Source organism: Pararhizobium sp. LjRoot235 (assembly GCF_964254145.1).
Lineage (GTDB): Bacteria > Pseudomonadota > Alphaproteobacteria > Rhizobiales > Rhizobiaceae > Pararhizobium.
Genome location: NZ_CAXUSP020000001.1, coordinates 637,432 through 695,102 on the forward strand (window position 1 = coordinate 637,432; position 57,671 = coordinate 695,102).

The following is a 57,671-nucleotide window of genomic DNA, read 5'->3' on the forward strand; positions in this document are numbered from 1 at the left end:
CGTCGATGAACTCGCCGCGCGTTTTTCGGTGACCCCGCAGACCATCCGCAAGGATCTGAACGACCTTTGCGATGGCCGCGTGCTGACGCGCATCCATGGCGGCGCGATTTTCCCGCGCGGCAACGAGAATGTGAAATACGAGGCACGCCGGTCGATTGCAGCGCTCGAGAAGCAGGCGATCGGCCAGGCCGCCGCGGCGATGATCCCCAACAATTCGTCGCTGTTCATCAATATCGGCACGACAACCGAAGCCGTCGGCGAAGCGTTGCTCGATCACGCCGAGCTGATGGTCATTACCAATAATATCAATGTCGCCAATCGCTTGCGGGTTTTCCCTTCGATTGAGGTGGTGATTGCCGGCGGCGTGGTGCGCGGCGCCGATGGCGGTATCGTCGGCGAGGCGGCGGTCGATTTCATCCGCCAGTTCAAGGTGGACTACGCCGTCATCGGTGCGTCCGCTATCGATCATGACGGCGCACTTCTCGATTTCGATTATCGCGAAGTGAAAGTGGCGCAGGCGATCATCGCCAATGCCCGCCATGTCATTCTCGTTTCCGATTCGACCAAGTTCGAACGCACCGCCCCGGTGCGGATCGGCCATATCACCCAGGTTCACACCTTCATCACCGACATCTGTCCGGTCGAAAACGTGCGGACTATCTGCCAGGAGCAGGACGTCCGGCTGATTGAGACCTCACGGTAGAATTGGTCACTTCCGCGGGTCGAGCCTTCCCTAAACATTCGTTTGACATTCGTACGAATTTCGTTTTAATTGCTTTCACTTTCGCATGTGCTCAATATTGTGCAATGCGAAATGTGGGAGGGGAAGCAGTGCCTGCGCAGAGTGTATTCGACATCTTCGTCATCGGTGGCGGCATCAATGGGTGCGGCATCGCAAGGGATGCTGTCGGCCGCGGTTATTCGGTTGCGCTGGCTGAAATGGACGATTTTGCTTCCGGCACATCCTCGCGCGCCACCAAGCTCATTCACGGCGGACTGCGCTATCTTGAACATTACGAGTTCAGGCTGGTGCGTGAATCGCTGATGGAGCGCGAGGTGCTTTGGGCCATGGCGCCGCACATCATCTGGCCGATGCGTTTCGTCCTGCCCTTCCACAAGGGCGGCGTCCGGCCGGCGTGGCTCATCCGGCTCGGCCTCTTCCTGTACGATCACATCGGCGGCCGCAAGCTGCTTCCCGCTACCCGCACGCTCGACATGCGCCGCGATCCGGCCGCCAAGCCGCTGAAGCCGCTGTTCGCCAAGGCGTTCGAATACTCCGACGGCTGGGTCGATGATGCCCGCCTCGTGGTCCTGAACGCCCGCGACGCGGCGCAGAAGGGTGCCCGCATCATGACCCGCAGCCGCGTCGTCTCGGCCCGGCGCGAGGGCGGCCTCTGGTCGATCGATGTTGAGGATGGCGAGACCGGAGCCGTCAATACGTTCAAGGCACGCATGCTGATCAATGCCGCCGGTCCCTGGGTCGACGTCGTTCTGTCGAATGCCGTTCGCAAGGACAAAGTCCACAATGTCCGTCTGGTTCAGGGCAGCCATATCGTCGTGAAGAAGAAGTTCGACGATCCGCGCGCCTATTTCTTCCAGAATCCGGACAATCGCATCATCTTCGCAATCCCCTACGAGACCGATTTCACCTTGATCGGCACGACCGACAGCGATTTCACCGGCGATCCGAAGAACATCAAGATCACCGAGGGTGAGATCAGCTATCTCTGTAATGCGGCAAGCGAGTATTTCTCTGAACCGGTAAAGCCTGCCGATGTCGTCTGGACCTATTCCGGCGTTCGCCCGCTTTATGATGACGGTGCCTCGAAGGCGCAGGAAGCCACGCGCGACTATGTGCTGAAGATCGATGCCAACAATGGCGACGCGCCGCTGCTCAACGTTTTCGGCGGCAAGCTAACGACCTATCGCCGGCTCAGCGAACATGCGCTGGAAAAGATCGGCGGCGCGATCGGCGCCAAGGGCGCTCCGTGGACGGCAAAAAGCGTGCTGCCGGGCGGCGATTTCCCGGCGACCGGTTACGAGGCCGAAGTCGCAAAACTGAGGAGCCGCTATCCCTTTCTGGTCGAGCGCCATGCGCGCCGGCTGGTTCGGCTCTATGGCACGCTGGCAGCAAGCCTGCTCGGCAAGATCGACAAGGCCGAGGGCCTTGGGCGGCATTTCGGCGCCGATCTCTATGAGGTCGAGGTGCGGTGGCTGATTAACCAGGAATGGGCGCGGCGCGCGGAGGACGTGCTGTGGCGTCGCACCAAGCTTGGACTGAAATTGACCCAGGCGGAAGCCGCCGGGTTGGAGGAATACATGCGGGAGACCGTCCGCAGGGTTGCCTGAGGGCGGTGCCGGGATGGCGCTGCCGATGGCTGGGAGGAAGCCTTAAGTATGCTTGAACTGAAAAACATAACCAAGGTCGTGGGAGCGGATACGCATATCCACCCGACCGATCTCACGCTGGAGCGCGGCTCGCTCAACGTGCTGCTCGGCCCGACGCTGTCCGGCAAGACGTCGCTGATGCGGCTGATGGCCGGCCTCGACAAGCCGACCACCGGCACCATCACCTTTGACGGACAAGACGTAACAGGCGTGCGCGTGCAGGATCGCAGCGTCGCCATGGTCTACCAGCAGTTCATCAACTATCCGGCGATGACGGTCTATGAGAACATCGCCTCGCCGATGCGCATTTCCGGCAAGGATCACGCCACGATCGATCGCGAAGTCCGCAAGGCGGCCGAACTGATGAAGCTGACGCCCTATCTGGAGCGCACGCCGCTCAATCTGTCGGGCGGCCAGCAGCAGCGCACCGCGCTTGCCCGCGCCATTGTCAAGAATGCGAGCCTCGTGCTGCTCGACGAGCCGCTCGCCAACCTCGATTACAAGCTGCGCGAGGAGTTGCGCGAGGAACTGCCGAAGTTGTTCGCCGCCTCCGGCTCGATCTTCGTCTATGCAACGACCGAGCCACAGGAAGCGCTGCTTCTCGGCGGCAATACGGCGACGCTCAGTCAGGGCCGCATCAGCCAGTTCGGACCGACCATTTCGGTCTATCGCAGGCCGGCCGATATTGTGACTGCCAAGACCTTTGCCGACCCGCCGCTCAACACCATCGACCTGGTGAAGTCCGGCAATACCTTCGACAGGGACGGCATCCCCGTGCTGCCGGTGTCCGTGCACCTGTCGGCGATTGCCGACGGCCCTTACACGGTTGCCTTCCATCCGCACCACCTGTCGCTCGCCCGTCCACATGAAACGGCCGCAGCGCTGAAGGCGCGGATCATCATTTCGGAAATCGCAGGCTCTGAGAGTTTCATCCATGTCGATTGCGCCGGTTCGCGCTGGGTCATGCTGGAGCACGGCATCCACGACATCGAGCCGGACACGGCGATCGAGCTTTTCGTCGATACCCGCCACCTGATGGCCTTCGGGACGGACGGGCGAGCGATCGGCAGTCATGCCGGTAATTCTGCCTTTCGGGCGGCGTGAGGAGGAAACCATGGCACGCATCAATCTCGACCATATCCGCCACGCCTACGGCCCGAACCCGAAATCGCCTTCGGACTATTCGCTGAAGGAAGTGCATCACGAATGGAACGACGGCGGCGCCTATGCGCTGCTCGGTCCGTCCGGCTGCGGCAAGACGACGCTTCTGAACATCATCTCCGGGCTGCTGCAGCCATCCGAGGGAAAGATCCTGTTCGACGGCCGGGACGTCACCAACCTGTCGACGCAGGACCGCAACATCGCTCAGGTATTCCAGTTCCCGGTCATCTACGACACCATGACCGTCTACGACAATCTGGCTTTCCCACTGCGCAACCGTCATGTTCCTGAAGCCGAGGTCGATCGCCGCGTCACGGAAATCCTCGAAATGATCGGCCTCTCGGACCGCGCACATAAAAAGGCGCAGGGGCTGACGGCCGATCAGAAGCAGAAGATCTCGCTCGGCCGAGGTCTCGTCCGCTCTGACGTCAGCGCCATCCTGTTCGACGAGCCGCTGACGGTCATCGACCCGCATATGAAATGGGTGCTGCGCTCGCAGCTGAAGCGGCTGCACAAGCAGTTCGGCTTCACCATGGTCTATGTCACCCACGACCAAACCGAGGCGCTGACCTTCGCCGACAAGGTCGTCGTCATGTATGACGGCGAAATCGTCCAGATCGGCACGCCGGCTGAACTCTTCGAGAAGCCGAAGCACACTTTCGTCGGTTATTTCATCGGTTCCCCGGGCATGAACGTGCTGCCCGCGAAGATCGATGGTTCCTCCGTCGATCTTAATGGTCAGAAGGTCGCCCTGTCCTTTGCGCCGAAGATCGCCGCCGGCGCCAAGACCGAACTCGGCATCCGCCCGGAATTCGTCCGGCTCGGCCGTGAAGGCATGCCGGTGACGATTTCCAAGGTCGAGGATATCGGCCGCCAGAAGATCGTCCGTGCATCCTTTGCCAACCGGCCGATCGCCATCGTCGTGCACGAGGACGGGGAGATTCCGGCGGAACCGAAGGTTACTTTCGATCCGTCCGCCATCAATATCTACGCCGATTCCTGGCGCGTCGCAGATTCCTTGCTGGTAGCGGGGGAGGCCTGATCATGGAAAAGACCTGGAACAACAAGGCCTGGTTCATGGTCCTGCCGGTGCTGGTGCTGGTCGCCTTCTCGGCGGTCATCCCGCTGATGACGGTGGTCAACTATTCGGTTCAGGACACCTTCGGCAACAACGAGTTCTTCTGGGCAGGCACCGACTGGTTCATCCAGGTGCTTCAGTCGGACCGTTTCTGGGACGCGCTGACGCGCAACCTGATCTTCTCGGGCATCATCCTGACGATCGAGATACCGCTCGGAATCCTGATTGCGCTCAATATGCCGAAACAGGGGCTCGGTGTTCCTGTCTGCCTCGTCTTGATGTCGCTGCCGTTGCTCATTCCGTGGAACGTCGTCGGCACCATCTGGCAGGTATTCGGCCGCGTCGATATCGGCCTGCTCGGTTATACGCTCGACGCGATCGGCATCCCCTATAACTACGTCAACAACGTCTTTGATGCCTGGGTGACGCTGATCGTCATGGACATCTGGCACTGGACGAGCCTCGTCGTTCTGCTCTGCTATGCCGGCCTCGTCTCGATCCCGGATGCCTATTACCAGGCAGCCAAGATCGATGGCGCATCGCGCTGGGCCGTGTTCCGCTACATCCAGCTGCCGAAGATGAAGCGCGTGCTTCTGATCGCCTTCCTGCTTCGCTTCATGGATAGTTTCATGATCTATACCGAGCCCTTCGTCGTCACCGGCGGCGGTCCCGGAAATGCCACCACATTCCTGTCGATCGATCTCGTCAAGACGGCCATCGGCCAGTTCGACCTCGGTCCGGCAGCGGCACTTTCGCTCATCTACTTCCTGATCATCCTGTTGCTCTCATGGATATTCTACACCGTGATGACCACCAGCGATGCGCAGAAGTGACGGCCGGAGGGAGGAAAAACAAATGACCACCGCGACACATTCATCAGGCCGCAGCCTCGCCTGGCTCGTGCCCACGATCTACATCCTCTTCCTGCTCCTGCCGATCTACTGGCTCGTCAACATGAGCTTCAAGACAAATACCGAGATCACCGGCGCGTTCTCGCTCTATCCGCATGCGCCGACGCTCAGGAACTATGCCGTGATCTTCACCGATCCGTCCTGGTACAAGGGCTATATCAACTCGATCATCTACGTGGTGATGAACACGGTCATCTCGGTTTCGGTGGCGCTGCCGGCCGCCTATGCCTTCTCGCGCTACCGCTTCCTCGGCGATAAGCATCTGTTCTTCTGGCTGCTTACCAATCGCATGGCGCCGCCGGCCGTTTTCGCGCTGCCGTTCTTCCAGCTCTATTCCGCTTTCGGCCTGATCGACACACATATCGCCGTCGCCTTGGCGCACTGCCTGTTCAACGTGCCGCTGGCGGTCTGGATCCTCGAAGGTTTCATGTCCGGCGTGCCGAAGGAGATCGACGAGACCGCCTATATCGACGGTTATTCCTTCCCGCGCTTCTTCCTGCGGATCTACGTGCCCCTGATCGCATCCGGCATCGGTGTCGCCGCCTTCTTCAACTTCATGTTCTCATGGGTCGAACTGCTGATCGCCCGGACGCTGACGACGACCGACGCCAAGCCGATCGCCGCCATCATGACACGCACTGTCTCGGCATCCGGCATGGACTGGGGCGTGCTGGCCGCCGCCGGCGTGCTCACCATCATCCCTGGCGCGATCGTCATCTATTTCGTCAGAAACTATATCGCCAAGGGCTTTGCCCTCGGCCGCGTGTAAGGAGGAGAAACCCATGGACTTTTCATGGATGGCATGGACGCTGCCGACGGCGCTCTTCTTCCTGACGATCTTTGCCCTGCTCGTCGGCATGGCGATCTGGGAATACATCTCGCCGGGCGGCAATCCGCGCGTCGGCATCCTGCGGTTTGAGACGACGCGCGGCGACCGGCTGTTCGTCTCGCTGCTCGGCGCCGCCTTCATTCATCTCGCATGGCTGGGGCTCATCGGCCCCAACGTGTGGTGGGCTCTTGCGCTTTCCATCGTGTACGCCGTCGGCGTCTTCAAGCTGGTCTGAGGCAAGATTACTGAAACGGATTGCCGGGGAGGCAGTCCGAGATTGCAATCGCAAACCTTTAAGGGAGGACTTTTATGCGACGGCACCTACTAACATCGACAGCAGTTATGCTGCTGGCCTTTACCGGGTCCGCATTCGCGGGCATGGACGAGGCAAAGCAGTTTCTGGACAAGGAGATCGGCACCGTATCAACGCTGGACCGCGCCGCTCAGGAAGCCGAAATGCAATGGTTCGTCGATGCGGCAAAGCCATTTGCCGGCATGGAAATCAAGGTCGCTTCCGAAACGCTGACCACGCATGAATATGAATCCAAGACCCTTGCCGCGGCGTTCACCGCGATCACGGGCATCAAGGTCACCCACGACCTGATCGGCGAAGGCGATGTGGTTGAAAAGCTGCAGACCCAGATGCAGACCGGCGAGAACATCTACGACGCCTATGTCAACGATAGTGACCTGATCGGCACCCACTGGCGCTACCAGCAGGTTCGCAACCTGACCGACTGGATGGCCAACGAAGGCAAGGACGTCACCAACCCGGGTCTCGACATTGCCGACTTCATCGGCACGTCGTTCACCACCGCGCCGGACAAGAAGCTTTACCAACTGCCCGACCAGCAGTTCGCGAACCTCTACTGGTTCCGCTACGACTGGTTCAACGACGAGAAGAACAAGGCTGACTTCAAGGCCAAGTACGGCTACGACCTCGGCGTTCCGGTCAACTGGTCTGCTTACGAAGACATCGCCGAATTCTTTACCGGTCGCGAAATCGACGGCAAGAAGGTCTATGGTCACATGGACTACGGCAAGAAGGACCCATCGCTCGGCTGGCGCTTCACCGACGCCTGGCTTTCGATGGCCGGCAACGGCGACAAGGGCATCCCGAACGGTCTTCCGGTCGACGAGTGGGGCATCAAGGTCGACGAGAATTCGCGTCCGGTGGGCTCCTGCGTTGCTCGCGGTGGTGACACCAACGGTCCTGCAGCGGTCTATTCGATACAGAAGTATCTCGATTGGTTGACGGCCTATGCACCGCCCGAAGCGCAGGGCATGACCTTCGGTGAAGCTGGTCCCGTTCCTGCCCAGGGCAACGTCGCCCAGCAGATTTTCTGGTACACCGCCTTCACAGCCGACTCGGTCAAGCCCGGTCTGCCGGTCGTCAACGAAGACGGCACGCCGAAGTGGCGCATGGCTCCCAGCCCACATGGCGTCTACTGGAAGGACGGCATGAAGCTCGGTTATCAGGACGTGGGTTCCTGGACGCTGATGAAGTCGACTCCTGAAGACCACGCCAAGGCCGCCTGGCTCTACGCGCAGTTCGTGACATCGAAGACCGTGGACGTGAAGAAGAGCCAGGTTGGCCTGACCTTCGCTCGCGAATCGACGATTCAGGACAAGAGCTTCACCGATCGTGCGAAGGATCTCGGCGGTCTCGTCGAGTTCTATCGCTCGCCGGCCCGTGTCCAGTGGTCACCGACCGGTACCAACGTTCCGGATTATCCGAAGCTGGCGCAACTTTGGTGGCAGGCGATCGGCGACGCATCCTCGGGTGCGAAGACCGCTCAGGAAGCCATGGATAGTCTCTGCGCCGAGCAGGAAAAGGTGATGGGACGCATCGAGCGCTCCGGCATCCAGGGCGATATCGGTCCGAAGCTTGCCGAAGAGCACGATCTCGATTTCTGGAACAAGGATGCCGTCTCGAAGGGCAACCTTGCGCCGCAGTTGAAGATCGAGAACGAAAAGGAAAAGCCGCAGACCGTCAACTACGACGAACTGGTCAAGAGCTGGCAGTCGAACTAATCGTTCTCGCTGTTCTCTGAAACATCGCCGCCCGGGTTCTGCCCGGGCGGTTTGCGTTTAGGGTCAGGCATTTCGGGAGGCGTCACTGCTTGCGCGCTTTCGGGTTTCCATGGTGGCCAGGAGATAGCGCGGTACCCTGCCTGTCATTCAAACATGGCGGCTTGGTCTTGAGGATAGGCGGGGTTATCCAAGCCAACGAAAAAGCCACCGGCTGACGCCGATGGCTTTCCAGTTGAAGCGCCAAGACGATAAAACGCCAAGACGATGAGGTTTGCCAGCCTTTAGAGGCCGGTGCCGCCCTTCAGCTCGTTGATCACCGTGCGAACAATGATCTTAATGTCCAGAAGCAGCGAGAACTGCCGGACATATTCGACGTCGCAGACAATCCGGCGGATCGCCAGCCAGCGATGTCGGGTCGGGCCGCGCAGGCCGCGGGCCTGTGCAAGGCCCGTGAGGCCCGGCCGCATCAGGTGCCGGTACTCGTAACCCTGCACCAGTTCCGCATAGTTGCGGCCGGCAGCCAGCATGTCCGGAACGTGAGGACGCGGCCCAACCAGCGACATGTCGCCGATCAGGACGTTCCACAGCTGCGGCATTTCATCAAGATTAGTCTTCCGCAGAACCCGCCCGAGCGGGGTGATGCGCGGATCGTTATCGATCGTCTGCCGCACACCGCTTGTGTCGCAGAGATCGGTGTACATGGAACGGAACTTCAGGATCTCGAACGGCACCTCGTTGAGGCCTGTTCGTAGCTGCTTGAAGAAAACCGGGCCCTTGCTTTCCAGCTTGATGAGCACGGCAATCAGGAGAATAACTGGAGAAAGAACAAGAAGACCGAAGACAGCGCCGCCAACATCGATCATCCGCTTGATCGCAAGCTGAACAGGCATGCTCGGCGCACTGGCAGGGCTAATGTAAAAATTGCTTTCGTCTGCACGCCGTTCTTTGTTCTGAACGGCAAACCTCCCAGAAGTAATCCCATTCAACATGCTATCCTCCACTCCGATAGCAGCTGATTGTTGCAACATCATTTTTTCCGTCATGGCTTTAAATACTCCTGGCACTTTTAGCAGGCAGGGTAGGCTTCTGGTCGGTCGTTGCCGAAGATTGTGTTTGTCCGAAGAAGCCGGGCAATTATTCTATTATCAATAGATACATATTCCCTGCCTTCTCGGCAAGGTTGTTGCGTTTGGGTTGCCGTGGAGTGCTGCCGTCCCTGAAAATTATTTGTCTGCAAAAAGCATTTTGTGTTTTTAATCACTTATTAAATATGATCGTCTTTGACAAGTCTCCGAATGTCGATGTTGTTGGTTGTGGTTAACTTGCGGCGCCCCAAAATGGATCATTTTTGGGGCGATCGCGGTTTCCGTTCAAAGTCTTGCCGCAAAGCAACCTCGTTTGCTGCATTGCCGTTGCCAGCCACCGCGCACGTTGTGCCAATTTGAAATTTTCATGACTGAAAATATCCGGTCACTGCGCCGTATTCTTCGGGGCATTCAGCGTCAGCCCGTCTGAACTTTCGCCCGCCATCATGCCGTCGATCATCGGCAGGCCGTCGCTGCCGGTCAGCGGGAACCATTCGCTCCGATCGAAGAAAATATCTCCCGGCGTATTCTTGCCGCGCTTTCTGATCTGATTGGCAAGGAAATTGTAGCGCGGCGTTTCTCCGAACTCGCGTTTGAACTGGATCCGGCTGCCGAAGTTGCGGATGTCGAAGGCTTCGAGCGCATGGATCTTGCCGATGATCTCGCCGGGGTTCTCCCAGCGCACCTGGCTCAGAAAGATGTTTGCCGCATTGCCGGCGAGGTCGGCGACCTTAACGGTATCGGCAGCGTCTTCGATGTTCAGCTTGACGCGGAAGGATGTAACGCGGTTTTCGCCGTCGCCCCTGATGAAGATGAAGATCGAGGACTGCACCGTACCGTCGCCTTTCACCGGAAGATCGACGGACGAGGAGCATTCCCAATTGTCCTTGTTGCCGCTGCTGACCGTCCAGTCGAGATCGCCGAAGCCGCCGGTCTTCAACCGTTCGCACAGGCTGCGCGGGTCACTCTGGATCAGGCGGATGAACTGCTGTTGCGGCGCCTTGAAGTCGCTGAAGGCGTAGACCGGCAGGACCATGCGCGCCGGCGGCAGGCGCACGCTCTTGCTGCGGATGATCTTTATCTGTTTCGGTGCCGGCTCGACCGTGGCCACAAGATCGGGATGGCCGAGATAGGCGAGCAGATGGTGGAGATTGCGCTGCCCGTTAGCAAGCAGCACCGTCGCCACGATGCCGGCGAAGATCAGGCCGACAGCGACGAGAAAGAACATCTTTCCAGACCGGCTTTTCTGCTCCTCCTTCATGCCGAAACCCGAACTCCGCGGTTTCCACCGGCCTTAGGCATCATGCTGCCTAGCCTCCGGTGCCTCTGACCTGTGCCAGGGCCCATCCTGGCGTGCGTGGCGGGCAAGATTGTGGACGTCTGTCAGCCCGCCTGCCGGTTTCTGCAGGCCGAGATGATCACGTGAACGAGGAGCAGCGGCCAAAGCAGGCACAGAGACAATCCGAGAACACGTATTGCATCCCAGGCGCCGCCGGCGGCCTCACCCTCGCGATAGGTATTGTCGAGAAAAAACAGAGATATCAAGATGTAAAATGAAAGCAGCAGATTTGACCATGGCATTGGCGGGGCCGGAGATTCAGGGGGGAGATGAGTGGCTGATGTTAGGCAACGTTCAACGTGGTTGCTGGCTGCAGAGGCGAGACCATCGCATGATTCGTTTGCATCGCACAATTGCGCCTTTGCATGCCTTTTCAGGCGCGCAAAAGGGCGCTGCAGCGCGCGGCGGCGGTCAGTTCTCCGAGCCGGTCAGGAATTCATGCAACTGCCGTGCCTCGGGGGTGACTGCCTTGTCCTTCGGAAGGCCGAGATAATAGCCGTAGCCGGTGGAAAGACATTCCGAACCGACGGTCACGAGCCTGCCATCGGCGAGTTGCTCTTCGATCAGGCCAAGACTGCCAAGCGCAATGCCGTCTCCGCGCAGGGCCGCATCGATCGCCATGATATAGGTGGAGAAGGAAAAGCGCGGGCTCTGCAGCTTCAGCCGGAGCGCCGGAGAGACGCGGCTGAACCACTGCCGGAAGGAAATCCAGTGCGCGTTGAAGCGCTCGTAGTCGATGAGGTCCAGCAAAGCGATCTGCTCGACGGTCACGGCCCCGGCATCGAGGTCGCGGCTGTCGAGATAATCCGGTGATGCAACAGGCATCAGCCGTTCCGGCATCATCAGCGTCAGGTCCCAGCGCGGGTGTTCGCCGGTCGAATAGAGGATGACGAGGTCATTGGTTTCGGCGGCCAGATCGGACGAGGTGTCCGAGGTCAGCAGCCTGAGCGAGATTGCCGGGTTCTCCTTGCCGAAATCGCGCAGGCGTCCGCCGAGCCAGAGATGCGACACCGAACCGCTCGCCGCGATGGCGATCGTCCCGCCTTTCACAGGACGGAAGGGGTCGAGGCTCTCCTCCAGATAATCCAGCGCGGCGCGAACCCGCTGGAACAGGCGCGCGCCTTGGGGTGTCAGCTCAAGATTCTTGCCGCGCCGTGTGAAGAGCGCTGCGCCAAGATGATCCTCCAGCCCCTTGATGCGCCGGCTGACGGCGGCCTGGGTGATGTTGAGTTCGCGCCCGGCCTTCGAAAAATTCATCTGTCGGCAAGCGGCATCGAACACCCGGAACGCTTCCAGCGGAATATGGTCCAGCATTTTCTCTCCATGATTTCAAATCATCAAAATGGCTGAAAACTGCCTATGTTTGAAAATATCAGATTGTGATGCAGGCTGGAAGCAGCATCAAACCGCTTCGCAGGATCAACCCCATGCCCTTCGTCACTTCCTTCGTTCCCGAAATCCGTTTCGGCGAAAATCTCCATGAGACCATCGGCTCCGCTGCCGCATCCTTCGACGCGAAAACCGCCGCCATCGTCATCGATGGCTTCCTGGTCCGGTCGGGACTCGCCGGTCGCGTCGCAGCCCAGCTGCAGGCCGTAGGCATCCGGGGCTGTGTCTTCTCCGATTTCACCGGCGAGCCGACGATCGCCCATGTGCGGCATGCGACCGAGGCCGCCACAGGTGCGGACGTGGTCATCGGCATCGGCGGCGGTTCGGCGCTGGACATTGCCAAGATCGCTGCCTGCTGTGCTGCCTCCGGCGAGGATGCGATGCGTTATGCGCTTGCCGCCAATCCGCTGCCGAAGAACCCCTTGAAGAAGATCATGGTGCCGACGACGGCAGGCACTGGATCGGAAACGTCCGCGACCAACATCTTCGCCGGGTCAGGGGGTAGGAAGCTCTGGATCTGGGGGCGGGAGACCAAGGCTGATCTCGTGCTGCTTGACCCGGTCCTGACCGCGACGCTGCCCGCCGATCTCACTGCCTGGTGCGGCATGGACGCGTTCATCCACGCCTTTGAAGCCGCCACCAACCGCAATGCCCATGCCGGCGGCAAGTTCTACGCCCATGAAGCCCTGCGCCTCCTCACCGGCGCGCTGGAAACGGCGGTCAGGCAACCGGACAATATGGAAGCGCGCGGCAAGATGTTGCTCGGCTCGTGCTATGCCGGCATTGCCATCGACAATTGCGGCACGGCTATTGCCCACACGATCAGCCATGCGTTGGCGGGCCTTGCCCCCGTTCACCATGGCCTTGCCACCGCGCTCGGCTTCGAGGCGACGCTTGCCTGGCTGGTCGAGGCGGATACCGCCGATCTCGATGCGGCGGCGAAAGCCTGTGGTCTTGTCAGGGCGGCGGACCTTCCGGCCTTCGTCTCCGGTCTGATGGATCGCTGCGGCATCGTCCGCATCCTGCCGAATGCATTTGCGGCGCTCGATCGGGGCGCGCTCGCCGCCGAAATGAAGGCGCCTGAAAACCAGCCGATGCGCCGCTCGACCATCCGCGAGACCAGCGATCAGGACATCGCCCGTTTCGCCGCTGCCATCATGTCCCTGCCGAAGGCCGCCTGATCATGAGCAAGCCCTATACCCGCGACTACTGGGAAGACGTCCTTTCGGCCCTCAAGCCGGAAGGCCGCCATTTCGTCGATGGCGAACCGTCGCCGTCCTCGTCCGGCGAGACCTTCACCCGCACGCGCCCCATGGACGGCAAGCCTGGCGCCACACTTGCGCGGGGGAATACCATCGATATCGATCGGGCCGTGGCGGCGGCCCGCGCGGCTTTCGCGAGCGGGGTCTGGCGAAACAAGGATCCGCTCGAGAAAAAGAAGGTTATGTTGAAATGGGCGCAGGCGATCCGCGACCATGGCGACGAGCTGGCGCTGCTCGAAACGCTGGATGTCGGTAAGCCGGTCATGGCCTCGCTCAATGTCGACGTGCGCCTCTGCGCCGACGGCATCCAGTTCTATGGCGAAATGATCGACAAGCTCTACGACGAGGTCGCACCGACGCCGCCGGGCGAGCGCGCGATCGTGCGGAAAGTGCCGATTGGCGTCATCGGCGCCATCACGCCGTGGAACTACCCGATGATCATCGATGCCTGGAAGCTCGGACCGGCGATCGCTGCCGGCAACTCCGTCGTACTGAAGCCGGCCGAACAGTCGTCGCTGTCTGCCATCCGTCTCGCCCAGCTCGGCTTCGAGGCGGGTCTTCCGGCTGGCGTGCTGAACGTCGTCACCGGTTACGGCGAGGAAACCGGCAAGCCGCTGGCGCTGCACATGGATGTCGACATGATCGCCTTTACCGGCTCGACCGAGGTCGGAAAGCTGATCATGGGGTATGCCGCGCAATCCAACGTCAAGCGCGTGGCGCTCGAACTCGGCGGCAAGTCGCCGCTCGTGGTCTTCGCCGATGCCGACCTCGATGCGGCGGCGTCTGCCGTCGCCTGGGGCTGTTTCTACAATTCCGGCGAGACCTGCCACGCCTCGACGAGGCTCGTTGTCGAGCGCTCGGTTCAGGACGCGCTGATCGCCAAGATCGAAGCCGTCACCAGAAGCGATATCGCCCTTGCCCATCCCTTCGAGCCATCGGCGCAGATCGGCGCGCTGATCGAGGAAGAGCACATGAACAAGGTGCTCGCCATGATCGCCGCTGGCGAAAGGGAAGGCGGGCGCCGCGCCTTCGGCGCCGAGCGAGTGCTGTCGGAAACCGGCGGCTATTATGTTTCGCCGGGCGTTTTCGTCGACATGACCAATGACATGAGTCTCGCCCGCCAGGAAATCTTCGGTCCCGTGCTTGCCGCCATTCCCTTCGACAGCGAGGAGGAAGCCCTCAAGATCGCCAACGACACGATCTACGGTCTGGCTGGGGCCGTCTTCACCAAGGACATGGACCGCGCCCACCGCTTCTCTGAAAGCCTGCATGCCGGCACGGTCTGGATCAACACTTATGACATGTCGAATTTCGCAACTCCCTTTGGCGGCTTCAAGCAGTCCGGCTTCGGCCGTGACCGTTCGGTGCATGCGATCGACAAATATTGCGACTACAAGACCATCTGGCAGCATTTCGGCTGAGGCGAGGAGAGCCCCATGAGCAAGATCGTTTCCATCGAGATCACCCACCACCGCTTGCCGCTCGACCCGGCCTTCAAGGCGAGCTGGGACGGCCGTCCGCGAGAACATTTCGACGTGACGATCGTGCGTGTCAGCGACGATGAGGGCCGCGAGGGGATCGGCTCCGGCGACCTGATGAAAGGCTTCGAGGGCCATGAGGACCTGTTCATCGGTCAGGACCCGCGCCATCTGGAGCGGCATTACGAGGTGCTGTCGCATATCTCCTTCCACTACGGCCGCTGCTGGCCACTGGATCTGGCGCTGTGGGATCTCTCCGGCAAGATCACCGGCGAGCCTGTCTGGCGTTTGCTCGGCGGCCGGGCCGACAAGGTCCGGCTCTACGCCTCCTCCGGCGTCCTGCGCGAGCCGTCGGCCATGGCCGATCAGGCCGAGCGCTATATCGGGGAAGGTTTCCCGGCGATGAAGGTACGTTTCTCCTCCTCGGCCGGTGGCCGCGGCAGCTGGAAGGCCGATGTGAAGGCGCTCGAAGCCATCCGCGCCCGCGTGGGCGACCGGCTGGAGCTGATGGTCGATTGTAACCAGGGCTGGCGCATGCCGTGGGACACGACGCTGGCCTGGACCTTCAAGGATGCGTTAGCGGTCGCGAAAGAGCTGGAAAAGCTCGATATCTACTGGATGGAAGAACCGCTGTTCCGCTCCGACCGCGAAGGCATGCGCCGCCTCTCCGACGCCACCAGCGTGCGCATCGCCGGCGGCGAGATGACCCGTGAGATTTATGAATTCCGAGACATCATCGAGGAACGTGCCTTCGACGTCATCCAGCCCGATGTGGCGCTCACCGGCGGCATCACCGGCTGCCGCCGTCTCGCCTACCAGGCCCGCGAGGCCGGCGTGATGTTCACGCCGCATTCCTGGACCAACGGCATCGGCGTGCTTGCCAACGCCCACCTCACCGCCGGCGCGGGCGACGCGCCTTTCCTCGAATATCCCTATGACAATCCCGAATGGAGCGAGGAGCGCCGCGACTACGCGATGGTTTCGCCGCTGAAGCACAGGGATGGCTGGCTCGAACTCGGTGAGGCGCCAGGGCTGGGCGTCGTGCTCGACGAGGATCGGCTGAAGGCTACGCGGGTTTAAGCGGCTTGCCGGCGGATCGTGTCCACACGCCGGCATCCATTTGTTGACAATGCCAAATTTGGGCGCTTCCTCGGGCGGCGTCAGCGTTGGCATGGCGACGAAGGCCATATCTATGAGGACTACCCCGCTTTGGTGAAGCGTATCCTCGACGGGTTCGATCGCAGGCAGGCGGCGAAGCCGGCGCCCTGAGAGCGGCCGATCTCGTCGCCGTATGCATTATTGTTTCTCTGGCTTATTGTTTCCGGGTGGCCCGGCCTGTTTGCCCGCCTGGGATGGAGCTTACGGTCGCCGAGACCGGATCGCTTGCCGGGAAGGTGCCCTCCAGCCCCTCATCGAGCTCTTCCTCGAGCGCCGCCAGATCGTGCGCGGCGCGCGCGCTTCTCAGGGACTGGACGGCGGGCGATTCGCCGCCGGGGGCCGGCGCTTCGGGCAGGCCCTCGTCGGTGCTATCGCTCTGTTCGAACGCCGCCACCTGCAGCAGCATCGCCTTGGCTTTTTCGATCGCGTTCTGCCGGTTGAGGTCGTCATTCTTGCCACTGCGCATCTGGACGGAGATGACATCGCCGCCTTCGCCGACAAACTCGACGGTCACCATCCCCGGCTGCTGGTGAACCTGCGTGCCGATCACTTGCATGGAAATTACCTCCGTCAATGCGTTGCTGGATGATAACCGTCTGATTGGGGCTTTGTTCCGCGCGGGGAGATACCCGGGCACGATTTGGGAAAAGTGAAATGCTTTGGCTTCACGAATTTGGGCAAGCCCCCCGTGTCCTGATCTTTCCCATCGTCTCTTCTAGAAAAGGAGCCGAACCGGCGTTATCAATCGGCCGCATGCGGAACGCGGGCGCGGGTTCTTCATCACCGAGGATTTTGGCGGACGCCTTTCGCCTGAAACGAAAAGAGCGGCCGGCGGCCGCTCTCGTCAATTCGATTTGATCGCCGGTCAGGCAGCCATATCATCCATCTCGCGTTCCTTGAACATGCGGGCGAGATTGAGGAAGCAGATCATGCCGGTCTCGTTGGCGATGATGCCTTCGGCATAGCTCTTGTCGAAGGAGGTGGTGATTTCGGGAACCGGCTGCACCTGGTTGCCCTGCACGGTCAGGATGTCGGAGACGCGGTCGACGACAAGGCCGATGACCATGTTATGCACTTCAGCAACGACGATGGCACTGCGCTCGTTGGCAACGGTGCTCTTCATGCCGAGCTTATGGGCGAGGTCGATGATCGGGATGACCGTGCCGCGCAGGTTCATGACGCCGAGTACTTCGGCCGGCGAATGCGGGATTGGCGTCGAGGGCGCCCAGCCGCGGATTTCGCGGATCGTCGTCGTCTTCACGCAGAATTCCTGATCGTGAAGGCGGAAGGCGATGATTTCCAGCACTTCGCCGTCGAAACCTGCCATTTTCAGTGCATTCGTCATCTGCGATTCCTTCCCTTTGCGGCTTCAGCCGGTGCCAAGGCGCCCGGCCTTAACAGACCTCGGCCGCATGCTGCTGGCGTCATGGCTCCTGCGCTTGCGGCGTCGGATAAATTGTCTGGAGTGCCGGCTACATCCGGTCAGGGGCGATGCGTCATGCACGGCAGATAGCCGTTCGCGCCCTGCGAAGAACCTTATATCAAAAATCGTTAAGAGATGCTTTTGCAGCGTGAGGAAAGCGCACCGGCCGCCTGAACGCACTCAGGCGGCCGGTGCGGTACCAATCAAGCCGTGGCGAGAACGCCGGCGAACTGCTCGATCGCCCAGTCGACCTGGTCCTGCGTGATCACCAGCGGCGGGGCGATGCGGATCGTGTCGCCGTGGGTGTCCTTGGCAAGGATGCCGCGCTCCTTGAGCGCTTCGCAATATTTGCGGGCGCCACCGGCTTCCGGCACCAGTTCGACGGCAAGCATCAGGCCGCGGCCGCGAATTTCCTTGATGATGTTGGAGCGGATGTCTTTCAGGCCTGTCTGGAAGCGGTCGCCCATGCGCGCCGAGTTCTCGATCATGCCTTCCTCGGTCAGCGCCTTCAGCGCGGCTCGGGCGATGGCACAGGCGAGCGGATTGCCGCCGAAGGTCGAGCCATGCTGGCCGGGCTTCAGGACCCCAAGGACCTCGGAATTCGAAAGCACGGCCGAAACCGGATAGAAGCCGCCGGAGAGTGCCTTGCCGATCAGGGTCACGTCGGCCTCGATGCCCTCGTGCTCTTCTGCAAGCAGTTTGCCGGTGCGGCCAAGGCCGGTCTGGATCTCGTCGAGGATCAGCGTGACGCCGTGCTTGGAGCAGAGCGCGCGAACCTCGGGGAAATAGCCTCGCGGCGGGATCACGACGCCAGCTTCGCCCTGGATCGGCTCGATCAGGAAGGCAACGGTGTTTTCGTTAATTGCGGCGCGGAAGGCGTCGATGTCGCCGAAGGGCACGGTGACGAAGCCAGGCGCGAAGGGGCCGAAGCCGGTGCGCGCATCCGGATCGGTCGAGAAGCCGACGATGCCCATGGTCCGGCCATGGAAGTTGTTGGAGCAGACGATAATCTCGGCCTTGTTGTCCGCAACGCCCTTGACCTCGTAACCCCATTTGCGCACGGCCTTGATGGCGGTCTCGACCGCTTCGGCGCCGGAGTTCATCGGCAGAATCTTGTGGCTGCCGGTCAGCGCTGCCAGCTCCTCGTAGAGATGCGCCAGTTGGTCGTTGCGGAAGGCGCGCGAGGTCAGCGTCAGCTTCTGCGCCTGTTCCACCATCGCTGCCAAGATCTTCGGGTGGCAATGACCCTGGTTGACGGCGGAATAGGCCGAGAGGCAGTCGAGGTAGCGATTGCCGTCGAGATCCCAGACGTAGACGCCTTCGCCGCGCGAGAGGATCACGTCGATCGGCTTGTAGTTATGCGCGCCGAGCCGGTATTCGGTTTCGATCAGTGCAGTCGTCGTGTTCATGGGGCCTCCAGTGGCTCGGTTTCTTGGGTCAGGCGCTGCGGGTGGGGCGGTCGAGGACGCGACGTCCAAACAGGCTTGCGGTCAGTTCGACGAGGATGCGTGCGCTTTTGCCGCGATCGTCGAGGAAGGGGTTGAGCTCGACGAGATCGAGCGACGAGACGAGGCCGCTGTCGCACAGCATTTCCATGATCAGATGCGCTTCACGGAAGGTCGCGCCGCCGGGCACGGTGGTGCCGACGCCAGGCGCCAGTTCCGGATCGAGGAAATCGACGTCGAGGCTGACATGCAGCATGCCGTTCGCCGCTTTGATCGTCGCGATGATCTCATGCATGATATGCGCCATGCCGGTCTCGTCGATGGCGCGCATGTCGTAGACATTGACGCCGTGCTCGGCGATTTCCTCGCGCTCGCGGTCATCGACGGAACGGATGCCGACCTGGAAGACATGGCTCGGATCGACCAGCGGGCGATCCCTGTCGAGGATCGGCGCGAATTCGGCCTCGCCGCAGAAGAAGGCGACCGGCATGCCGTGCATGTTGCCGGACGGCGAGGTCCTCGGCGAATTGAAGTCGGCATGGGCGTCGAGCCACAGCACGAAGAGAGGACGGCCCTGTTCCTTCGCATAACGCGCCATGCCGGAGACCGAGCCCATCGACAGGGCATGGTCGCCGCCGAGGACCAGCGGAAACTTGCCGCCGCGCGCCGCGTAGTGCACCGATTCGTCCAGCGCACGGGTCATGGCCGCGACGATCTGCAGATTGTTGGCGCCTGGATGGTTGGCAAGGTCGCGGGCCGGCAGTGGCTTCAGGTCGCCTTCGTCGGTAACGCTGTGGCCAAGGCTGGCGAGGATGGTGTCGACGCCGGCGATGCGCAGCGCTGCCGGACCCATGGCGGCGCCACGGCGGCCGGAGCCTTCCTCGAGTGGAGCGCCGATCAGCGCGATGTCTTTCTTCGATTCAGCCATGGCTTCCCCGCAGGTTTCCGTGATGCCGGTTTGCCCGGTTTGTGGCGGGATTATTGCCGGTTTAGATGTTGGCAAAAAGATGGAAAACTGACAAATAGAAGGCTATTGTCGGCATTTTGATAGGTATGGGTGACCATAGTGATAAACCTTGATGATCTTGATCACACGCTGATCAGCGCGTTGCGCCACAATGCCCGTACACCGGTTTCATCGTTGGCCGCGGCAACGGGCGCCTCTCGAGCCACAGTTGCGGCCCGCATCGACCGTCTTGTGTCCTCGGGCACCATCGCCGCCTTCACCATCCGCACCGGCGCCGAACTGTCCGGCAGCGGCGTGCGTGCCATCGTCATGATCGAAATTCACGGCAAGATGGCCGACAAGGTTGCTGCGCAATTGCGCGGCCTGCCGCAGGTTCGGGCGCTTCATTCCACCAATGGCCGCTGGGATTTCATTGCCGAGCTTGAGGACAAGGATCTCGCTACCTTCGACGAAACGCTGCGGCGTATCCGGCTGATCGACGGGATCAACCTGACGGAGACGAACATCCTGCTGAAGACCAGCAAGATGGCGACGGGGCTATAACCCGCCGCTCAATATTCCTTCTCGTAGAAGATGCCCGCGCCCGTGCCGCTGCTGCCGGCTTCGCCGCGCAGCTTGACGCCGCGGCCGACGTCGAGATTGATGATCGCCTTGCCGCCGCCGGCCTCGGAGCCTGATTGAAGCTGCAGATAGGTGCGGTCGTTCAGATATTTGCCGGCCGTCACCTGGGCGCCGCCGCTGGCGTCGGTGGAGACGTCGAGGTCGTCGACGCCAAGCTTGTTGCGCAAGCCGTCGAGAAGCGAGGTGGATTTACCACCGGCAAGCTGACTGACGGCGCTTGCGAGCTGGGCGATCTGCAGGGCCGACAGGTTGGAGAGCGAGCGGTTGAAGATCAGCTGCGCCAGGATTTCATCCTGCGGCAAGGCGGGCGATGACGAGAAGGTGATGGTCGGATTGTTGGCGAGGCCGGCGACATTGACGGTAATCGTCGTCGAACCCGCAGTCGACGTTGCGTCGAGGTCGAGCGTCGGGATGAGGTTGCCACCGAAGCTGATCGTGCCGTCGGAGAAATCGAGCCGCTTGCCGAGAATTTCCAATCGGCCGCGCCGCATCTCGAAGCCGCCGGAGACCGCCGGCTGAATGGCGGTGCCGCGGATCGTCACGTCGCCGCCCAGTTCGGCGTCGATGCCGCGGCCGCGGACGAATAGCTTTCCTGGCGCATGGACGGCGAGATCGAAGGCCACGCCGCCGCTCTTGGCTCCGCCGCTGCTCGCGGTGTCGCTTTTGGCATCCGCCTGCATCTGGCGGACCTTGGCCGGAGCATTCTTGTGCTTGATGTCGATCTCCGACAACGAGGCCGGGAGTTTTTCCGGGATTGTGATCGCTGCCTTCTGAAGGGTGACGGTCCCGCCCAACACAGGTGCCGCTATGAGCGAGCCCTTGAGCGTCAGGGCGCCATCGACATTGGCTGTAAACAGGCTGCCGTCGACATAGCTCGCGTTGTCGAGGCGGATGGAGAGATCGGCCGGAAAGCCGGATCCTGGCGCGATGCCGAGCGTGCCGCTGACATCGAACGAACCGCCGCTGGCCAGTCGGCCGGACAATGTGGAAATGGTCGCCTGCTTGCCGTCGAGGGCAATATTGGCCGTCAGATCGTTAATCGCGAGGTTTCGGCGGACATCGACGAGGCGGGCGCCGGAGGTCGAGATCGTGCCGGTGATCTGCGGTGCGGTCGCAGTACCCTTTATGGCGAGATCGACATTGGCGGTGCCCGTCAGCGTGAAGCCCTGCTGCGCCAGCAGACCGGCGGCAAGACCGAAGGGCAGGTTGCCGGAGAATTTCATGTCGATCGGTCGGTTGCCGGTGAGCCCGAGCTTGCCGCCGCCGCGGAAGGAAAGGCCGCCTGCGCCGCTGATCGTCGCGTCGAGCGTGACGGTGTTGTCGGCGAACTGGCCCTTGGCGGTAACGTCGAGCGGGCTGACGCCGGCCGACTTTGCTTGGGCAACCACGGCGTTCGCCCAGCGCAGGTCATAGGTCGCGACCGGTGCAGTCGATGTGCCCTTGACCCCAACCGTGCCGCTGATGGCGCCGTCGGCGCCGAGCGAGGGCGCGAAGGTGTTGGCGAGTCTGGCGGGCAAGGCATTGAGGCTGATGGCGAGACCGAGTTTTTCGCCGGCCGATCCGGTGATCGCGATCGTGCCGCCGGATGCCGCGATTGTCAGTTTTTGCAGGCTGACGGTACCATTTTCGATGGAGATCGTCGTTGGTCCCGAGAGCTTGACCGGGATCTTTCTCGGAGTGGCGGTGAAGGAGGCGAGATCGACAGTCGTTTTGCCGCCCGCCGTCTGGATATCGGCGCGCAGCTTGAGCGGCGCGCCATCGTAGCTGCCATCGAGTGCGACATTGGTCTGGTTTGCCTGCTGGACGAAATCGAGCTTCAGGCTGCTGACGCGGTTGGCGCCCTGCGCAAACGTCTCGACGGAAAGATTACCCTTGATCGCCAGCGCCTTCAGGTCGGCGATGGTGATGTCGGCGACCGGCCTGGTGATGACGAGATCGCCGCGCTTGATGCCGGAGCCGCTGGCCTTGAGAGTGATCGAGGTTACACCGCCGTCGCTTTTGATCGATGCCGATCCCGACAGATCACCGGACGCCTTTTCTCCGGCCATGGCGGCCAGCAGCCCAACATCTGGGAAGGTGAAGTCGATCGTCCCCTGCGGCAGGAAGTTGGACGTGAAGTCGACAACGCCGTTCAGCGTGTTTTCGCCGATCTGTACCTGCAGGACCGGCACGCTGGTGCGACCGTCCTTGGAAACGAGATCGGCCTTGACGTTGATCGCCTGGCCGCCGAGCGCGCCGGTGGCGGTGATCTTCGCCTGCGGGTTCTTCGGATTGGCGGTTGCATCCGCCGTCAGTTGCAGGTCGCTCAACGTGCGGCCGGCAAGCGTCGCGCCGCGAGAGGTGATATCGGCTTTGATGGCGAGATTGTCGAGCGGGCCGGTGGCGTCGATCGTGAAGTTGGCCTGGCCCTTTGCATCAGCCAGTACCTTGCCGAGATCAAGCACGGTGCCGGTCAGCGTCGCCGTCAGGGTCTGCGCCTTGAGCGCGACGGAACCGGCGGACTGAAGCGTGCCGGAGGTTATGTTGAGGTTCGTGATGTCGACCGCGCCACCAGGGCCGGTGGCAAGTGTGCCGGCGACGTCCACCGGCGTTTCGAATTTTTCCGCGACGGAGGCGGGCAGGGCGGCCGGACGGGCCGAGAGTTTGAACGTCGTGTTCAGGCTGTTCTCCGCGAGCCTGTAGGAACCCGCGAGCGCGCCATCGAGATTGGCGCTGCCGATGGTGATCGGGCTGAAACCGACTGCTTCGGGCGTCACGTCGAGCGTCGTCGCCACCGTGATCGGGCCTTTGACCAACCGGGCGAGATCGGGATTTGTGAGTTGCGTCGCCCCGGCCTCGATCGTCGCCGCAACCGTCCCGGCGCGGGTGGTGAGGTTGAAGTTGTCGCTGTGTGCCGTCAGCTTGACGGCGTCGAAGCGTCCTTGCGGCAGCGCCACTTCCTCGATGTTGCCGACAACATCGAGGACCGCGGATTGCATGTTGCCATTGATCGATGCCGTGCCCGTATCGAGCAGGATATGCACCTCGCCGGCTTCGAGCGGCAGGCGGGTGTCGATACCGGCCAGGGTCGCCGTCAGGGCGAGCTTTTCGCCGGCGCTACCGGTGAGGGTGACGGTGCCACCATAGGCATTGATCGCCAGTTGCTGCAGGTTGACGGCGCCGTTCTCGATCACGATGGTCGCCGGGTTGGCGAGTTCCAGCGGGATCTTTTTCGGTGCCGCCGCGAAGGCTTGCAGCTTGATCGTCGTGCGGCCGTCCGCGCTCTGCAGATCGCCGCTGGCGCTGAGCGGGGCGGCGTCATAGGTCCCGTCGACAGCGAAATTCGTCGTTTTGCCCTGCTGCTCGAAGCCGAGCTTGAGGCCGGCGAGGAGGTTGTTGCCCTGCTTCACTTCCTCGACAGTCACGGAGCCCTTGATCGCGGGAGCCTTGAGGTCGGCGATGGTGATGTCGGCTGCAGGCTTGGTGATCACCAGATCGCCGCGCGTGACGCCGGAACCGCTGGCTTTCACGGCAAAGGAGGTGACGCCGTTTTCCGTCGTGACGCTAGCCGAGCCGGAGAGGTCGCCGGACGCGGTCTGCCCGGCCATCGTGGCCAGCAGTCCGACATCCGGGAAGTTGAAGGTGAGCGAACCGTTCGGCTCGAATTCCTTCGTCAGATCGAGCGAACCTTTCAGCGTATTCGACCCCATCACGGCTTCGATCGACGGAATGCCGGTGGTGCCCTTTGCCGTTGCGATCTCAGCCTTGGCGTTGATCGCCTGTCCGTCGACGCTGCCGCTGGCGGTGACGGTTCCCGTCGGCCCGTCGCGGCCGATGACCACGTCGGCATTGACGGCAAGGTCGTTCAGGGTGCGGCCGACAAGGGTTGTTCCACTCGACGTGACCTTGGCCTTGACGGCGAGCGCGTCGAGCGGCCCGGTTACGTCGGCGCTGAAGGTTGCGGAACCTTTGGCATCGGCGAGCAGGTTGCCGATCTCCGGCACGGTGCCGGTGATCGCGGCCGTGAGTGTATCGGTTTCGAACGCCGCTGAACCGGCGACGTCGACGGTCCCGGACTTGATGGTGAGGTCGCTCACATTGACGCTGCCATTGGGGCCTGTCCCGAGATTGCCAGCAATGGCGATCGTCGTGTCGAATTTCGCAGCCAGCACCGGCGGCAGGACGACAGGCAGGGCAAAGAGCTTGAAGCCGGTAGCGACGGTGTTTTCGGCAATCGTGTAGGAGCCGGTCAGCGTGCCGCCGATGCTGGCGCTTTCGATGGTGACCGGATCGAAGGATGCTGTCTCCGGCGTCAGCGACAGCGTGCCATCGAGCTTGACCGGTCCCTTGATCACACGGTCGAGATCGGCGTTGGCAAAGCGGGTCGCACCCGTTTCTATCGTGATTTTGAGCGGGCCGGTGCGGGTCGAGAGGTTGAAGGCGTCGCTATAGGCATGCAGCTTGATCGCCTCGATCTCGCCTTGCGGCAGCGTCGCCTTGCCGATCCCAGCGCCGATGTCGAGCACTGCGGTTTGCGCATCGCCGATCAGCGAGACGCTTGCCGCTTCGATCGCGAGTTGGGCCTCGCCCTTTTCCAGCGGCACGCGGAAATCGATCGGGCCATTCTTGCCGGTGAGGCTGGCCTGCAGGTCATTCTGACCCGCCGTGCTGTAGGTACCGGATGCCGACAGTGTCAGCGCGCCGGTCGAGACATTGCCCGTCTGGATGCGGACGGTCTTGCCGTCGATCGCCGCGGAAAGATCAATGTCGGTGGTGCCTTCGAACAGCGGCCGGAAGGCGGCGGGCAGAAGATTGCTGAACGCGCCGCCGCCCTTGAGCGACACGGTGCGGAACCCATCGGCCGCCAGCGTGTGCTGGCCTCCGAGCTTCAGCACTTCCTGGCCGTCGAGTGCGGCGGTTGCCGTTCCGCTCCAGTTGGAAAGCGGCCCCTGGCCGGTGACGTTGACGCTGATCGCCGGTTCGCCGGGCAGGCGCATGGCCTTGGCAAGCAAGCCGCCTTTCGGCTCCTCGATCGTGGCCTCCAGCCTCAACTCGTTGCCGGCTGGATTGAAGATGATGTCGGCGATAGCCTTGGCGTCGGGTCGGTCGCGCTGCGCGACGGCAAGGGCTGTGGCAATGCTGGCATTGGTGGCGTTCAGCTTGCCCTCGGCACTCAGGAACTGATCGACGCCGGCGATCTCCTTGCCGATGACGACTTCCTCGATGTCGAAGGCATCGATCTTGACATCGAGCGGCAAAGCAAAGGTTTCGCGGACCTCCCGCGTTTCCTGCGAGGGGATCGGCAGCCGCTCAAGGCGGACGGACCCGGCGGAAAGCATCGCCGCTTCGAAACGTTTGGCAAAAAGCACTGTCGGCGACCAGTCGATGGCGACCTCGCGGATTTCAGCATAGACGCCCTTGCTGTCGAAGAGGGTGACGCTGGAAGCGGTGAAATTGCCGGTGAGAAGCGCGCTCGGATCGTTGATGCGGACGATCTGGTCCGGCGTCGAGGCATATTTCTCGATCATCACCGCGACCATGCGCGCGCCCGGCGCGGTAAAGCCGGCAAAGAGCAGGAAGAGCACGGCAGCGGAAAGGACGAGGCCGAGGCAATAGAGGAACCAGCGCGACGCGGCTTTCAGGAAACGGAGGAAACGATTCATGGTTTATCCATAGTCCAAGTTGCGTCGCGGTGAAATTGCTTCTCTCTGCGGCCTGTCCTTCGGTAGTCAGAAGGATTGCCCGATCCCGGCATAGATCCCGTATTTGGTGCCGCCCGGATAGGCGTTCAGCGGCACTGCAAAATCAAGCCGGATCGGCCCGAACGGCGTTGCATAGCGGATGCCGATACCCGCACCTGCACGGATATCCGAAAAATCCGGCGCGGTCGTGGCCGATACCGTTCCGGCGTCGAGGAAGGGAACGATGCCGATCTTTTCGGTGACGTTGATGCGTGCCTCGACCGAGGCGTTGACATAGGAGCGGCCACCGAGGATTTCGTCATCTCCGTTGCGTGGGCTGATCTCCTGGTAGGAGTAGCCGCGCACCGTGCCGCCGCCGCCGAGGTAGAAACGCCGGTTGGCCGGAATGGAGGCAAGGCCGTCGCCACCGGCCAGGACGCCCGCACCGAGCTTGCCGGCCAGCACGAAGCGGTTTTCCTCGCCGAGCCCGAGATAAGCCGAGGCCGAGCCCTCGAACGAACTGAAGAAGGCCTGGCCGTTGATCTCAAAGCTCGGTTTGGCGTTGATCGATGCACGGTAGCCTGCGGTCGGATTGAGCTTGTCGTCGCGCGTGTCGCGAAAATATTCGATGGGGATCGCCGCCGTGAGATATTCGTTGGAGCCGAAGGCGTCGTCGACATCGGCCCAGCTCAGTTCGGCGCCGCCGGAAATCGTGTCGGTATCGGATAGCTCGAAGGTTGCGCCGGCGGCACCAGTGAAGACGGTCGCGCTATAGGCATCGGGGTCAAGAAGCTGCGCCTTCAGACTGGCGTTGAAGGTGGAGGCGGGACCAAAGGCGCCGGGCTTGGCAAAGATGAGCCCTGCCGAATAATCGAGGTTGCCGACATCGGTCGTCTCGCCGATGCGGTTGACCGAGCCTTCGACGCGCAACGATTCGGCCCGGCCGAAGAGATTGCGGTGACCCCAGTAGCCCTGGATGCCGAAACCGTCCGTGGTTGAATATTGTGCGCCGGCGCCGAAATAGCGGTGCTTGCCCTCGGACACCTCGATGCTCATCGGGATGGTGCCATCCGGCGCCAGCGCGTCGGCTTGCCTGATGGTGATGCTCGAAAACACGCCGAGCCGGCGCAGCCGCTCGGACGCCTTGCGCAGGTTTTCCGGCGAATAGGGCTTGCCGCCGTTGAGGCGCGAATAGCTGGCGACGAAAGCGGGATCGACGGTCTTTGTGCCGCTCACGGTGACGGTGCCGACCGGCGCAACCGGGCCACCTTCCGCGGCGATGACCACGTCCACCGTGTTCGTCTTGTGATCGGCAACGGCGCTGCGTTCCGTCAGCCTGGCAAGCGGCCGGCCTTCTTCCTTCAAATCCTCGACGACCTTTTCGCCGGCCTTGATAATGAGCGTGGAATCTGCCCGGGCCCCGGGTTTCAGGTATTCGTCAGGCCTGCGCCCGAGAGCGTCGCCCTTGAGCACGACGTTACCAAACGTGAAAACCGGACCGGGCGTGACCGTAATTTCAACGGGAACCGGAGCGCCTTCAGGAAACACCGGATCGGGCGGCAGCGTGTCGATATCCTGGCCATTCACCTTGACATCGACCGTGCCGCCATAGCGGGCCTGTTCATAGAGGGCGGCGAGGAGACGATCGCGATCGTCGCGTGCCTTGATGACGAGGCCGAGATCGCCGGAAACCGGCTTTTCCTTGTCCTGGAACAGCCGCGAGCTGCTTTCCAGCGCCTCCTTCAGGTCCTCGTCGCCTGAGCCCTCTGTCAAGGTAAGGTTGTATCTGACGGGATCGATGACCTCGACCGTTTCCTCGTCACTTTCGAAGAAACGCATGCCGAAGATCTTGAAAGCATGGGCGTCTGTGACCGACAAAGGCCCGCATGCGGCCAGAGCCGCGACGGCAAAAGCAGTGCCAGCGTTCCGGTACGCAACACTTACAGTCGGCAGACGCTTTCGTTTCCGCATTCCGCTTTCCAGGCTACTTTCAACATCCGCCTGCCCTCATGGCAGGGGCAACATTGCATGACAAGGTTTTCCCTTCATTAACGATGACCCTACACAGCATTGCCCCGGTGATGAAGGCACGACGCGGGAATTTGGAGAAAAACCGCGGCACGTGTGACGTGCGGGAAACAAAAAGCCCCGGATTTCTCCGGGGCTGGCGGTATTCGCGTCGTCGGGGCAAAAGCCGCTTGCCGCGTTTTTGCCCTGCCGACTGCAGCCTGTGGGTTATATCACGGGCAATCGTCGATGTAGCGGCGGCCGTAGCGGTCGCGATAGTAGCACTGGCCCGGCTGCTCGCTGACATGGCCGATGACTGCACCGGAAACACCGCCGATCGCCGCGCCGACGGCTGCGCCGCGGACATTGCCGGTGATCGCGCCGCCGATGATGGCGCCGGAAACGGCACCGATGCCGGCACCCTTTTCAGTCTGCGTGCAGCTTGCGACCGACAAGGCGATCAACACAAGCGCAATGGCTCTTTTCATTTGGTTCTCCAATCTGGACGCGGAAGCTGACCTCTCCGCCGTCCGTTCCCCGGGAATGGAAGCTGGACGGTAAGGTCCCCCTCCTGTCGAACTTGCAACTTCGAAGATAATTGCATGTCTGCGAAAGTCTACAGATATCCTGCAAAAATCCTCTCGTTGCAAGAAATGCCATTCAACCTGAACGGAAGCTGAAGGCGCTGTTCCCAGCGGGACAGTTCCTAGAAATTTCCGGCGCCAATCCGGCGGCGATCCGGCGCAAGACACCGCCCAGCTTGCAATTTCCGGTGCATGATTGCAGCCGGTTTCATTGAAGCAGAATATAATGCAGGAGTGGTTCGTCCTTTTCCACGTGGGCTTGACTCAGATCAATGTTAAGTGGAATGAAATCCATGACGGATAGTTTGGAACTGTTCAAAATTAGGGGCCTTTTGCCGCAGCCAGTCGCGATCCCAAGCTTCGGGATTGACGCAGGGTGCCTTTCGATCAAGAACACGGCAAGGTTCTGGAGACGATGATGGATTTCGAAAGTTTCTTCAAAGGCGAACTGGACGGCCTGCATCAGGAAGGCCGCTACCGGGTGTTCGCCGATCTGGAGCGCCAGCGCGGAGAATTCCCGAAGGCGATCCGCTACAATGCCCAAGGCGAAAAGCAGGATGTCACCGTCTGGTGTTCCAACGACTATCTCGGCATGGGTCAGCACCCCAAGGTCATCGAGGCGATGAAACTCGCCATCGACCAGTGTGGCGCGGGTGCGGGAGGCACCCGGAATATCTCGGGCACCAACCACCATCACGTACTGCTCGAGCGCGAACTTGCTGATCTGCACGGCAAGGAATCGGCGCTCCTGTTCACGTCCGGTTACGTCTCCAACTGGGCGGCACTTGGAACGCTCTGTTCGAAGATCCCCGGCGTGATCGTCTTCTCGGACGCCGGCAACCACGCATCGATGATCGAGGGCATCCGTCACTCCAAATGCGAGCGGGTGATCTTCAAGCACAATTCGGTTGCCGACCTTGAAGCGAAACTGGCTGCTGCCGACCCGCGCGCGCCAAAAATCATTGCGTTCGAATCGGTCTACTCGATGGATGGCGACATTTCGCCGATTAAGGAGATCTGCGATCTCGCCGACAAATACGGCGCGATGACCTATCTCGACGAGGTTCATGCCGTCGGCATGTACGGCCCGCGCGGCGGCGGCATTGCCGAACGCGAAGGCCTGATGCACCGGCTGACGGTGATCGAGGGTACGCTGGGCAAGGCTTTCGGCGTCATGGGCGGCTATATCGCGGCATCGAGTGCGCTGTGCGACTTCATCCGCTCGTTTGCCTCCGGCTTCATCTTCACGACCGCGCTGCCGCCGGCACTGGCCGCCGGTGCGGTCGCTTCGATCCGCCACCTGAAGGAAAGCCAGATCGAACGCTTCGCCCATCAGGAACGGGTTCGCCGCCTGCGCAACCTGCTCGACAAGAACGGCATTCCACATATGGCCAATCCGAGCCACATCGTGCCGGTCATTGTCGGCGATGCGGCCAAGTGCAAGTGGATTTCCGATCTGCTGCTCGACAATTGCGGCATCTATGTTCAGCCGATCAACTATCCCACAGTGCCGAAGAAGACCGAGCGCCTGCGCATCACGCCGACGCCGCTGCATTCGGATGCCGATATCGACCATCTGGTCAGCGCGCTGCACCAACTCTGGTCGCGCTGCGCGCTGGCGAGGGCTGTTGCGTAAGGTAAATCTAACCTATTGAATTGACTCAGGCCGCCGCTCCGGCGGCCTTTGCTTTTTCGGCTATCGCTTCAGCAGCACGGGCGCGGGCTTCGCTGTCGGCGGCGAAAACGTCATCCATGGAGGCAGCCGGGCCGACGTTCGTCATGCGGTCCATGACCATCTCGGCGATGTCGGCCATATCGAGGAAGCCGATGCGGCCTGAAACGAAGGCGTCGAAGGCGACCTCCTCGGCCGCGCTCATGATCGCGCCCTGCAGGCCGCCGCGCTGCATTGCGGTGCGGGCAAGGCGCAGCGCCGGGAAGCGGACTTCGTCCGGGGGCTCGAAATCGAGCCTTGCGAGTTTGGCGAAGTCCAGCCGATCGACATTGAGTTTCGCCCGCGACGGATAGGTCAGCGCGTAGCCGATAGCCGTGCGCATGTCGGGGCAGCCCAACTGGGCGATCACGGAGCCGTCGGTGTATCCGACCATCGAATGGATGATCGACTGCGGGTGGACGATGACTTCGATCTGGCTTGGCGCGACGTCGAACAGGTGCTTCGCCTCGATCATTTCCAGCGCTTTGTTGAACATCGAGGCGCTGCCGATCGAGATCTTCAGGCCCATCGACCAGTTCGGATGGGCGCGAGCGATTTCCGCCGTCACGCCTGCCATCTGCTCGCGCGACCAGGTGCGGAAGGGACCGCCGGACGCGGTCAGCACGATCCGTTCGACGGCGTGGCGCTGATCGTCCTCCAGTGACTGGAAGATCGCGCTGTGTTCGCTGTCGACCGGGATCAGCCGCCCGCCGCCTTCGGCTACCGCGCGCACGAAGAGGTCTCCCGCCGAGACGAGGCATTCCTTGTTGGCGAGCGCGATATCGGCGCCGCGTTTCGCGGCGGCGAGCGTCGGCGCGAGGCCGGCCGTTCCGACGATGGCCGCCATCACCCAGTCGGCGTCGCGCTCGGCGGCCTCGATCAGGCCACTGCGGCCGGCGGCGACTTCGATGCCGGTACCCGCCAGTGCCGATTTCAGGTTTTCGTACTGACCCTCGCTGGCGGTCACGGCGAGTTCGGCGCCCGTCGCCCTGGCTTGCTCGGCGAGCAGGTCGATGTTGCCATTGCCGGTCACGGCGGCAATTTCGAATGCGTCGCGGCCGCCAAGCTGGCCGATGACGTCGAGCGTGTTGGTGCCGATCGAGCCTGTGGAGCCCAGAATGGTCAATCGGCGTTTTTCAGCTGCGCCGGAGGTCATGGCCAAGTCCCGTTGTTTTTCTTGTTTCGCGCTACAGCGCCGCGCGTCTAATATGGACGCGCGAGGGCGCCGCAGCACTTAAACTGCTGCATGATTTTATCCTTAGATCGATTCCGATTTAAGGAATTGTGCACTAGGCTCTACAGGTGAAAGCGACTGTCAACAAGGGTAGTCTCCAAACAGGATGTGGCGATATGGTCGCGCGTGAGGGCGATTCGCGGCAAACGCCGTCAATTCGGAAGGACGGTATCTCACATGTTGAAACTTGCGCTGTTTCTCTCCTGCTCCTGTGTGCTGCTTGATGCGACATCCGTCTCGACCGTCGTCGCTAAATCCGTGCCCGCCGAACTCGTCGGAACATGGCTTGCCGAGGATATCGGTGGCGGCGGCGTGATCGACGACTTACAAACGACGCTCGAAATCAACGATGACGGCACCTATTCCGGCTTTGCCGGCTGCAATCATTACACCGGCACATTCAACCTGAAGGCCAACGAGATCATCTTCGGCACGGCCGGCGCCACGCGCAAGGTCTGCGTTCCGGCCGTGATGGACCAGGAGTGGAAATTCTTCGATGCGTTGAAAAGCGGGCTTTCCTGGATGATCGAGGACAGCAAGCTGATGCTCGCGAAACCCGGTTCTATCACCGTTATGCGCCTAGCCGCGCACAGCTCATAAACTTAGGTGCAAGTGACCGCTGGTCACCGATAAGATCAACAAAAGTCTCTCCCTAAAGCGGGTTTTTCGGCGGAGGCGCTGTCTGCAAGCGCTCGGCAACCACGGAAGCGACGAACGCCGCATGTTCTGTCACCTGCGGCAGACCCATGAGTTCGCCGAAGGTGCCGCGTGCCAGGGGGCCGGCAATCAGGAGCGACGGTGTTACACCGGATACGGGGCCGATCGCTTCGCAATTGCGGGTACAGGAAAGCCCAAGGCCGGTCTGATCGAGCTCGAGATAGCCGCGCTCTGCCAATTCCGCGAGAAAGGGTTGGCTCGCAAGGATGCCGCCATGTCCGGGACCGGTGGTGACCACGACTGCATCATAGGTCCGCTCCACCGTCTCTCGGCCGCGCCGGAGACGGAGCGCGCAGCGGATCGTCTCGCCCTCGACGTTGGTACCTGCAATCGATCCGGCGAGAATTTGAAGGCGGCCCTGCGAAATCGCCTCGTCAAGTGCCGCTTCCACCTGCGGTGCGACCCGGAAGCGATGGACATCCCAATAAGGCCGCAGATGCCGGACGATACGCTGCCGTTCCGCCAGGGGCAGAAGCTGCCAGATCGATTGGCCCTGTGCTCGCACCTGGTCGATGACGCCATGCCAGGTCAGTCCGGTTGCGGTTGCCTTGCGAACGGCGCTGCGGATGTTCCGGACCAGCTTTCGAGCCGTGAAAGCCGGGTCGGCGAGGAAATCGCCTGTGGGATCTTGCGGGAAGGGCGCATGTCCCCGGGACCGTAGGCCGCGGCGGGAGATCGCGGTGATCGCGCCGGTGTGCCCCTTGAGTGCCAGGGATGCGATTACATCGGCAGAGGTCAGGCCGTTGCCGATGACCAGCACCCGGTCATACGCGCGTATGGCGTCGAGCGCGCCGGCTCTGGTCGGGTCCGGCACGAAGCGCGGATGGTCCTTCAGCAGTGTCTGAAGGCCGCCCGGCGCCACCGGTGGCGGATGGCTGGTGGCGAGGACGACGATGTCTGCCAGGGTCTCGCCGCCGTCCTCATCGACGAGACACCAGCGCTGCTGTGGGTTGCGCAGCAGATGCGCGACGGCTGCGCGGCGATGCTGGACGGCGCCGTCGGCGATGAAAGGCTGCAGCATGGCATTGACATAATCGCCGAAGACGTTTCGCCGGGGAAAGAGATTGCCGTCCGGCCGCAGGGCATCGGCATCGCCCGCGGTCGCTGCATGGTCGTCGATCCAGCGCAGGAAATGATCCGGCTCGTCGGTGAGAAGGCTCATGCGTGCGGCGGGAACGTTGATGCGGTGAGCGGGTTCCGCCGTGTCGTAGGCGAGCCCCCTGCCCAGGCCGTCGCGCGGTTCGAAGACGACGATCTCCGGCGGCGGGCTCTGGTCCGCTTGGGCGAGATGGAACGCCGTGGCCGCGCCGGAGACGCCGCCTCCAATGATGGCGACCACCGGGCGTTTCGCTTTCGACGCTGTCGATTCACTGCGCACTGACAAGGTCATGGGATTGACGATCAATTGGGTCATGACATCTCACCGCCGGCCAACCCTGACTGGCGCTAGTGTAAGTTTTCGATCCATTTGCCGGGTAAAAGCAAGAAGTGATTTGGCTGGATGTGGCGCAGCCAAGCTTTCGATCAGGATTTTTCGTCCAAAGCGCCAAGAACGCGGCGGAGCAATTCGTCTTCTTCCCGCACGCCATGCCGGTAAAGGGTCAGCACCAGCGCAGCCACCGGGTTGTTCGCATCGCTTTCGGGGGTTATGTTACGGGCTATCCTGGCCGCGTCGAAGACGCGCTGGCACAGTTCAACGTGAGGCGGCAGCATCGGCTCGTTGCGCCATTTCGTCATGCCCCGTGTCCCCATCCTATCAGAAATATGCGTTTGCCCTGTGAAGAAGCGTGATCCATGGCCACACGATGAGCGTATACCTTGAAGCTCGCATGCCTCGCGCCCGGCATGGGTGGCGGTCGAATATGGCGGTTTTCTGACTGAAGGGATTCGCAAAGTGGATAGTCTCTGCGGTTTTGTCCCCAAATTATGGGATATCAGGTCGGCTCTGCCACGACGGCAGGATCCATCATCGGGACTGCGCCGTTCAGATCGTTCCTGGCATATTTGATCAAGAGGATGCTCAGGATAGAACCGACGATCACGAAGACGACGGCTCGCATGGTCATTTGCATGGCATTTTTCCTGTTTTAGGTGCTGTGCAAACGTATGGAGTGCCAGGTCGTTCCGGAAGGGCAGTCACGATAAATAATTCCTGAGCAACGGAGCGGCGAGAAGGCCGGATAGCATCACACCGCCAGGGCTCGAGGCTGCCCCCATTCCGGCGCCGGCCATCGGGCTGGGCTCTCAACTCCGGATCGCGCCTCCGAAAAGGCTTGGCCGACGCCGATCAGGATCGGATTGTCGACGCCGATTCGCTCGACGGCATCTGCCAAATCGCCAACTGTCCCGATCCAGCGTCTTTCATCGCTGCGGGTGACCGCGCTCATCACCACTGCCGGGGTCGCGCTGTCCATGCCGGCGGCCAGAAGTCTGGCGCAAATCTGGCCCGCGGTGCGGCCGCCCATGTAGAAGATGGTTGTGGTACGCGGTTCGGCCAGATTTTGCCAGTCGAGGTGTTCGGGCAGGTCGCCGAGGCGCGAATGGCCGGTGACGAAGCGGACGGCCTGTGCGTGATCGCGATGCGTCAGCGATACGCCGAGCCGGGCGGCCATGGCGCTGGCGGAGGTGATGCCGGGCACGACGTCGACGGGAATGCCTTGCCGTTCGAGACAGGCGATTTCCTCGCCCGCGCGACCGAAGATCATCGGGTCTCCGGATTTCAGCCGCACCACGCGCTTTCCGGCCTTGGCGAGCTGGATCATCATCGCGTTGATATCTTCCTGCTTGCAGCTCGTCCGGCCGCCGCGCTTGCCGACGAGCATGCGCTTTGCTTCACGGCGGGCAAGTTCCAGCACCTCGTCGGAGACGAGATCGTCGAACAGGATGACATCGGCCGCCTGCAGCGCGCGCACCGCCTTGAGCGTCAAGAGTTCCGCATCGCCGGGGCCTGCGCCGACCAGCGTCACACGCCCGCTGGAGGATGTGTTCTTCGTGGCAATCCGCCCGGCATCGGCGAGAAGGCCAGCTTCGGTTTCGGCCTCGGGTGCCGCGCCGAAGGCGCGATCGACGAAATTTTCCCAGAAGGCGCGCCTCGGCGCACCGGGGCTGACCCGTGCATTGACCTTGTCCCGGATCGAATGCGCCAGCGCTGCCCAGGATTTCAGCGACGGCGGCAGCAGCGTCTCGATGCGGCGACGGATCGCCTGGGCGAGGATGGGGGCTGCACCATCGGTGGAGATGGCGACGACGACGGGTGAGCGGTTGACGATCGAACCAAACTGGAACTGGCAGTATTTCGGGTTGTCGATGACGTTGACCGGCACGCCGGCGCTGCAGGCCGCATCGAAGAACGCAGCAGCGGCTTCGTCGTCTTCGCAATCGGCAATGGCGATAGCCGCTCCTTCGAAGGCCGAAGTCGACCAATGCTCCTTGTGATGGCGGAACCGGCCGTCATCCTGCATGAGGGTCGCGAACGTATCGTTCAGCTCTCCCGCGTAGACGTGGACTTCTGCGCCGCAGGCCGCCAGCAGTTCCGCCTTCCAGGCTGCCGCATCCGATCCGCCGGCAACGATGGCGCGTTTTCCTTCGAGCGCCCAAAAGACCGGCAATTTGGCAAGCGGCGCCATGCGGGCAGGGCGGGCGTTGCGGTCACTCGGCAGCAGCTGCAAGGCATCCATCGATGATCCCCCTGATCTCGGCGCGGCAGGAGCCGCAATTGGTTCCGGCGTTCAATTCCTTGCCGACAGCCTCGACACTGTGACAGCCACCCCTGACGGCGGCGACGATCTGGTTGACGCCGACGCTGAAGCAGGAACAGACGGTGGCGCCCGGGTCCATGCGGCCGGCGCCGGGACGCCCGGCAACGACGGCGAACCGTTTTGCCATTTCGGCATGTCGGACAGTCAGTTGCTCGATCGCCCAGTTGCGCGCGACGGCGACCGGTTGGCGAGCGAGGAAGAATGCGGCAAGCAACCGATCGCCATCGAAAAAGGCAAGGCGCAGGTCGCCGGTCTGGGCATCGGCATAGCCGAGCGGCTCGATATGGTCGGGAATACCGAAATGGGTGCGGCACCAGTGGGTCCAGTTTTCCGGCGTGGCGTCGAACGCCAGTTCCAGCCGCCAGCCGCCATCGGCCTTCGCAAGCGCCCAATAGGCTGTGTCGAGCCCCTGTGGTTTGGTGGCCGAAACCGCAAAGCCAAAGCTTGCGACCTTCAGCCGCCGCGCAGCGACGGCGACGTTCTTCGAGGCCGGCTGACCGGAGAAGGGGTCGGTGACCGGCGCGACGACGGCGTCGATGCGGGCCTTGGCGGCAAACTGATCGTTCCAGTGCATCGGCACGAACAGACTGCCGCGGGCCTGACGTTCGGTAACGAGGGCACGGACGACGGCCTTGCCGTAGGGGCTTTCGATCTCGACGAGGCAGGCGCTGGCGATGCCTAGCTCCATGGCATCGCGCGGGTGGATTTCGGCAAAGGGCTCGGCGATATGGGCGGAGAGCCGGGCGCTTTTGCCGGTCCGCGTCATCGTGTGCCACTGGTCACGGATGCGGCCGGTGTTGAGCGTCAGCGGGAAATCGGTACTGGTGCAATCCGTGGCGGGAGCGCTGACGGCGACGAAACGCGCCTTGCGGTCGGCATGGAAAAAGCCACCCTCGGCGAAGAAACGGGTGGTTTGCGCCTGCGAGGCGGCTGGCTGCGGCCATTGGAAGGGGCGAAGTCCGTCATAGGCCTCACCATCGATCTGCTGGTACGCGCCGATATCGAAATCGCGGCTGCCGCCGTTTTCGAAGGCCGACAAAGCCGCGTGCTCGGCAAAGACCTCCGTCGCGGAGCCGAACGAGAATGCGTTGTCGAAACCCATGCGGCGGCCGACCTCGGCCAGCTGCCACCAGTCGGCCTTGGCTTCGCCGGGGGCGGGAAGATAGCTCCGCTGGCGGGAAATTCGACGTTCCGAGTTGGTGACGGTGCCGTCCTTCTCGCCCCAGCCGAGCGATGGCAGGAGGACATGCGCAAACTTCGCCGTATCGGTGTCGGTGAGGATGTCGGAGACGACGACGAAAGGACAGGCGGCGATTGCGGCGGCGACGGCATCGGCGTCCGGCATCGAGACGACCGGGTTGGTGGCCATGATCCAGAGTGCCTTGATCCGGCCGTCGGCGACCGCGCGGAACATGTCGACGGCCTTGAGGCCGGGCTTGCGGGCAATCACCGGCGACTGCCAGAAGCGCTGGACGCGGTCGCAATCCTCGGAATTTTCGATGGCCATGTGGGCCGCCAACATGTTGGCCAGGCCGCCGACCTCGCGACCGCCCATGGCGTTCGGCTGGCCGGTGAGCGAGAAGGGACCCATGCCGGGCCGGCCGATGCGCCCGGTCGCGAGATGACAGTTGATGATGGCGTTGACCTTGTCTGTGCCGGAGGCGGATTGATTGACGCCCTGGCTGTAGCAGGTGACGGCCTTTTCCGTTTCTTCAAACAGCCGGAAGAATTGCCGCAACTGCATGGAGGGCAGGCCGGTCAATTCCATCAGGTCGGCGATGCTAAGGGCCGAGGCCGTGGCGAAAGCCTCGGCGAAACCATTGGTGTGCTTGCCGATATAGTTCTGGTCGATCGCAGCGGTGCCGGCAAGGTGAGCAAGCAGGCCCATGAACAGCGCCACGTCGCCATCCGGTCGGATCGCCAGGTGCAAGTCGGCAATATCGGCCGTCATCGTGCGGCGCGGATCGATGACGACGACCTTCATGCTGGGCCGGGCGGCTTTGGCGGCGGCAAGCCGCTGGTAAATCACCGGGTGGCACCAGGCGAGATTGGAACCGGTCAGGATGACGAGATCGGCAAGCTCGATGTCCTCATAAGTACCGGGCACGGTGTCGGCGCCGAAAGCGCGGCGATGGCCGGCGACCGAGGAGGACATGCAAAGGCGCGAATTGGTGTCGATATTGGCCGAACCGATGAAGCCCTTCATCAGCTTGTTGGCGACATAGTAGTCTTCCGTCAGCAACTGGCCGGAGACGTAGAAGGCGACCGAATCGGGGCCATGCTCGGCGATGGTTTCGGAGAAACGCGTGGCGACGAGGTCGAGCGCGTCGTCCCAGCTTGCGCGTCGTCCACCGATCTGAGGATGGAGGATACGTCCGTCGAGGTCGATGGTTTCGGCGAGCGCCGAGCCCTTGGAACACAGTCGTCCGAAGTTGGCGGGATGATCTGGATCGCCCTTGACGCTGACCGCGCCGCTGTCATCGATCTTGGCGATGACGCCACAGCCGACTCCGCAGTAGGGACAGGTGGTCTTGGTTTCAGTGGGCATGGGCGTGTTCCCCGATCCCGCATCGCCTGTGGCTTTTACCCCCCTCTGTCAGCTTTGCTGACATCTCCCCCTCAAGGGGGGAGATCGGGAGCTTGCCGCGCCATCCGTGTCCTCCGGTGGTGAGTTGGGCACGAAGGGCCTCCAACTTGCCACACGGGGCGGCGGCATGCGCTGTCCGATCTCCCCCCTTGAGGGGGAGGTGTCCCGAAGGGACAGAGGGGGGTATCGCCATGAACGCCGTCATGCGCCTATTCCGCCGCCATCATCAGGCTTTCGAGCGCGATGGAGAGCGCACCGTCCTCGTTGCGCACGGCGATGGTCTTGACCTCGCCCTCATCGGCACCGAGCGCCTTGCCGCTTTCGAGCGAGATGACCCAGTTGTGCAGCGGGCAGGTGACGGCCTTGCCATGAACGATGCCCTGGCTCAAGGGACCGCCCTTGTGCGGGCAGTGATCCTCGATAGCGAAGACCTCGTTTTCGGCCGTGCGGAACACGGCGATCTTGCCTTGCGGCGTCTTCACGCAGCGGGCGCCGCGTAGCGGGATGTCGTTGATGTCGCCGATTGCGATCCAGTTCGTTTCCATATCCGTCACTCCGCCGCTTCCGAGTATCCAACCGTCGCCATCGGCCGGAACTCGTGCTTGTCCTTGCCGGAGACGCGCTCCGACCAGGGGTCGACCTGAGCGAATTTCTGGGAGAAGACGAAGCGGTCGTAATAGGCTTGGCGCTTCTCCGTATCGCCCATGATCTGGCGGCGGATTTCGTCGAGGCCAATGCGCTTGGCCCATTTATAGATGCGCTCCAGATAGCGACCCTGCTCGCGGTACATCTGCGTCAATGCCACGATATGCTGCAGCGCCTCGTCCTCGGTCTTCACGAGGCCGAGCACTTCCGTGCCCTTGATGTCGAGACCGGCGGCCCCGGCAAAATGGATCTCGAAGCCCGAATCGACGCAGATGACGCCGATATCCTTGCAGGTTGCCTCGGCGCAGTTTCGCGGACAGCCGGAGACGGCCATCTTGAGCTTGGCCGGCGTCCAGGAGCCCCACATGAACTTCTCGATGCGAATGCCGAGCCCGGTCGAATCCTGCGTGCCGAAGCGGCACCAGTCGGAACCGACGCAGGTCTTCACCGTTCTCAGACCCTTGGCATAGGCCTGGCCGGAAACGAAGCCGGCCTTGCCGAGATCGGCCCAGACGGCGGGCAGATCTTCCTTCTCGATGCCGAGCAAGTCGATGCGCTGGCCACCGGTCACCTTGACCAGCGGCACCTCGAACTTGTCGACCACGTCGGCGATCGCACGAAGCTCCTTCGAATTGGTGACGCCGCCCCACATGCGCGGCACGACCGAATAGGTGCCGTCCTTCTGGATGTTGGCGTGGACGCGCTCGTTGATGAAGCGCGACTGGTAGTCGTCGGCATATTCGTCCGGCCAGTCGCAGACGAGGTAATAGTTGAGGGCCGGGCGACATTTGGCGCAGCCGCAGGAGGTCTTCCATTCCAGTTCCTGCATGACGGCGGGAATGGTCTTCAGACCCTTGGCCTTGATCAGGCGGCGCACGTCGTCATGGCCAAGCTCGGTGCAGGTGCACATCGGTTGAACGGCGGCCGGATTGTAGGCGTCGCCGAGCGTGATGGTCATCAGCTGTTCGACAAGCCCTGTGCAGGAGCCGCAGGAGGCGGATGCCTTGGTGTGGGCCCGCACGTCGTCGAGCGAGGTCAGTCCCTTCGAGGTGATCGTACCCGTGATTTTGCCCTTGCAGACGCCGTTGCAGCCGCAGATTTCCGCATCATCCGGCAAGGCTGCAACGGCCGCCATAGGGTCCAGCGGGGACCCTCCCTGGTAGGCCTGGCCGAAAATGAGCGTCTCGCGCATTTCCGAGATATCGGTGGCTTTCTTCTTCAGGTCGTTGAACCAGGCGCCGTCGGCGGTTTCGCCGTAAAGCACGGTGCCGATGATGCGGTTGTCCTTCAGCACCAGACGTTTGTAGACGCCGGCCGTCGCGTCGCGCAGTACGATCTCCTCGCGGTCGTCGCCTTCTGCGAAGTCGCCGAGCGAGAAGAGGTTGATGCCGGTCACCTTGAGTTTCGTCGGTGTGTCGGAATGGACGAAGGCCGGCGTGCGATCGCCTGCCAGATGCGAAGCGGCGATGCGGGCCATTTCGTAGAGCGGTGCGACGAGGCCGTAGACCATGCCGCCGACCTCGGCGCATTCGCCAAGCGCCAGGATATCGCCATCGGAGGTCTGCATGCCGGCATCGACGACGATGCCGCGATTGACGGCGAGACCGGCGTCCTTGGCAAGTCCGGCGTTCGGACGGATGCCGACCGCCATGACCACCAACGTTGCCGGGATGATCGTGCCGTTGTCGAGCTCGATGCCCTCGACCTTGCCATCGCCGACGATGGCCTTGGTGTTGGCCTTGCAGATGACCTTGATGCCGCGTTCCTCGACGGCCTTCTGCAAGAGGTAGCCGGCGGCCGGATCGAGCTGGCGCTCCATCAGCGTCGGCATGACATGCAGCACGGTCACATCCATGCCGCGCGAGGCAAGACCTGCTGCCGCCTCGAGGCCGAGCAGGCCGCCGCCGATGACGACAGCCTTTTCGCGCGACTGGGCGGCGAGCAGCATGGCCTGCACGTCGTCGAGGTCGCGGTAGGTGATGACCCCGGGAAGGTCCTTGCCAGGAACGGGGATGATAAAGGGCACGGAGCCGGTGGCGATGACGAGCTTGTCATAGCCTTCCGTCACGCCGTGATCGGAGGTGACGGTCTTCTTGTCACGGTCGATCGAGACGATCTTGTGGCCCTTGTAAAGCGTGATGCCGTGCTCGATGTACCAGCCGTCGCCGTGGATGACGATTTGCTCATAGCTCTTCTCGCCCGAAAGGACCGGCGAAAGCATGATGCGGTCATAGTTGACGCGCGGCTCGGCGTTGAAGATCGTAACGTCATATTGGCCGGGAGCCTGTTCTAAAAGGTGCTCCAGCATGCGCCCGGGCGCCATGCCGTTGCCGATGATGATGAGTTTTTCAGCCATTGGATTTACTCCGCTGCGGTTCTGGGAAGCGGTCCACCGGTCTCATCGAGACGGGCGGCACGCTTCTGCCGAATTGTTTCGAGGTGTTCGGGCGAAGGATTGGCGCCGCCCTCATAGGCCTCGAGGAAATCGATGAGTTCTTCGCGATAGGCGTAGTAGTCGCGATGGGCGAGCAGGGCCTTGCGGCTGCGCGGACGCGGCAGATGCACATCCATGATGTTGCCGATGCGGGCGTTGGGACCGTTCGACATCATCACCACGCGGTCGGCGAGCAGGATCGCTTCATCGACGTCGTGCGTCACGCAGATGGCCGTAACCTTGGTGCGGGTCCAGACATCCATAAGCACTTCCTGCAATTCCCAGCGTGTCAGGCTGTCGAGCATGCCAAACGGCTCATCGAGGAGCAAAAGCTTGGGAGAAAGGGCGAAGGCACGGGCGATGCCGACGCGCTGCTTCATGCCGTTCGACAGGTCGGCGGCGATGCGGTGCATGGAATCGCCGAGGCCGACCTTCTCGAGATAGTATTCGACGATGTCCTTGCGTTCTGCCGGAGAAGCCGCGGGATAGACGCGATTGACGCCGAGGGCGACATTCTCGCGTGCCGTCAGCCATGGCATCAGCGAGGGGGACTGGAACACGACGGCGCGGTCCGGCCCCGCACCGGAGATCTCCTTGCCGTCAAGGATGATGCCGCCACCCGAGATCGCGTTCAGCCCGGCCGCCATCGACAGGACGGTCGATTTGCCGCAGCCGGAATGGCCGATGATAGAGATGAATTCGCCTTTGTTGATCTTGAGATCGAAACCGTCGACAACCGTCAGCGGGCCCTTGGCAGTTGCATAGGTCTTGCGGACCTCCGAAAACTCGACGAAGCGCCGTTCGACCACCGTGCGTGCGGCACGTTCATAGGCGGCCGGCAGCTTGTCCTTCAGCGGTTTCTGGGTGATCGGAACGACGTTCGGCAATTGAATGATACGGCCGGCAGACGTTTGGCGGTCGGCGCCGACGTCCATCAAGTAGGCCGTGACAGCAGCCCGCAACCGAATGAATTCGGCGTCCGAATTCATTTCGGCGCGAGCGCGCGGGCGCGGCAGGGCAACGTCAAAGGTCGGTCCGAGCGTTGCGTTCGGACCGGGTGTCAGGGGAATGATGCGATCGGCAAGCAGGATCGCCTCGTCGACGTCGTTGGTGACGAGAATGATCGTCTTCTTTTCCTGTTCGGAGATTGCGGCAAATTCGTCCTGCAGCTTCGAACGGGTCAGTGCGTCGAGGGCCGAGAGCGGCTCGTCCATCAGCAGGACGTCCGGCTGCATCGCGAGAGCCCGCGCCACGGCAACGCGCTGGCGCATGCCGCCGGAAAGCTCGGCAGGTTTGCGATCTTTCGCATGGGCGAGGCCGACCATGCCGACATAGCGCGATACGATCTCCTTGCGCTCCGTCCTGCTCTTCGTCTTGAAGACGCTGTCAACGGCCAGCGACACATTCGCATCGACTGTCAGCCAGGGCATCAGGGAATAGGACTGGAACACGACGCCGCGTTCCGGGCCGGGCCCGGTCACTTCCTTGCCATTGAAGAGCACTGCGCCCGAATCCGGCCTTGCAAGGCCGGCGAGGAGGGAAATCAGCGTCGTCTTGCCTGCGCCGGAAAAGCCGACGATGGCAATGAACTCGCCTTCCTTCACCTTCAGATTGACGTTCGCCAGAACGTCGTTTCGGCTCTTCCCCTGGCCGTAGGATTTCGAGACGTCGCTGAGTTCGAGAATGGTCATCGTCGTTCCCTTATCGATTGGCCGAGAAGGTGAAGGCGGACTGGAGCGCGAACATGATGCGATCAAGCGCAAAGCCGATGATGCCGATGGTCAGAACTGCGACCATGATGCGGGCGAGCGACGTTTCCGAGCCGTTCTGGAATTCGTCCCAGACGAACTTTCCAAGACCAGGATTCTGCGCCAGCATTTCGGCTGCGATCAGCACCATCCAGCCCACCCCGAGTGCCAGCCGCAGGCCGGTGAAGATCAGCGGCAGGGCGGAAGGCAGAACCAGCTTGCGGATCGTGGTCGCCGTCGAAAGCTGCAGAACCTTGCCGACATTGACGAGATCCTTGTCGATCGATGCGACGCCAAGCGCCGTGTTGATGAGCGTCGGCCACAGCGAACAGAGGGTGACGGTGACAGCCGAGATCACGAGCGACTTCGGCAGCATGTCGGAAGGGTTCACGTAGAGAGCAGAGACGATCATGGTGACGATCGGCAGCCAGGCGAGCGGTGAGACCGGCTTGAAGATCTGGATCAGCGGGTTGATCGCGCCATTGATCGTGCGCGACAGGCCCGAGGCAATTCCGAGCGGAATGGCGATGATGCTGCCGAACAGGAAGCCGAGACCGACAGTCATCAGGGAGGTAAGGATCTGATCGACATAGGTCGGCTTGCCGGTATAGGTGCGATACTTGACCTCGCCCGCCTTGCCTTCGGTGACGAGCTTGGCGTTGCGCTCGTCCTGGCGCTGGTAGAATGCCGCCGCCTTTTCGCGCTCGGCGAAGTGGTCCTGCCACAGGGTGCCCGCCTGTTCGAAGACCTCGACCGGGCCGGGCACGGCGCCGAGCGATGTCTTGATCGTCGGCGCCAGGACACCCCAGGCGACCAGGAAGAGCAGAATGCCGGCAAGCGGGATGACCAGCGTCTTGCGGATTTCCGACATCTGTTCGCGAACACTGTCGCCGGCAGCGATCCTCAGGATCGGCGTGACCCAGCCGAGCCCGAGAATGTTAAGCCATGTGGCAGCCTTGTTGATGCGCTGGAAGAGGCGTTCCCTGCGCATTGCGCTATCGAGCTTGCCGGTGCCGATGGTATCTGTTGCGTGTGCCATCTATGCTTGCCTTGTAGGTGTCAGGAAGGGTGGATCAGCCGCCAACGATCTCGGCGCCTTCGACTTTCTGCTGGCCCTTGAGGCCGATTTTCAGGGAGTCGATGTAGGCGTTCGGGGTTTTACCGTCATAGCTGACGCCGTCGATGAAATCGGAGGTGGGCGCCTTGTAGCCGTCGCTGTTCCAGGGGAAGTCGGCGTCCTTGGCCTTGCCTTCTTCGACCAGCATCTTCGCGGCCTTCAGATAGACGTCCGGCTTGTAGACGGACTTCGCGGTCTCGGCGTACCAGGCGTCGTCCTTGAATTCGGGGATCTGGCCCCAGCGGCGCATCTGCGTCAGGTACCAGATGGCGTCGGAATAGAAGGGATAGGTGGCGTTGTAACGGAAGAAGACGTTGAAGTCCGGCACCTCGCGCTTGTCGCCCTTTTCGTATTCGAAGGTTCCGGTCATCGAATTGGCGATGACCTTGGCGTCGGCGCCGACATATTCCTTGCGGGACAGGATCTCGACGGCCTCGGCACGATTGGCGTTGTTGTTTTCGTCAAGCCACATCGCGGCACGGATCAGCGCCTTGGTGAGCGCCAGCGTCGTATTGGGGTTCTGCTCGACGAACTCCTCCGTCAGGCCGAATACCTTTTCCGGGTTGTTCTTCCAGATCTCGTAGTCAGTCACGACAGGCACGCCGATCCCCTTGAAGACAGCGGCCTGGTTCCAAGGCTCGCCGACCGAATAGCCGACGATTGTGCCGGCTTCGAGCGTTGCCGGCATTTGCGGCGGTGGCGTGACGGAGAGAAGCGCGTCGCCCTTGATCTGTCCGGAAACGTCGGCCGGCGAATAGAAACCGGGATTGATGTCGCCGGACGCCAGCCAGTAGCGCAATTCGTAATTATGGGTGGAAACGGGGAAGACCATGCCGAGGTTGAACGGCTTGCCGTCCGCCTTGAACTTGTCGACGACCGGCTTCAGGGCATCGGCCTTGATCGGATGTGCGAGCTTGCCGTCCGCGTCTTTCGCGACATTTGCCTTCATCATCTCCCAGACGGCGTTGGAAACGGTGATGCCGTTGCCGTTAAGGTCCATCGAGAAGGGCGTCACGATATGAGACTTGGTGCCGTAGCCGATCGTTGCGGCCAGCGGCTGGCCGGCCAGCATATGGGCGCCATCCAGTTCGCCGGTGATCACGCGGTCGAGCAGCACCTTCCAGTTCGCCTGCGGCTCCAGCGTGACGTAAAGCCCTTCGTCTTCGAAGAAGCCTTTTTCATAGGCAATCGCCAGCGGCGCCATATCGGTGAGCTTGATGAAGCCGAGCTTCAGCTCGTCCTTCTCGAGATCCAATGTCTCGGCAGCGGCTTGCGTGGTGAAGGTGCCGATTGCCAACGCGGAACAGATGGCCGCTCCGTTGAGCAATGTTTTCATCGCACCAGTCAATTTCTCGGTCATCTGTCAGTCCCTTCCGTGGGCTACGGGGAAAATGGGCAATAAAAAACGCCGCTCGGAGATTTGCGTCTGCGGGAGGGAGGATCCCGGACTGCAAAACCCTTGCGACGTCGATGTCTCTTGCGAAGGCCTATTGTGGGCTTCGACTTGCTGCGATCGCCATTGACCGGAGCGACTTATGTCATGCAAAGCCCGTGCCAACTTTGATAAGAAAGGCTAGGCCTTTGAAATTGAATTGATTTTAGCGTCGATCTGTTAAGTGAGTAATTTTTGATCGCTGCATTTTTGTGCAAAAAATTTCAGCTATTGCTTATGGAGGGGCAAGTTTAAGTGCGAATTTTTGTGCAGTGCAAAAGGCGCGCTAGATTTCTTCGCCGGCGTTGCTGCCGAGCGCAGTGCTTTTGACCGTGAATCCGGCGATATAGTCGGCGATCCGGACCGGGTCGAAAACCTGCCCGTCCACGAAGCGGTCACCGTCAGCGGCTCCCTCGACGCGAATGTCGTCATCCAGCAGCGGCGCGGCGTCCGCTCCAAGCGCCAGGCGGTAGATATCGGGTCGATAGGCCGCGGCCGCGGCGGTCATGCCTGCCGGGCAAAGATTGGTCTGGCCCCAGCGGATCATCTGGCTGTAGATCCACAGGGCCTGGCTCGGGCGCGGATAGTTGGCGAAGCCTGCGTGGAAGGCGAAATAGCTGTCGATGATGCGCCGGTTGCCCCGGTCGTCGAGATTGAATTCGCCGGCCAGCACGCGGCGGATGATGTCGACCGGCGCAGCGAGATACCGCGCATCGGCGAGCGCCTCCGCCAGCGCGTCGTGGTTGTCCGGGCGGTCGCACCAGCGCGCCGCCGCATCCAGCGCGACGATCAGCCGGGAGACCGTCTCCGGATGCCTCTCAGCCCATTCGGGCCGCATGCCGATGACCTTTTCGGGGGCCGATGGCCAAATGTCCTGCTTTGCTGCGACAATGCGGCCGACACCGCGCTCGGAGGCGACCATGTTCCAGGGTGCGCCGACGCAGAAGCCGTCGATGGCGCCGGCGGCGAGCGCATCGGACGTCATCGGCGGCGGTACGACGACGAGCTTGACGTCGCGATCCGGATCGATGCCGCCGGCCGCAAGCCAATAGCGAAATTCATAATTGTGCGAGGAGAAGGGATAGGTGACGCCCAGTGTCGGCAGCGGTTCGCCGCGCGCCTTCATGCCTTCAATGACCTTCGCCAGCGCCAGCGCGTTTTCCAATGCGCTCGCCGTTTCGGGCAGCGATGCTTCCTGGCGCATGCGGGCGAAAAGCCGGATCGAGAGTGTTATCGCATTGCCGCCGCGCCCCAGTGAGAAAGGGGTGATCGTCGGCGATGGATTGGAGCCCATGCCCAGCATCGAGGCGACCGGCATGGGCGACAGCATGTGGGCGATGTCGAACTGGCGGAAGGCAAGCCGGTCGCGGACATTGGCCCAGGAGACATCCTTGACCAGATCGAGCGTCAGGCCCTCCTTCTGCGCAAAGCCGAATTCAGAGGCAGCGATCAGCACGGACGCATCGACAAGCGGGATGAAACCGGCCCGCAGGGTGCGCGGACCCTCGCTGGTCATTTCCGCCGGAGCGGCCAGGCGGCCATGGCCGTTCAATTCGGTGGGCTTCGTGATCATGTTCACTCCAATTCCTCCCGCCGGAAGATGTCTGGCCAATGCGCTGTCATCACATCAGCAATCCTGCGGCGGTGACGACGCTCTGGGCGATATCGGCTATCTTTTTCTTCTCGTTCATCGCCGTCTGGCGCAGCAGCGCGAATGCCTGCTCTTCGGAAAGGCCGCGCATCTTCATCAGGATGCCCTTCGCCCGCTCGATGATCTTGCGCTCCTCCAGCGCGGACTTCGCGTCGGCAAGCTCCCGCTGCAGCCGGCTGAAGGCATTGAAGCGGCTGACGGCCATGTCGAGAATGGGTTTGACGCGTTCCTTCTTCAGGCCGTCGACGATATAGGCGGAAACACCGGCTTCCACGGCCGCCTCGATCGAGGCCGTGTCGGAGCGATCAACGAACATGGCGATCGGCCGGCCAACCGTGCGGGTCAACTGGAACAGATGCTCCATCATGTCGCGATTCGGATTTTCGAGGTCGATGACGATGACGTCCGGTCGCAGCGTGTCGATGATGCGGGCAATGCCGTTGACTTCATGGACCACGGTCACCTTGGTATGCCCGGCCTCGCGCAATCCCTCCTCGATGATGGAAGCGCGGATCGCGTTCTCATCGATGACAAGTATGGTGAGGTCAAAATAAGCCATGGCGCATAGATGACGCAGCGCAGCAATCTTGGCAATGCCTAAAATAATTGCTCTGTTTTTGAAGCCTAAAATTTAGGCAACATGCCCAGAACGTGACCGGATCATTGTTTGCTGCGCGTCCATCCAGGCCGGTCGAGACTTGCCGAGTTCGCATGATATCACAGCGGGGCGAGGGGAGCGACATGCCGGAAAACGCGCAAGACATGCATGCCGGATCGGGCAGGCCTTGGCGTATGCGTCGATGAGCCCTGGAGCGAGATTCGGCTGCATATCGACGTGATCGACAATTCGATCGGCCTGACCGGCGCGTATGTGCACGGGAGCGGTGCATCCGCACATCTGGGGGGCGTTCCGGCTGAAGCCGATGAATGAAGGCGCCTCTCGAATAGAATAGGGGACAAGAAGCCGGTTCATGGCGATAAAGCCGTCATTTTCCCTGATGTGCCACTTTATCAAAGCGCTAAGGACGGCTTACGATGTGAAAAACATTGTGTCGGTGGAACAGTTTGGGCAGTCGGGAGTAGAGCGTGCATCAGGATATGGCTTTGGTGGCGACGGTTGCGATCAGCTTCGTGCTGGCCGCGGGTTTCGGCTACTTCGCTGACAGGCTTCGCTTGCCGCCTCTGGTCGGTTATCTCGTTGCCGGCATTTTGATGGGGCCGTTCACGCCGGGTTTCAACGCCGATAGTGCGCTTGCCGCGCAACTGGCTGAAATCGGTGTCATCCTGCTGATGTTCGGCGTCGGCTTGCATTTCTCGGCATCAGATCTCATCGCCGTCCGCGGCATTGCCATCCCTGGCGCCATCGGCCAGATCATCCTTGCGACGCTGCTCGGCATGGGCCTCTGCAGCCTGTGGGGCTGGAGCCTTGGCGCCGGGCTTGTCTTCGGCCTCTGCATTTCCGTTGCCAGTACCGTCGTTCTGCTCAAGGCATTGGAGGAGCGAAACCTCGTCAACTCGCCCAAAGGCCGGGTGGCCATCGGCTGGCTGATCGTCGAGGACCTGGCGATGGTGCTCACACTCGTTCTCCTGCCGATCGTCGCCGAGGTCTTGGGCGACCACGGCGCGACGGCGGCGCATGCGGGCGGTATGTCGATCGCGCTCACCATTCTTGTCACGCTGGTCAAGCTTGGCGCCTTCGCGGTGCTCGCCGTCGTGCTCGGTCCACGGCTCGTGCCGTGGCTGCTGACGTTGGTCGCGCGCACCGGCTCGCGGGAACTGTTCACACTCACCGTTCTTGCGATAGCGCTCGGCATCGCCTTCGGCTCGGCGACCATTTTCGGCGTATCGTTCGCGCTCGGTGCGTTCTTTGCCGGCGTCATCATGAGCGAATCCCACCTCAGCCACCGGGCCGCGGCCGATTCGCTGCCCCTGCAGAATGCTTTCTCGGTGCTGTTCTTCGTCTCGGTCGGCATGCTGTTCAACCCGATGATCCTGATCCACCAGCCGCTCAAGGTGATCGCCATCCTGGCGCTGATCACCTGCGGTAAATCGCTGATCGCCGCCGGTTTTGTGCTCCTGTTGCGCTATCCCCTGCCGATGGCGCTAACGGTGGCGGCGAGCCTGGCGCAGATCGGCGAATTCTCCTTCATTGTCGCCGGGCTCGGCGTCTCGCTTGGGCTTTTGTCGCAGGAAGGCCACGACCTCATCCTCGCTGGCGCCATTCTATCGATCACGCTGAACCCGCTGATGTTCGGGGTCGCGGCGAAACTGAAAACGGCAATCGGCAGTGCGATGCCCGTTTTCGCAAGCCGGTATGGCCAGCCGAAATTTGCGGCGCTGACCCGCGATCTCGATGTCATCAGGGAAAAGGCCGAAGAGAAGGAAAGCCAGCAGCAGCTGAAGAAGCAGCAACTGGTGAACACGTTTCCGATGTTTTCCGAGGTCAATGAACATGCCCTGGAGGAGCTTCTCCTCCTGTTCCGGCCGACGTCGGCGGCGCCGGGCGATAAGGTCATCAGGGTCGGCGAGCGCGGTGACGCCATGTATTTCATCGCCTCCGGTGCCGTCGAGGTGCGGTTGCCGGGCAAGGCTATTCTTCTCGAAGCAGGCGCCTTCTTCGGCGAGATGGCGCTGCTCAGCGGCGGCTTGCGCACCGCCGACGTGATCGCGGTCGATTTCTGCCAGTTCCTGAAGCTCGACCGGCGCGACTTTAACATCTTCATGACTAGGCACCCACGGCTGCGGGCAGCCGTCAGCGACATGGCGCGCGAGCGCAAGCAGATGAATGTCGTGCGTGACGCCCAAAGCGATGCGGTGGATTAGAGCCGGAGGCGGGTAGGGTTGCCTGCGACAGATCGGCGGCCTCAGTCAAACGCAGCGCCTTGAGCCCCCAGTTTTTCCCGGGCGAGCTGCCGGATCGCCTCTTCGGCGTCTTCATAGCGCCACCCCACGCTTTGCGCCCGGTGTGCAAGAGCGACGAATGCTTCCGGCATGTCGGCGCCGGCGGCGGCCGCGACGCTGACACCGGACATTTCAACCAAGTCATCGAAAGAAGGCCGTATGGCTGCGGTGGCGGAGCCAGCCTCGGCCGGCGCCGGAATGGACTTCATGGGAGGCATGAGCCTTGCTCCTCTGGGTGACGATCATCCACGAACGGGCAGGCCGCTTCTTTGTTCCGGAAGCGCCTGCGTATTTCCCCAGTCGATCCATATGGCGTCGCCGGAAATTCCAGATTTTGGCCAGATTTGATCGCCGTGACGCAGCTTTTAGTCTGAAAGGCGTTCAAATTGGCAAGAAGTGGCGATCAAACTTAATGTAGACTGCGTCAATCGCATCAAAACACCGGAGACTGTCATGACCGCTCCACACCCCTCCAAAACCCATATCGGCAATCACAAACTGCATCCCGAAACGCAGATGCTGAACTATGGTTATGATCCGGAATTGTCCGAGGGCGCCGTCAAGCCGCCGGTCTTCCTGACCTCGACCTTCGTTTTCAAATCGGCGGAGGAGGGCCGGGACTTCTTCGATTTTGTCTCCGGCCGCCGAGAGCCGCCGGCGGGCACCGGGGCGGGGCTGGTCTATTCCCGCTTCAATCATCCCAACAGCGAAATCGTCGAGGACCGCCTGGCGGTGTTCGAACGCGCCGAAAGCTGCGCGCTGTTTTCTTCCGGCATGTCGGCGATCGCCACGACGCTGCTCGCCTTCGTGCGGCCGGGTGATGCGATCCTGCATTCGCAACCGCTCTATGGCGGCACGGAAACGCTGCTGGCAAAGACCTTCCTCAATATGGGCGTCACTGCCGTCGGCTTTGCCGATGGCGTCAGCGAGAAATCCGTGCAACAGGCTGCGGACGCGGCCATGGCCAAGGGCCGCGTCTCGGTGATCCTGATCGAAACGCCGGCCAACCCGACCAACAGCCTCGTCGATGTCGCGATGATCCGCCGGATCGCCGACCGGATCGGTGAAACGCAAGGTCATACGCCGATCGTTGCCTGCGACAACACATTGCTCGGACCCGTCTTCCAGCGGCCGATCGAGCATGGCGCCGATCTTTCGCTCTATTCGCTGACCAAATATGTCGGCGGCCACTCCGATCTGATCGCCGGCGCGGCGCTGGGCACCAAGGTGATCATCAAGCAGATCAAGGCGTTGCGCGGCGCCATCGGCACGCAACTTGATCCGCATTCCTGCTGGATGCTCGGCCGCTCGCTGGAAACGCTGTCGATCCGCATGGAAAAGGCCAATAGCAACGCGCGTCAGATCGCCGACTTCCTGCGCGATCATCCGAAGGTCGAGACCATCCACTATCTGCCCTATCACGACGCCAGCTCGCCTGTCGGCAAGACCTTTGCCGCGCAGTGCACCGGTGCCGGCTCTACATTCTCCTTCGATATCCGCGGTGGCCAGCTGGCCTCGTTCCGCTTTCTCAATGCGCTGCAGATCTTCAAGCTCGCCGTCAGCCTCGGTGGCACTGAATCACTCGCCAGCCACCCTGCGACCATGACCCATTCCGGCGTGCCGGTGGACGTGCGCCAGCGGATCGGCGTCCTCGAGTCGACCATCCGCCTGTCAATCGGCATCGAACACCCGGACGACCTGATCGCCGACCTGACGGTGGCACTGGATGCGGCGTGAGACGCGGCCTGGTTGCGCTTATTTTTGGCTGTGTCTTGAAACGGTTACATTCGGGCGCCATATTGAGTCCATCGAATTCGTTTCCAGCGGCTGACCACGGATGTACTGGCAGGCGTTGTCGAGACGGGTCGGAGAGGTCGGGTTTTCACCCGGCCTTTTTCTTTGGGCGGTGCGCTGGAGGATAGGGCGTGCTGCGGCCACGAAATTCTTGCCGCTCGCAAAAGGAAATATGGTGATCCCAACTGGATTCGAACCAGTGGCCTCAGGATTAGGAATCCTGCGCTCTATCCTGCTGAGCTATGGGACCAACCGGAAAGAACCCTTACAAAAGCTCAGCCGCGAAGCCAAGTGTTTTCCGATGCGGTTTTGCATCGGCTTTGTCGGAGCTGGATTTTCTCTGAGCTTCGAAGCCGGGCGGACTGGCGCGAAATGCTTTTCCAATGTTAAGCAGATGCGGCGGAACGGGAGGAGACCCGGCCGATGAGGCAGCCGCTCGTTGCAACGCGATGCATAAGAGTTTGATCCGACATGTTCATGGGAATTGACTGGGGCGGCACTAAGATGGAAGTCATCGCGCTCGATCGCGATGGAACGACGCGGGCCCGTCACCGCATCGCCACGCCGACCAGCGGCTACGATGCCTGTATCCGTGCAGTGCAGGAACTTGTCGCCACCGCCGAGCAGATGGCCGGCGAACAGTGCACAATCGGCATCGGCATTCCCGGCAGCCCCAATCCGCGCACCGGCATCGTGCGCAATTCCAATGCGGTGCTGCTCAACGGCCAACCGCTCGGGCGCGATCTCCAGGCAGCGCTCGGCCGTCCCGTCAGGCTTGCCAATGATGCCAATTGCCTTGCGGTTTCCGAAGCCGTCGATGGCGCGGGCAAGGATGCGCGCACGGTTTTCGGCGTCATCGTCGGCACCGGCCATGGCGGGGGACTGGCGATCGGCAAGCATGTGCATGCCGGCTATCAGGGCATTGCCGCCGAAATCGGCCATTATCCGCTGCCCTGGATGACGCCGGACGAGTATCCAGGCCACAAATGCTGGTGCGGCAAACATGGCTGCCTCGACATGTACGCCTGCGGCACCGGCGTCGAACTCGACTATCGGTTGACGACGGGCATCGATCGGCGCGGCCGCGACATCATCGCCGACAAGCGCAACGGCGATCCGGTGGCCATCGCCGTCTACGAGCGTTTCGTCGACCGGCTCGCCCGGAGCCTCGCGCTTCTGACCAACATCGTCGACCCCGATGTTTTCGTGCTTGGCGGAGGCATGTCGAATGTCGATGAAATCTATGACGAATTGCCGGATCTGATCGTCAAATACATTTTCGGCGACAGTTTCGAGACGCCGATCCGCAAGGCGGTGCATGGCGACAGTTCCGGCGTGCGCGGTGCCGCCTGGCTCTGGAAAGATTGAAAGACAAGGGGAAACGGCGATATGGATTTCGACAAGGATCTCGAACGCATCGCGTTGCAGGAACAGGAACTGCAGTTCGATAGTTTCAGCCTGGAAACCGGCTGGAAACTCGGCTCGCTGCTGCGGGATATGGCGGTGGAACGGAAGCTCGGCGTCGTCATCGACGTGACACTGTTTTCCATGCCGGTCTTCTATGCGGCGCTGGAAGGATCGACGCCCGACAATCCGAGCTGGGTGCGCCGCAAGCGCAACTGCGTCTTCCGCTTTTTCAAGAGTAGCTACGCGATCGGCCTTTCGCTTGCCAAGCAGGACAGCACGCTGCAGGCGAAGTTCGGATTGCTGGACACCGACTTCGCGCCGCATGGCGGCAGCTTTCCAATCGTTGTGAAAGGCACCGGCTGCATCGGCGCGGTCACCGTCTCCGGCCTGCCGCAGCGCGAGGATCACAACATGGTCGTCGAGGCGCTCGCGACCATCTTGGACAAGGATGTCGCCGCGTTGAAACTCGGCCAATAAGAACGAGCAGACAGTGATGATGGACATTGCCGGCTTTTCCGCGAAACTGAACGAATGGCTCGCCAATGCGGCGTTGCCGATCTGGCGCGACAAGGGCTTCGACGCATCGAGCGGCGGCTTTGTCGAGACGATCGATAGGGCGGGAGAGCCGACGCGGGCGAACCGCCGGTCGCGCGTCCAGCCGCGTCAGGTCTATTGCTTCGCGGAAGCCGGGCGCCGGGGCTGGCCGGGGGACTGGCAGAGCGTCGCTGAGTGCGGGCTCGCCTATTTCGATCGCGTCTATCTGCAGCCGAGCGGCTTTTACGGCGCTCTTGCCGATGCGGACGGCAAGCTGATAGACGCATCGTTCGATCTCTACAATCAGGCCTTCGCCCTGTTGTCCTTTGCCTATCTCGCCCAAGTCTTTCCGGAGCGGAAGGCGGAGATGATCGAGCGCAGCAATACCTTGCTGCAAAAGCTCGAGGCCCATTGCAAGCATCCGTCTGCCGGCCTCGAGGAAGACAATCCGCCGCGTCTGCCGCTCTGCTCCAACCCGCATATGCACCTGTTCGAGGCCTGCCTGGCGAGCGAAGAAGTGGATGGTTTCGACAAGGTCGCCTGGACCAATCTCGCCGATGAAATCGCGGCGCTTTGCATGGAGCATTTCATCGACAGAGAAACCGGGGCGCTGCGCGAATTCTTCGATCACGACTGGTCGCCGATGTCGGGCGACAAGGGCCGCATCGTCGAGCCGGGCCACCAGTTCGAATGGGCCTGGCTACTTCTGCGCTGGGGCGAGCGACGTGGCAATGCCGATGCGTTGGTGAAGGCGCGCCGCCTATTCGAGATCGGCGAGCAATACGGCATTGAAGAGCCGCGCGACGTGGCCGTCATGACGCTTCTCGACGATTTCTCCGTCGCCGATCCGATCGCCCGGCTGTGGCCGCAGACGGAATGGCTGAAGGCGGCGATCCGCTTCGCGGCGCTCACGCAAGGCGAGGAGCGCGAGCGTTATCTCCGCTCCTCCGTTCGCGCCGCAACGGCACTGACGCGGTTTCTGGACACGCCGGTGCAGGGTTTGTGGCGCGACAAGCAAAAGGCCGACGGCAGCTTCGTCGACGAACCGGCCCCGGCGAGCAGCTTCTATCATATTCTCTGCGCGATCTATGAAGTCGACGACTGCCTGAAACGGCTCTGACGCAATCGACGGATTCTATGACCGGCCCGTTTCGACTGAAACTGTCTCTTGCCCGTTCGTCTGATTGAAGAGATGCATATATTGACATAAAGATATCTTTATGTGATCCCTGTATGCTACTGTATTGTCGTTTTCAGAACGGGAGATTTCCCATGTCCGCCATTGACGCCCTTTTCGGCCCCGTTTCACCCCGTCCGGATGGATCGGAAGTCATGGCCGCATTGAAGGCGCTAGCGCGCGAACGCATCCTGATCATGGATGGCGCGATGGGCACGGAGATCCAGCAGCTTGGCCTCGGCGAAGTGCATTTTCGCGGCGACCGCTTCGCCGGCTGCGACTGTCATCTCCAGGGCAACAACGACCTCCTGACACTGACCCAGCCCGGCGCCATCGAGGAGATCCATTACAACTACGCCATCGCGGGCGCCGACATCCTCGAAACCAACACCTTCTCCTCCACCTCGATCGCCCAGGCCGATTACAGCATGGAGGCGATGGTCTATGAACTGAACCGTGACGGCGCCCGGCTGGCGCGGCGTGCGGGCCTCAGGGCCCAGCAGGTGGATGGCAAGCGCCGCTTCGTCGCCGGCGCGCTCGGGCCCACCAACCGCACGGCATCGATTTCGCCCAACGTCAACAATCCCGGGTTTCGAGCGGTCAGTTTCGACGATCTGCGCATCGCCTATGGCGAGCAACTGCGCGGCCTGATCGATGGCGGCGCCGATATCATTCTGATCGAGACGATCTTCGACACGCTGAACGCCAAGGCGGCGATCTTCGCGACCGAGGAGATCTTCGCGGAAAAGGATATCCGACTGCCGGTGATGATTTCCGGCACGATCACCGATCTGTCCGGCCGCACGCTGTCCGGCCAGACGCCGACGGCGTTCTGGCATTCGGTGCGCCATGCCGATCCCTTCACCATCGGCCTCAACTGCGCGCTGGGCGCCAATGCCATGCGGGAGCACCTGACGGAGATTTCCGACGTCGCCGACACCTTCGTCTGCGCCTATCCGAATGCCGGACTGCCGAATGAATTCGGCCGCTACGACGAAAGCCCGCAGGAGATGGCAGCCCAGATCGAGGGTTTTGCGCAAGAGGGCCTCGTCAACATCGTCGGTGGTTGCTGCGGCTCGACGCCTGCCCACATTCGCGCGATTGCAGAGGCCGTGGCGAAACATCCGCCGCGCGCCATTCCCGAGGTACCGCGGCTGATGAAGCTGTCCGGGCTGGAGCCGTTCACGCTGAGCAAGGACATTGCCTTCGTCAATGTCGGCGAGCGCACCAATGTCACGGGCTCGGCCAGGTTCCGCAAGCTGATCACCGCCGGCGACTATGCGGGCGCCCTCGATGTCGCCCGCGATCAGGTGGTGAACGGCGCCCAGATCATCGACGTCAACATGGACGAGGGCCTGATCGATTCGAAGCAGGCGATGGTCGAGTTCCTGAACCTGATTGCCGCCGAGCCGGATATCGCCCGCGTGCCCGTCATGATCGACTCATCGAAATGGGAGATCATCGAGGCCGGGCTGAAATGCGTGCAGGGCAAGCCGCTGGTCAACTCGATCTCGATGAAGGAAGGTGAGGAAGCCTTTCTGCATCACGCCAAGCTCTGCCGCGCCTATGGTGCCGCTGTCGTCGTCATGGCCTTCGACGAAAAAGGACAAGCGGATACCAAGGCGCGCAAGGTCGAGATCTGCACCCGCGCCTACAGGCTCCTGACGGAACAGGCGGGCTTTGCGCCGGAAGACATCATCTTCGACCCGAATATCTTTGCCGTCGCAACCGGGATCGAGGAACACAATAATTACGGCGTCGATTTCATCGAGGCGACCCGCGAGATCATTGAGACCTTGCCGCATGTCCATATTTCCGGCGGCGTCTCGAACCTCTCCTTCTCGTTCCGCGGCAATGAGCCGGTGCGCGAGGCGATGCACGCCGTCTTCCTCTATCACGCCATCCAGGCGGGCATGGACATGGGCATCGTCAATGCCGGTCAGCTTGCCGTCTACGACCAGATCGAACCGGAGCTGAAGGAAGCCTGTGAGGACGTTGTCCTCAA

45 protein-coding genes and 1 tRNA gene (2 of these 46 only partly in view) are annotated in these 57,671 nt (G+C 61.8%); 21 read left to right on the forward strand and 25 right to left on the reverse strand.

The features are described from left to right. The 8 genes from ACSQ2Z_RS03015 to ACSQ2Z_RS03050 all read left to right on the forward strand — a co-directional run. Nucleotides 1-703, forward strand: the 3' portion of a protein-coding gene (locus ACSQ2Z_RS03015; protein WP_436079849.1) for a DeoR/GlpR family DNA-binding transcription regulator. It extends 62 nt beyond the left edge of the window; only the last 703 of its 765 coding nucleotides appear in the window; the start codon falls outside the window, past its left edge; it ends in the stop codon at nucleotides 701-703. 104 nt (nucleotides 704-807) lie between these two features. After that, the gene (glpD, locus tag ACSQ2Z_RS03020; protein ID WP_436079850.1) at nucleotides 808-2,349 is read left to right on the forward strand and encodes a glycerol-3-phosphate dehydrogenase; all 1,542 of its coding nucleotides are present in this window, start codon (nucleotides 808-810) and stop codon (nucleotides 2,347-2,349) included. Nucleotides 2,350-2,397: 48 nt separating this feature from the next. Beyond that, nucleotides 2,398-3,492, forward strand: coding sequence for an ABC transporter ATP-binding protein (locus ACSQ2Z_RS03025; protein ID WP_436079851.1), 1,095 nt, complete (start codon nucleotides 2,398-2,400; stop codon nucleotides 3,490-3,492). A 10-nt stretch (nucleotides 3,493-3,502) separates the two neighbouring features. After that, the gene (locus ACSQ2Z_RS03030) at nucleotides 3,503-4,591 is read left to right on the forward strand and encodes an ABC transporter ATP-binding protein (RefSeq protein WP_436079852.1); all 1,089 of its coding nucleotides are present in this window, start codon (nucleotides 3,503-3,505) and stop codon (nucleotides 4,589-4,591) included. Nucleotides 4,592-4,593: 2 nt separating this feature from the next. After that, nucleotides 4,594-5,460 (forward strand): carbohydrate ABC transporter permease, encoded by an 867-nt coding sequence (locus ACSQ2Z_RS03035; RefSeq protein ID WP_436079853.1) that lies wholly within the window; start codon nucleotides 4,594-4,596, stop codon nucleotides 5,458-5,460. A gap of 22 nt (nucleotides 5,461-5,482) precedes the next feature. Next, nucleotides 5,483-6,307 carry a carbohydrate ABC transporter permease gene (locus tag ACSQ2Z_RS03040; protein WP_436079854.1) on the forward strand — a complete coding sequence of 275 codons (825 nt, stop codon included), beginning with the start codon at nucleotides 5,483-5,485 and terminating at the stop codon, nucleotides 6,305-6,307. A gap of 13 nt (nucleotides 6,308-6,320) precedes the next feature. Further along, complete coding sequence (locus ACSQ2Z_RS03045) at nucleotides 6,321-6,602, forward strand: DUF2160 domain-containing protein (RefSeq protein ID WP_436079855.1); 282 nt, start codon at nucleotides 6,321-6,323, stop codon at nucleotides 6,600-6,602. A 74-nt stretch (nucleotides 6,603-6,676) separates the two neighbouring features. Further along, nucleotides 6,677-8,401, forward strand: a complete 1,725-nt coding sequence (locus ACSQ2Z_RS03050) for an ABC transporter substrate-binding protein (RefSeq protein WP_436079856.1) — start codon at nucleotides 6,677-6,679, stop codon at nucleotides 8,399-8,401. A gap of 281 nt (nucleotides 8,402-8,682) precedes the next feature. Here the strand turns inward: ACSQ2Z_RS03050 and ACSQ2Z_RS03055 are convergent, their stop codons facing one another. The 3 genes from ACSQ2Z_RS03055 to ACSQ2Z_RS03065 form a co-directional block, all read right to left on the reverse strand. Next, nucleotides 8,683-9,291 carry a sugar transferase gene (locus tag ACSQ2Z_RS03055; protein ID WP_436079857.1) on the reverse strand — a complete coding sequence of 203 codons (609 nt, stop codon included), beginning with the start codon at nucleotides 9,289-9,291 and terminating at the stop codon, nucleotides 8,683-8,685. A gap of 580 nt (nucleotides 9,292-9,871) precedes the next feature. Beyond that, nucleotides 9,872-10,747: a DUF6030 family protein gene (locus ACSQ2Z_RS03060; RefSeq protein WP_436079858.1), complete on the reverse strand. Its 876-nt coding sequence runs from the start codon at nucleotides 10,745-10,747 to the stop codon at nucleotides 9,872-9,874. Between the two features lie 489 nt (nucleotides 10,748-11,236). Further along, entirely contained in the window at nucleotides 11,237-12,139 is a 903-nt protein-coding gene (locus ACSQ2Z_RS03065) for a LysR substrate-binding domain-containing protein (protein WP_436079859.1), read from the reverse strand. A 113-nt stretch (nucleotides 12,140-12,252) separates the two neighbouring features. On the opposite strand from ACSQ2Z_RS03065, the gene ACSQ2Z_RS03070 reads away from it, so the two are divergent. Genes ACSQ2Z_RS03070 through ACSQ2Z_RS03080 form a run of 3 tightly spaced genes read left to right on the forward strand, consistent with a single transcriptional unit; the run spans nucleotide 12,253 to nucleotide 16,034 of the window. Beyond that, nucleotides 12,253-13,395 (forward strand): iron-containing alcohol dehydrogenase, encoded by a 1,143-nt coding sequence (locus ACSQ2Z_RS03070; RefSeq protein WP_436079860.1) that lies wholly within the window; start codon nucleotides 12,253-12,255, stop codon nucleotides 13,393-13,395. Nucleotides 13,396-13,397: 2 nt separating this feature from the next. Further along, nucleotides 13,398-14,897 (forward strand): aldehyde dehydrogenase family protein, encoded by a 1,500-nt coding sequence (locus tag ACSQ2Z_RS03075; RefSeq protein ID WP_436079861.1) that lies wholly within the window; start codon nucleotides 13,398-13,400, stop codon nucleotides 14,895-14,897. Nucleotides 14,898-14,912: 15 nt separating this feature from the next. Continuing rightward, nucleotides 14,913-16,034, forward strand: a complete 1,122-nt coding sequence (locus tag ACSQ2Z_RS03080) for a mandelate racemase/muconate lactonizing enzyme family protein (protein ID WP_436079862.1) — start codon at nucleotides 14,913-14,915, stop codon at nucleotides 16,032-16,034. Nucleotides 16,035-16,266: 232 nt separating this feature from the next. On the opposite strand, the gene ACSQ2Z_RS03085 is transcribed toward ACSQ2Z_RS03080, so the two are convergent. The 4 genes from ACSQ2Z_RS03085 to rocF all read right to left on the reverse strand — a co-directional run bounded on the left by ACSQ2Z_RS03085 (nucleotide 16,267) and on the right by rocF (nucleotide 19,908). After that, nucleotides 16,267-16,668 (reverse strand): hypothetical protein, encoded by a 402-nt coding sequence (locus ACSQ2Z_RS03085; RefSeq protein ID WP_436079863.1) that lies wholly within the window; start codon nucleotides 16,666-16,668, stop codon nucleotides 16,267-16,269. A 309-nt stretch (nucleotides 16,669-16,977) separates the two neighbouring features. Then, nucleotides 16,978-17,457 (reverse strand): chemotaxis protein CheW, encoded by a 480-nt coding sequence (locus tag ACSQ2Z_RS03090; RefSeq protein WP_436079864.1) that lies wholly within the window; start codon nucleotides 17,455-17,457, stop codon nucleotides 16,978-16,980. A 281-nt stretch (nucleotides 17,458-17,738) separates the two neighbouring features. Continuing rightward, a complete protein-coding gene (gene rocD, locus ACSQ2Z_RS03095) occupies nucleotides 17,739-18,944 on the reverse strand; it encodes an ornithine--oxo-acid transaminase (RefSeq protein ID WP_436079865.1) in 1,206 nt (401 codons plus the stop codon). 28 nt (nucleotides 18,945-18,972) lie between these two features. After that, a complete protein-coding gene (gene rocF / locus ACSQ2Z_RS03100; RefSeq protein ID WP_436079866.1) occupies nucleotides 18,973-19,908 on the reverse strand; it encodes an arginase in 936 nt (311 codons plus the stop codon). Nucleotides 19,909-20,046: 138 nt separating this feature from the next. On the opposite strand from rocF, the gene ACSQ2Z_RS03105 reads away from it, so the two are divergent. After that, entirely contained in the window at nucleotides 20,047-20,490 is a 444-nt protein-coding gene (locus ACSQ2Z_RS03105) for an Lrp/AsnC family transcriptional regulator (protein WP_436079867.1), read from the forward strand. Nucleotides 20,491-20,498: 8 nt separating this feature from the next. On the opposite strand, the gene ACSQ2Z_RS03110 is transcribed toward ACSQ2Z_RS03105, so the two are convergent. From ACSQ2Z_RS03110 to ACSQ2Z_RS03120, 3 genes are all read right to left on the reverse strand, one after another. Next, entirely contained in the window at nucleotides 20,499-26,210 is a 5,712-nt protein-coding gene (locus ACSQ2Z_RS03110) for a translocation/assembly module TamB domain-containing protein (RefSeq protein ID WP_436079868.1), read from the reverse strand. A gap of 66 nt (nucleotides 26,211-26,276) precedes the next feature. Next, nucleotides 26,277-28,199: an autotransporter assembly complex protein TamA gene (locus tag ACSQ2Z_RS03115; RefSeq protein WP_436079869.1), complete on the reverse strand. Its 1,923-nt coding sequence runs from the start codon at nucleotides 28,197-28,199 to the stop codon at nucleotides 26,277-26,279. A 269-nt stretch (nucleotides 28,200-28,468) separates the two neighbouring features. Then, nucleotides 28,469-28,723, reverse strand: coding sequence for a YMGG-like glycine zipper-containing protein (locus ACSQ2Z_RS03120; protein ID WP_436079870.1), 255 nt, complete (start codon nucleotides 28,721-28,723; stop codon nucleotides 28,469-28,471). Nucleotides 28,724-29,237: 514 nt separating this feature from the next. Here ACSQ2Z_RS03120 and hemA point away from each other — a divergent pair. Continuing rightward, the gene (gene hemA, locus ACSQ2Z_RS03125) at nucleotides 29,238-30,455 is read left to right on the forward strand and encodes a 5-aminolevulinate synthase (protein WP_436082957.1); all 1,218 of its coding nucleotides are present in this window, start codon (nucleotides 29,238-29,240) and stop codon (nucleotides 30,453-30,455) included. Nucleotides 30,456-30,480: 25 nt separating this feature from the next. Here the strand turns inward: hemA and dxr are convergent, their stop codons facing one another. Further along, nucleotides 30,481-31,686, reverse strand: coding sequence for a 1-deoxy-D-xylulose-5-phosphate reductoisomerase (dxr, locus tag ACSQ2Z_RS03130; protein WP_436079871.1), 1,206 nt, complete (start codon nucleotides 31,684-31,686; stop codon nucleotides 30,481-30,483). Nucleotides 31,687-31,941: 255 nt separating this feature from the next. Between dxr and ACSQ2Z_RS03135 the strand changes: the two genes are divergently transcribed. Beyond that, nucleotides 31,942-32,364 (forward strand): META domain-containing protein, encoded by a 423-nt coding sequence (locus tag ACSQ2Z_RS03135; RefSeq protein WP_436079872.1) that lies wholly within the window; start codon nucleotides 31,942-31,944, stop codon nucleotides 32,362-32,364. Nucleotides 32,365-32,416: 52 nt separating this feature from the next. Here ACSQ2Z_RS03135 and ACSQ2Z_RS03140 read toward each other — a convergent pair whose 3' ends face one another. The 12 genes from ACSQ2Z_RS03140 to ACSQ2Z_RS03195 all read right to left on the reverse strand — a co-directional run bounded on the left by ACSQ2Z_RS03140 (nucleotide 32,417) and on the right by ACSQ2Z_RS03195 (nucleotide 48,412). Then, entirely contained in the window at nucleotides 32,417-33,895 is a 1,479-nt protein-coding gene (locus ACSQ2Z_RS03140) for an FAD/NAD(P)-binding protein (RefSeq protein ID WP_436079873.1), read from the reverse strand. A gap of 110 nt (nucleotides 33,896-34,005) precedes the next feature. Further along, entirely contained in the window at nucleotides 34,006-34,218 is a 213-nt protein-coding gene (locus ACSQ2Z_RS03145; RefSeq protein ID WP_436079874.1) for a hypothetical protein, read from the reverse strand. 197 nt (nucleotides 34,219-34,415) lie between these two features. Next, the gene (locus ACSQ2Z_RS03150) at nucleotides 34,416-34,553 is read right to left on the reverse strand and encodes a hypothetical protein (RefSeq protein ID WP_436079875.1); all 138 of its coding nucleotides are present in this window, start codon (nucleotides 34,551-34,553) and stop codon (nucleotides 34,416-34,418) included. Between the two features lie 114 nt (nucleotides 34,554-34,667). Further along, nucleotides 34,668-36,158, reverse strand: coding sequence for a siroheme synthase CysG (gene cysG / locus ACSQ2Z_RS03155; protein WP_436079876.1), 1,491 nt, complete (start codon nucleotides 36,156-36,158; stop codon nucleotides 34,668-34,670). Next, the gene (locus tag ACSQ2Z_RS03160) at nucleotides 36,130-38,787 is read right to left on the reverse strand and encodes a nitrate reductase (RefSeq protein WP_436079877.1); all 2,658 of its coding nucleotides are present in this window, start codon (nucleotides 38,785-38,787) and stop codon (nucleotides 36,130-36,132) included. The genes cysG and ACSQ2Z_RS03160 overlap by 29 nt, the downstream gene beginning before the upstream one ends. 248 nt (nucleotides 38,788-39,035) lie before the next feature. Further along, entirely contained in the window at nucleotides 39,036-39,371 is a 336-nt protein-coding gene (gene nirD / locus ACSQ2Z_RS03165; protein ID WP_018328231.1) for a nitrite reductase small subunit NirD, read from the reverse strand. Nucleotides 39,372-39,376: 5 nt separating this feature from the next. Continuing rightward, complete coding sequence (nirB, locus tag ACSQ2Z_RS03170; RefSeq protein ID WP_436079878.1) at nucleotides 39,377-41,827, reverse strand: nitrite reductase large subunit NirB; 2,451 nt, start codon at nucleotides 41,825-41,827, stop codon at nucleotides 39,377-39,379. 5 nt (nucleotides 41,828-41,832) lie between these two features. After that, a complete protein-coding gene (locus tag ACSQ2Z_RS03175; protein WP_436079879.1) occupies nucleotides 41,833-43,596 on the reverse strand; it encodes an ABC transporter ATP-binding protein in 1,764 nt (587 codons plus the stop codon). 10 nt (nucleotides 43,597-43,606) lie between these two features. After that, nucleotides 43,607-44,692: an ABC transporter permease gene (locus ACSQ2Z_RS03180; protein ID WP_436079880.1), complete on the reverse strand. Its 1,086-nt coding sequence runs from the start codon at nucleotides 44,690-44,692 to the stop codon at nucleotides 43,607-43,609. 34 nt (nucleotides 44,693-44,726) lie between these two features. Continuing rightward, a complete protein-coding gene (locus tag ACSQ2Z_RS03185) occupies nucleotides 44,727-46,130 on the reverse strand; it encodes a CmpA/NrtA family ABC transporter substrate-binding protein (RefSeq protein ID WP_436079881.1) in 1,404 nt (467 codons plus the stop codon). A gap of 358 nt (nucleotides 46,131-46,488) precedes the next feature. Continuing rightward, the gene (locus ACSQ2Z_RS03190) at nucleotides 46,489-47,718 is read right to left on the reverse strand and encodes a CmpA/NrtA family ABC transporter substrate-binding protein (RefSeq protein WP_436082958.1); all 1,230 of its coding nucleotides are present in this window, start codon (nucleotides 47,716-47,718) and stop codon (nucleotides 46,489-46,491) included. 106 nt (nucleotides 47,719-47,824) lie between these two features. After that, the gene (locus ACSQ2Z_RS03195; RefSeq protein WP_436079882.1) at nucleotides 47,825-48,412 is read right to left on the reverse strand and encodes an ANTAR domain-containing response regulator; all 588 of its coding nucleotides are present in this window, start codon (nucleotides 48,410-48,412) and stop codon (nucleotides 47,825-47,827) included. A 207-nt stretch (nucleotides 48,413-48,619) separates the two neighbouring features. Between ACSQ2Z_RS03195 and ACSQ2Z_RS03200 the strand changes: the two genes are divergently transcribed. Continuing rightward, nucleotides 48,620-48,784, forward strand: coding sequence for a hypothetical protein (locus tag ACSQ2Z_RS03200; RefSeq protein WP_436079883.1), 165 nt, complete (start codon nucleotides 48,620-48,622; stop codon nucleotides 48,782-48,784). Between the two features lie 155 nt (nucleotides 48,785-48,939). Further along, nucleotides 48,940-50,676 (forward strand): cation:proton antiporter domain-containing protein, encoded by a 1,737-nt coding sequence (locus tag ACSQ2Z_RS03205; protein WP_436079884.1) that lies wholly within the window; start codon nucleotides 48,940-48,942, stop codon nucleotides 50,674-50,676. A gap of 41 nt (nucleotides 50,677-50,717) precedes the next feature. Here ACSQ2Z_RS03205 and ACSQ2Z_RS03210 read toward each other — a convergent pair whose 3' ends face one another. After that, nucleotides 50,718-50,972: a hypothetical protein gene (locus ACSQ2Z_RS03210; RefSeq protein ID WP_436079885.1), complete on the reverse strand. Its 255-nt coding sequence runs from the start codon at nucleotides 50,970-50,972 to the stop codon at nucleotides 50,718-50,720. Between the two features lie 235 nt (nucleotides 50,973-51,207). Between ACSQ2Z_RS03210 and ACSQ2Z_RS03215 the strand changes: the two genes are divergently transcribed. Continuing rightward, nucleotides 51,208-52,491: a cystathionine gamma-synthase family protein gene (locus tag ACSQ2Z_RS03215; RefSeq protein ID WP_436079886.1), complete on the forward strand. Its 1,284-nt coding sequence runs from the start codon at nucleotides 51,208-51,210 to the stop codon at nucleotides 52,489-52,491. A 230-nt stretch (nucleotides 52,492-52,721) separates the two neighbouring features. Here the strand turns inward: ACSQ2Z_RS03215 and ACSQ2Z_RS03220 are convergent. Continuing rightward, nucleotides 52,722-52,798, reverse strand: a tRNA-Arg gene (locus tag ACSQ2Z_RS03220). A 221-nt stretch (nucleotides 52,799-53,019) separates the two neighbouring features. Here ACSQ2Z_RS03220 and ACSQ2Z_RS03225 point away from each other — a divergent pair. From ACSQ2Z_RS03225 to metH, 4 genes are all read left to right on the forward strand, one after another. Further along, entirely contained in the window at nucleotides 53,020-53,916 is an 897-nt protein-coding gene (locus tag ACSQ2Z_RS03225; protein ID WP_436079887.1) for an ROK family protein, read from the forward strand. A 21-nt stretch (nucleotides 53,917-53,937) separates the two neighbouring features. Continuing rightward, nucleotides 53,938-54,432 (forward strand): heme-degrading domain-containing protein, encoded by a 495-nt coding sequence (locus ACSQ2Z_RS03230; protein ID WP_436079888.1) that lies wholly within the window; start codon nucleotides 53,938-53,940, stop codon nucleotides 54,430-54,432. Nucleotides 54,433-54,451: 19 nt separating this feature from the next. Continuing rightward, nucleotides 54,452-55,609, forward strand: a complete 1,158-nt coding sequence (locus ACSQ2Z_RS03235; protein ID WP_436082959.1) for an AGE family epimerase/isomerase — start codon at nucleotides 54,452-54,454, stop codon at nucleotides 55,607-55,609. 152 nt (nucleotides 55,610-55,761) lie between these two features. Continuing rightward, a protein-coding gene (gene metH / locus ACSQ2Z_RS03240; protein WP_436079889.1) for a methionine synthase crosses the window boundary here: on the forward strand, nucleotides 55,762-57,671 show its 5' portion. It continues 1,864 nt past the right edge of the window; 1,910 of the gene's 3,774 nt are visible here — the first part of the coding sequence; the start codon lies at nucleotides 55,762-55,764; its stop codon lies off the right edge, out of view.

Coding starts and splice junctions, on each gene's coding strand:
- ACSQ2Z_RS03185 (WP_436079881.1), bottom strand. CDS start 46,130: ATGACCGAGAAATTGACTGGTGCGATGAAAACATTGCTCAACGGAGCG.
- ACSQ2Z_RS03190 (WP_436082958.1), bottom strand. CDS start 47,718: ATGACCAGCGAGGGTCCGCGCACCCTGCGGGCCGGTTTCATCCCGCTT.
- ACSQ2Z_RS03050 (WP_436079856.1), top strand. CDS start 6,677: ATGCGACGGCACCTACTAACATCGACAGCAGTTATGCTGCTGGCCTTT.
- ACSQ2Z_RS03110 (WP_436079868.1), bottom strand. CDS start 26,210: ATGAATCGTTTCCTCCGTTTCCTGAAAGCCGCGTCGCGCTGGTTCCTC.
- cysG (WP_436079876.1), bottom strand. CDS start 36,158: ATGGATGCCTTGCAGCTGCTGCCGAGTGACCGCAACGCCCGCCCTGCC.
- ACSQ2Z_RS03235 (WP_436082959.1), top strand. CDS start 54,452: ATGGACATTGCCGGCTTTTCCGCGAAACTGAACGAATGGCTCGCCAAT.
- ACSQ2Z_RS03090 (WP_436079864.1), bottom strand. CDS start 17,457: ATGACGAATGCACTGAAAATGGCAGGTTTCGACGGCGAAGTGCTGGAA.
- ACSQ2Z_RS03070 (WP_436079860.1), top strand. CDS start 12,253: ATGCCCTTCGTCACTTCCTTCGTTCCCGAAATCCGTTTCGGCGAAAAT.
- ACSQ2Z_RS03080 (WP_436079862.1), top strand. CDS start 14,913: ATGAGCAAGATCGTTTCCATCGAGATCACCCACCACCGCTTGCCGCTC.
- ACSQ2Z_RS03180 (WP_436079880.1), bottom strand. CDS start 44,692: ATGGCACACGCAACAGATACCATCGGCACCGGCAAGCTCGATAGCGCA.
- ACSQ2Z_RS03085 (WP_436079863.1), bottom strand. CDS start 16,668: ATGCAAGTGATCGGCACGCAGGTTCACCAGCAGCCGGGGATGGTGACC.
- ACSQ2Z_RS03115 (WP_436079869.1), bottom strand. CDS start 28,199: ATGCGGAAACGAAAGCGTCTGCCGACTGTAAGTGTTGCGTACCGGAAC.
- nirB (WP_436079878.1), bottom strand. CDS start 41,827: ATGGCTGAAAAACTCATCATCATCGGCAACGGCATGGCGCCCGGGCGC.
- ACSQ2Z_RS03195 (WP_436079882.1), bottom strand. CDS start 48,412: ATGGCTTATTTTGACCTCACCATACTTGTCATCGATGAGAACGCGATC.
- ACSQ2Z_RS03210 (WP_436079885.1), bottom strand. CDS start 50,972: ATGCCTCCCATGAAGTCCATTCCGGCGCCGGCCGAGGCTGGCTCCGCC.
- ACSQ2Z_RS03145 (WP_436079874.1), bottom strand. CDS start 34,218: ATGACGAAATGGCGCAACGAGCCGATGCTGCCGCCTCACGTTGAACTG.
- ACSQ2Z_RS03025 (WP_436079851.1), top strand. CDS start 2,398: ATGCTTGAACTGAAAAACATAACCAAGGTCGTGGGAGCGGATACGCAT.
- ACSQ2Z_RS03150 (WP_436079875.1), bottom strand. CDS start 34,553: ATGCAAATGACCATGCGAGCCGTCGTCTTCGTGATCGTCGGTTCTATC.
- nirD (WP_018328231.1), bottom strand. CDS start 39,371: ATGGAAACGAACTGGATCGCAATCGGCGACATCAACGACATCCCGCTA.
- ACSQ2Z_RS03045 (WP_436079855.1), top strand. CDS start 6,321: ATGGACTTTTCATGGATGGCATGGACGCTGCCGACGGCGCTCTTCTTC.
- ACSQ2Z_RS03030 (WP_436079852.1), top strand. CDS start 3,503: ATGGCACGCATCAATCTCGACCATATCCGCCACGCCTACGGCCCGAAC.
- ACSQ2Z_RS03225 (WP_436079887.1), top strand. CDS start 53,020: ATGTTCATGGGAATTGACTGGGGCGGCACTAAGATGGAAGTCATCGCG.
- hemA (WP_436082957.1), top strand. CDS start 29,238: ATGGATTTCGAAAGTTTCTTCAAAGGCGAACTGGACGGCCTGCATCAG.
- ACSQ2Z_RS03035 (WP_436079853.1), top strand. CDS start 4,594: ATGGAAAAGACCTGGAACAACAAGGCCTGGTTCATGGTCCTGCCGGTG.
- ACSQ2Z_RS03160 (WP_436079877.1), bottom strand. CDS start 38,787: ATGCCCACTGAAACCAAGACCACCTGTCCCTACTGCGGAGTCGGCTGT.
- ACSQ2Z_RS03120 (WP_436079870.1), bottom strand. CDS start 28,723: ATGAAAAGAGCCATTGCGCTTGTGTTGATCGCCTTGTCGGTCGCAAGC.
- ACSQ2Z_RS03230 (WP_436079888.1), top strand. CDS start 53,938: ATGGATTTCGACAAGGATCTCGAACGCATCGCGTTGCAGGAACAGGAA.
- dxr (WP_436079871.1), bottom strand. CDS start 31,686: ATGACCTCCGGCGCAGCTGAAAAACGCCGATTGACCATTCTGGGCTCC.
- rocF (WP_436079866.1), bottom strand. CDS start 19,908: ATGGCTGAATCGAAGAAAGACATCGCGCTGATCGGCGCTCCACTCGAG.
- ACSQ2Z_RS03055 (WP_436079857.1), bottom strand. CDS start 9,291: ATGCCTGTTCAGCTTGCGATCAAGCGGATGATCGATGTTGGCGGCGCT.
- rocD (WP_436079865.1), bottom strand. CDS start 18,944: ATGAACACGACGACTGCACTGATCGAAACCGAATACCGGCTCGGCGCG.
- ACSQ2Z_RS03200 (WP_436079883.1), top strand. CDS start 48,620: ATGCCGGATCGGGCAGGCCTTGGCGTATGCGTCGATGAGCCCTGGAGC.
- ACSQ2Z_RS03060 (WP_436079858.1), bottom strand. CDS start 10,747: ATGAAGGAGGAGCAGAAAAGCCGGTCTGGAAAGATGTTCTTTCTCGTC.
- ACSQ2Z_RS03175 (WP_436079879.1), bottom strand. CDS start 43,596: ATGACCATTCTCGAACTCAGCGACGTCTCGAAATCCTACGGCCAGGGG.
- ACSQ2Z_RS03215 (WP_436079886.1), top strand. CDS start 51,208: ATGACCGCTCCACACCCCTCCAAAACCCATATCGGCAATCACAAACTG.
- ACSQ2Z_RS03140 (WP_436079873.1), bottom strand. CDS start 33,895: ATGACCCAATTGATCGTCAATCCCATGACCTTGTCAGTGCGCAGTGAA.
- ACSQ2Z_RS03040 (WP_436079854.1), top strand. CDS start 5,483: ATGACCACCGCGACACATTCATCAGGCCGCAGCCTCGCCTGGCTCGTG.
- ACSQ2Z_RS03135 (WP_436079872.1), top strand. CDS start 31,942: ATGTTGAAACTTGCGCTGTTTCTCTCCTGCTCCTGTGTGCTGCTTGAT.
- glpD (WP_436079850.1), top strand. CDS start 808: ATGCGAAATGTGGGAGGGGAAGCAGTGCCTGCGCAGAGTGTATTCGAC.
- ACSQ2Z_RS03065 (WP_436079859.1), bottom strand. CDS start 12,139: ATGCTGGACCATATTCCGCTGGAAGCGTTCCGGGTGTTCGATGCCGCT.
- ACSQ2Z_RS03075 (WP_436079861.1), top strand. CDS start 13,398: ATGAGCAAGCCCTATACCCGCGACTACTGGGAAGACGTCCTTTCGGCC.